Source organism: Aeromonas bivalvium (assembly GCF_046078285.1).
Taxonomy (GTDB): Bacteria; Pseudomonadota; Gammaproteobacteria; order Enterobacterales; family Aeromonadaceae; genus Aeromonas; species Aeromonas bivalvium.
In genome coordinates this window covers 1-55,889 of the sequence record NZ_JBGXBV010000007.1, presented here as the reverse complement: position 1 = coordinate 55,889, position 55,889 = coordinate 1, and the positions used below count along the sequence as shown (strand labels likewise).

57 protein-coding genes and 1 pseudogene (1 of these 58 running past the window's edge) are annotated in these 55,889 nt (G+C 59.7%); 36 read left to right on the top strand and 22 right to left on the bottom strand.

Annotation, left to right across the window (positions count from 1 at the left end):
- Positions 1-573, bottom strand: the 5' end (the start) of a protein-coding gene (gene tet(A) / locus ACEUCR_RS15460; protein WP_001973670.1) for a tetracycline efflux MFS transporter Tet(A). Its footprint begins 627 nt before the window's first position; only the first 573 of its 1,200 coding nucleotides appear in the window; its start codon is at positions 571-573; its stop codon lies off the left edge, out of view.
- Between the two features lie 105 nt (positions 574-678).
- Between tet(A) and tetR(A) the strand changes: the two genes are divergently transcribed.
- The 3 genes and pseudogenes from tetR(A) (at position 679) to ACEUCR_RS15440 (ending at position 2,564) form a co-directional block, all read left to right on the top strand.
- Positions 679-1,329, top strand: coding sequence for a tetracycline resistance transcriptional repressor TetR(A) (gene tetR(A) / locus ACEUCR_RS15455; protein ID WP_000164043.1), 651 nt, complete (start codon positions 679-681; stop codon positions 1,327-1,329).
- A gap of 702 nt (positions 1,330-2,031) precedes the next feature.
- Positions 2,032-2,217, top strand: a pseudogene (locus tag ACEUCR_RS15445) (TolC family protein); the annotation flags it as partial.
- Between the two features lie 35 nt (positions 2,218-2,252).
- Positions 2,253-2,564 (top strand): hypothetical protein, encoded by a 312-nt coding sequence (locus ACEUCR_RS15440; protein ID WP_052150402.1) that lies wholly within the window; start codon positions 2,253-2,255, stop codon positions 2,562-2,564.
- On the opposite strand, the gene ACEUCR_RS15435 is transcribed toward ACEUCR_RS15440, so the two are convergent.
- The 3 genes from ACEUCR_RS15435 to ACEUCR_RS15425 form a co-directional block, all read right to left on the bottom strand.
- A complete protein-coding gene (locus ACEUCR_RS15435; RefSeq protein ID WP_011222050.1) occupies positions 2,502-2,795 on the bottom strand; it encodes a type II toxin-antitoxin system RelE/ParE family toxin in 294 nt (97 codons plus the stop codon). The genes ACEUCR_RS15440 and ACEUCR_RS15435 overlap by 63 nt on opposite strands.
- Positions 2,783-3,070 (bottom strand): CopG family ribbon-helix-helix protein, encoded by a 288-nt coding sequence (locus ACEUCR_RS15430; protein ID WP_011222051.1) that lies wholly within the window; start codon positions 3,068-3,070, stop codon positions 2,783-2,785. Before ACEUCR_RS15430 ends, ACEUCR_RS15435 begins: the two co-directional genes overlap by 13 nt.
- Before the next feature lie 172 nt (positions 3,071-3,242).
- Entirely contained in the window at positions 3,243-3,419 is a 177-nt protein-coding gene (locus tag ACEUCR_RS15425; RefSeq protein ID WP_167576894.1) for a hypothetical protein, read from the bottom strand.
- Positions 3,420-3,683: 264 nt separating this feature from the next.
- On the opposite strand from ACEUCR_RS15425, the gene ACEUCR_RS15420 reads away from it, so the two are divergent.
- From ACEUCR_RS15420 to mphR(A), 5 genes are all read left to right on the top strand, one after another.
- On the top strand, positions 3,684-4,952 hold the full coding sequence (locus ACEUCR_RS15420) for a DNA-binding domain-containing protein (protein ID WP_000179845.1): 1,269 nt from the start codon (positions 3,684-3,686) through the stop codon (positions 4,950-4,952).
- Between the two features lie 46 nt (positions 4,953-4,998).
- Complete coding sequence (locus ACEUCR_RS15415; protein WP_001067834.1) at positions 4,999-5,703, top strand: IS6-like element IS26 family transposase; 705 nt, start codon at positions 4,999-5,001, stop codon at positions 5,701-5,703.
- A gap of 121 nt (positions 5,704-5,824) precedes the next feature.
- Complete coding sequence (locus ACEUCR_RS15410; protein ID WP_000219391.1) at positions 5,825-6,730, top strand: Mph(A) family macrolide 2'-phosphotransferase; 906 nt, start codon at positions 5,825-5,827, stop codon at positions 6,728-6,730.
- Positions 6,727-7,965, top strand: a complete 1,239-nt coding sequence (gene mrx(A), locus ACEUCR_RS15405) for a macrolide resistance MFS transporter Mrx(A) (protein WP_000004159.1) — start codon at positions 6,727-6,729, stop codon at positions 7,963-7,965. The genes ACEUCR_RS15410 and mrx(A) overlap by 4 nt, the downstream gene beginning before the upstream one ends.
- Complete coding sequence (gene mphR(A) / locus ACEUCR_RS15400) at positions 7,965-8,549, top strand: macrolide-binding transcriptional repressor MphR(A) (protein ID WP_001137892.1); 585 nt, start codon at positions 7,965-7,967, stop codon at positions 8,547-8,549. Before mrx(A) ends, mphR(A) begins: the two co-directional genes overlap by 1 nt.
- Before the next feature lie 492 nt (positions 8,550-9,041).
- Here mphR(A) and ACEUCR_RS15395 read toward each other — a convergent pair whose 3' ends face one another.
- From ACEUCR_RS15395 to ACEUCR_RS15360, 8 genes are all read right to left on the bottom strand, one after another.
- On the bottom strand, positions 9,042-9,806 hold the full coding sequence (locus ACEUCR_RS15395; protein ID WP_001389365.1) for an IS6-like element IS6100 family transposase: 765 nt from the start codon (positions 9,804-9,806) through the stop codon (positions 9,042-9,044).
- Positions 9,807-9,948: 142 nt separating this feature from the next.
- Positions 9,949-10,215 carry a plasmid mobilization relaxosome protein MobC gene (mobC, locus tag ACEUCR_RS15390; RefSeq protein ID WP_001144737.1) on the bottom strand — a complete coding sequence of 89 codons (267 nt, stop codon included), beginning with the start codon at positions 10,213-10,215 and terminating at the stop codon, positions 9,949-9,951.
- 220 nt (positions 10,216-10,435) lie between these two features.
- Positions 10,436-10,909 (bottom strand): trimethoprim-resistant dihydrofolate reductase DfrA14, encoded by a 474-nt coding sequence (gene dfrA14, locus ACEUCR_RS15385; RefSeq protein WP_004201280.1) that lies wholly within the window; start codon positions 10,907-10,909, stop codon positions 10,436-10,438.
- A gap of 67 nt (positions 10,910-10,976) precedes the next feature.
- Positions 10,977-11,510 carry an aminoglycoside nucleotidyltransferase ANT(2'')-Ia gene (gene aadB / locus ACEUCR_RS15380; protein WP_000381802.1) on the bottom strand — a complete coding sequence of 178 codons (534 nt, stop codon included), beginning with the start codon at positions 11,508-11,510 and terminating at the stop codon, positions 10,977-10,979.
- Positions 11,511-11,654: 144 nt separating this feature from the next.
- The gene (locus ACEUCR_RS15375; protein ID WP_000706731.1) at positions 11,655-12,554 is read right to left on the bottom strand and encodes an inhibitor-resistant extended-spectrum class A beta-lactamase VEB-1; all 900 of its coding nucleotides are present in this window, start codon (positions 12,552-12,554) and stop codon (positions 11,655-11,657) included.
- 118 nt (positions 12,555-12,672) lie between these two features.
- Positions 12,673-13,932: a chloramphenicol efflux MFS transporter CmlA5 gene (locus tag ACEUCR_RS15370; RefSeq protein WP_012300772.1), complete on the bottom strand. Its 1,260-nt coding sequence runs from the start codon at positions 13,930-13,932 to the stop codon at positions 12,673-12,675.
- Positions 13,933-14,146: 214 nt separating this feature from the next.
- On the bottom strand, positions 14,147-14,701 hold the full coding sequence (aac(6')-Ib, locus tag ACEUCR_RS15365) for an AAC(6')-Ib family aminoglycoside 6'-N-acetyltransferase (RefSeq protein ID WP_022631510.1): 555 nt from the start codon (positions 14,699-14,701) through the stop codon (positions 14,147-14,149).
- Between the two features lie 166 nt (positions 14,702-14,867).
- Complete coding sequence (locus ACEUCR_RS15360) at positions 14,868-15,524, bottom strand: quinolone resistance pentapeptide repeat protein QnrVC4 (RefSeq protein ID WP_000361704.1); 657 nt, start codon at positions 15,522-15,524, stop codon at positions 14,868-14,870.
- 351 nt (positions 15,525-15,875) lie between these two features.
- On the opposite strand from ACEUCR_RS15360, the gene intI1 reads away from it, so the two are divergent.
- From intI1 to ACEUCR_RS15335, 5 genes are all read left to right on the top strand, one after another.
- Positions 15,876-16,889 (top strand): class 1 integron integrase IntI1, encoded by a 1,014-nt coding sequence (intI1, locus tag ACEUCR_RS15355; RefSeq protein ID WP_000845048.1) that lies wholly within the window; start codon positions 15,876-15,878, stop codon positions 16,887-16,889.
- A gap of 208 nt (positions 16,890-17,097) precedes the next feature.
- Positions 17,098-17,397: a type II toxin-antitoxin system YafQ family toxin gene (locus tag ACEUCR_RS15350; RefSeq protein ID WP_429140627.1), complete on the top strand. Its 300-nt coding sequence runs from the start codon at positions 17,098-17,100 to the stop codon at positions 17,395-17,397.
- Between the two features lie 126 nt (positions 17,398-17,523).
- Positions 17,524-18,099: a recombinase family protein gene (locus tag ACEUCR_RS15345; RefSeq protein WP_001173919.1), complete on the top strand. Its 576-nt coding sequence runs from the start codon at positions 17,524-17,526 to the stop codon at positions 18,097-18,099.
- Positions 18,100-18,624: 525 nt separating this feature from the next.
- Entirely contained in the window at positions 18,625-18,879 is a 255-nt protein-coding gene (locus ACEUCR_RS15340; protein WP_017410478.1) for a helix-turn-helix domain-containing protein, read from the top strand.
- Positions 18,879-20,198, top strand: coding sequence for a type II toxin-antitoxin system HipA family toxin (locus ACEUCR_RS15335; protein WP_042864682.1), 1,320 nt, complete (start codon positions 18,879-18,881; stop codon positions 20,196-20,198). Before ACEUCR_RS15340 ends, ACEUCR_RS15335 begins: the two co-directional genes overlap by 1 nt.
- A 420-nt stretch (positions 20,199-20,618) precedes the next feature.
- Here ACEUCR_RS15335 and fhuB read toward each other — a convergent pair whose 3' ends face one another.
- The 5 genes from fhuB to ACEUCR_RS15310 form a co-directional block, all read right to left on the bottom strand.
- Positions 20,619-22,601, bottom strand: a complete 1,983-nt coding sequence (gene fhuB, locus ACEUCR_RS15330) for a Fe(3+)-hydroxamate ABC transporter permease FhuB (protein ID WP_408791264.1) — start codon at positions 22,599-22,601, stop codon at positions 20,619-20,621.
- Complete coding sequence (locus tag ACEUCR_RS15325; RefSeq protein WP_408791394.1) at positions 22,598-23,497, bottom strand: ABC transporter substrate-binding protein; 900 nt, start codon at positions 23,495-23,497, stop codon at positions 22,598-22,600. The genes fhuB and ACEUCR_RS15325 overlap by 4 nt, the downstream gene beginning before the upstream one ends.
- A 30-nt stretch (positions 23,498-23,527) precedes the next feature.
- A complete protein-coding gene (locus ACEUCR_RS15320; RefSeq protein WP_408791260.1) occupies positions 23,528-24,292 on the bottom strand; it encodes an ATP-binding cassette domain-containing protein in 765 nt (254 codons plus the stop codon).
- A 154-nt stretch (positions 24,293-24,446) separates the two neighbouring features.
- Positions 24,447-26,093, bottom strand: coding sequence for a multidrug ABC transporter permease/ATP-binding protein (locus ACEUCR_RS15315; protein WP_408791257.1), 1,647 nt, complete (start codon positions 26,091-26,093; stop codon positions 24,447-24,449).
- Positions 26,094-26,154: 61 nt separating this feature from the next.
- Positions 26,155-28,254, bottom strand: a complete 2,100-nt coding sequence (locus ACEUCR_RS15310; RefSeq protein WP_408791254.1) for a TonB-dependent siderophore receptor — start codon at positions 28,252-28,254, stop codon at positions 26,155-26,157.
- A 381-nt stretch (positions 28,255-28,635) separates the two neighbouring features.
- On the opposite strand from ACEUCR_RS15310, the gene mioC reads away from it, so the two are divergent.
- The 15 genes from mioC to glmU all read left to right on the top strand — a co-directional run bounded on the left by mioC (position 28,636) and on the right by glmU (position 42,389).
- Positions 28,636-29,085 carry an FMN-binding protein MioC gene (gene mioC, locus ACEUCR_RS15305; RefSeq protein WP_042000382.1) on the top strand — a complete coding sequence of 150 codons (450 nt, stop codon included), beginning with the start codon at positions 28,636-28,638 and terminating at the stop codon, positions 29,083-29,085.
- A 518-nt stretch (positions 29,086-29,603) separates the two neighbouring features.
- A complete protein-coding gene (mnmG, locus tag ACEUCR_RS15300) occupies positions 29,604-31,493 on the top strand; it encodes a tRNA uridine-5-carboxymethylaminomethyl(34) synthesis enzyme MnmG (RefSeq protein ID WP_111874384.1) in 1,890 nt (629 codons plus the stop codon).
- Positions 31,494-31,514: 21 nt separating this feature from the next.
- Positions 31,515-32,132: a 16S rRNA (guanine(527)-N(7))-methyltransferase RsmG gene (gene rsmG, locus ACEUCR_RS15295; RefSeq protein ID WP_408791252.1), complete on the top strand. Its 618-nt coding sequence runs from the start codon at positions 31,515-31,517 to the stop codon at positions 32,130-32,132.
- A gap of 34 nt (positions 32,133-32,166) precedes the next feature.
- Positions 32,167-32,970, top strand: a complete 804-nt coding sequence (locus ACEUCR_RS15290; protein WP_042000388.1) for a ParA family protein — start codon at positions 32,167-32,169, stop codon at positions 32,968-32,970.
- Positions 32,967-33,875, top strand: coding sequence for a ParB/RepB/Spo0J family partition protein (locus tag ACEUCR_RS15285; RefSeq protein ID WP_042000390.1), 909 nt, complete (start codon positions 32,967-32,969; stop codon positions 33,873-33,875). Before ACEUCR_RS15290 ends, ACEUCR_RS15285 begins: the two co-directional genes overlap by 4 nt.
- A 207-nt stretch (positions 33,876-34,082) precedes the next feature.
- The gene (locus ACEUCR_RS15280) at positions 34,083-34,472 is read left to right on the top strand and encodes an ATP synthase subunit I (RefSeq protein WP_244911321.1); all 390 of its coding nucleotides are present in this window, start codon (positions 34,083-34,085) and stop codon (positions 34,470-34,472) included.
- A gap of 8 nt (positions 34,473-34,480) precedes the next feature.
- The gene (gene atpB, locus ACEUCR_RS15275) at positions 34,481-35,260 is read left to right on the top strand and encodes a F0F1 ATP synthase subunit A (RefSeq protein ID WP_042000394.1); all 780 of its coding nucleotides are present in this window, start codon (positions 34,481-34,483) and stop codon (positions 35,258-35,260) included.
- Between the two features lie 39 nt (positions 35,261-35,299).
- Positions 35,300-35,527, top strand: coding sequence for a F0F1 ATP synthase subunit C (gene atpE / locus ACEUCR_RS15270; protein WP_370881544.1), 228 nt, complete (start codon positions 35,300-35,302; stop codon positions 35,525-35,527).
- A 57-nt stretch (positions 35,528-35,584) separates the two neighbouring features.
- Positions 35,585-36,055 (top strand): F0F1 ATP synthase subunit B, encoded by a 471-nt coding sequence (gene atpF, locus ACEUCR_RS15265; protein ID WP_042000487.1) that lies wholly within the window; start codon positions 35,585-35,587, stop codon positions 36,053-36,055.
- Positions 36,056-36,068: 13 nt separating this feature from the next.
- On the top strand, positions 36,069-36,602 hold the full coding sequence (gene atpH, locus ACEUCR_RS15260) for a F0F1 ATP synthase subunit delta (protein ID WP_042000399.1): 534 nt from the start codon (positions 36,069-36,071) through the stop codon (positions 36,600-36,602).
- Positions 36,603-36,617: 15 nt separating this feature from the next.
- Positions 36,618-38,159 carry a F0F1 ATP synthase subunit alpha gene (gene atpA / locus ACEUCR_RS15255; protein ID WP_042000403.1) on the top strand — a complete coding sequence of 514 codons (1,542 nt, stop codon included), beginning with the start codon at positions 36,618-36,620 and terminating at the stop codon, positions 38,157-38,159.
- 42 nt (positions 38,160-38,201) lie between these two features.
- Positions 38,202-39,068, top strand: a complete 867-nt coding sequence (gene atpG / locus ACEUCR_RS15250; RefSeq protein ID WP_042000406.1) for a F0F1 ATP synthase subunit gamma — start codon at positions 38,202-38,204, stop codon at positions 39,066-39,068.
- 33 nt (positions 39,069-39,101) lie between these two features.
- Complete coding sequence (gene atpD, locus ACEUCR_RS15245; protein WP_042000409.1) at positions 39,102-40,490, top strand: F0F1 ATP synthase subunit beta; 1,389 nt, start codon at positions 39,102-39,104, stop codon at positions 40,488-40,490.
- A gap of 18 nt (positions 40,491-40,508) precedes the next feature.
- Entirely contained in the window at positions 40,509-40,934 is a 426-nt protein-coding gene (locus tag ACEUCR_RS15240) for a F0F1 ATP synthase subunit epsilon (protein WP_042000414.1), read from the top strand.
- Between the two features lie 93 nt (positions 40,935-41,027).
- Positions 41,028-42,389, top strand: coding sequence for a bifunctional UDP-N-acetylglucosamine diphosphorylase/glucosamine-1-phosphate N-acetyltransferase GlmU (glmU, locus tag ACEUCR_RS15235; RefSeq protein ID WP_408791249.1), 1,362 nt, complete (start codon positions 41,028-41,030; stop codon positions 42,387-42,389).
- Positions 42,390-42,440: 51 nt separating this feature from the next.
- On the opposite strand, the gene creD is transcribed toward glmU, so the two are convergent.
- From creD to blrA, 4 genes are all read right to left on the bottom strand, one after another.
- Positions 42,441-43,802, bottom strand: coding sequence for a cell envelope integrity protein CreD (creD, locus tag ACEUCR_RS15230; RefSeq protein WP_408791246.1), 1,362 nt, complete (start codon positions 43,800-43,802; stop codon positions 42,441-42,443).
- A gap of 123 nt (positions 43,803-43,925) precedes the next feature.
- Entirely contained in the window at positions 43,926-44,720 is a 795-nt protein-coding gene (blaOXA, locus tag ACEUCR_RS15225) for a class D beta-lactamase (protein ID WP_408791243.1), read from the bottom strand.
- Positions 44,721-44,824: 104 nt separating this feature from the next.
- A complete protein-coding gene (blrB, locus tag ACEUCR_RS15220) occupies positions 44,825-46,246 on the bottom strand; it encodes a beta-lactam sensor histidine kinase BlrB (RefSeq protein ID WP_408791241.1) in 1,422 nt (473 codons plus the stop codon).
- 34 nt (positions 46,247-46,280) lie between these two features.
- On the bottom strand, positions 46,281-46,955 hold the full coding sequence (gene blrA, locus ACEUCR_RS15215) for a beta-lactam response regulator transcription factor BlrA (protein WP_408775372.1): 675 nt from the start codon (positions 46,953-46,955) through the stop codon (positions 46,281-46,283).
- Positions 46,956-47,077: 122 nt separating this feature from the next.
- On the opposite strand from blrA, the gene ACEUCR_RS15210 reads away from it, so the two are divergent.
- Together ACEUCR_RS15210 and glmS are read left to right on the top strand one after the other, a co-directional pair.
- The gene (locus ACEUCR_RS15210; protein WP_408791238.1) at positions 47,078-47,851 is read left to right on the top strand and encodes a DeoR/GlpR family DNA-binding transcription regulator; all 774 of its coding nucleotides are present in this window, start codon (positions 47,078-47,080) and stop codon (positions 47,849-47,851) included.
- Positions 47,852-47,905: 54 nt separating this feature from the next.
- Entirely contained in the window at positions 47,906-49,738 is a 1,833-nt protein-coding gene (gene glmS / locus ACEUCR_RS15205; protein ID WP_408760562.1) for a glutamine--fructose-6-phosphate transaminase (isomerizing), read from the top strand.
- 60 nt (positions 49,739-49,798) lie between these two features.
- Here glmS and ACEUCR_RS15200 read toward each other — a convergent pair whose 3' ends face one another.
- Positions 49,799-50,575, bottom strand: a complete 777-nt coding sequence (locus ACEUCR_RS15200) for a helix-turn-helix transcriptional regulator (protein WP_042000438.1) — start codon at positions 50,573-50,575, stop codon at positions 49,799-49,801.
- 209 nt (positions 50,576-50,784) lie between these two features.
- Between ACEUCR_RS15200 and ACEUCR_RS15195 the strand changes: the two genes are divergently transcribed.
- The 6 genes from ACEUCR_RS15195 to ACEUCR_RS15170 are packed head-to-tail and all read left to right on the top strand — an operon-like array spanning position 50,785 to position 55,600.
- Positions 50,785-51,543, top strand: a complete 759-nt coding sequence (locus tag ACEUCR_RS15195) for a DUF3450 domain-containing protein (protein ID WP_042000441.1) — start codon at positions 50,785-50,787, stop codon at positions 51,541-51,543.
- Entirely contained in the window at positions 51,540-52,829 is a 1,290-nt protein-coding gene (locus tag ACEUCR_RS15190; RefSeq protein WP_111874376.1) for a MotA/TolQ/ExbB proton channel family protein, read from the top strand. Before ACEUCR_RS15195 ends, ACEUCR_RS15190 begins: the two co-directional genes overlap by 4 nt.
- Positions 52,826-53,356, top strand: coding sequence for a MotA/TolQ/ExbB proton channel family protein (locus ACEUCR_RS15185; protein WP_042000446.1), 531 nt, complete (start codon positions 52,826-52,828; stop codon positions 53,354-53,356). Before ACEUCR_RS15190 ends, ACEUCR_RS15185 begins: the two co-directional genes overlap by 4 nt.
- Positions 53,353-53,754 carry an ExbD/TolR family protein gene (locus ACEUCR_RS15180; protein ID WP_042000449.1) on the top strand — a complete coding sequence of 134 codons (402 nt, stop codon included), beginning with the start codon at positions 53,353-53,355 and terminating at the stop codon, positions 53,752-53,754. The genes ACEUCR_RS15185 and ACEUCR_RS15180 overlap by 4 nt, the downstream gene beginning before the upstream one ends.
- Positions 53,751-54,413, top strand: a complete 663-nt coding sequence (locus tag ACEUCR_RS15175; RefSeq protein ID WP_408747999.1) for an energy transducer TonB — start codon at positions 53,751-53,753, stop codon at positions 54,411-54,413. Before ACEUCR_RS15180 ends, ACEUCR_RS15175 begins: the two co-directional genes overlap by 4 nt.
- 2 nt (positions 54,414-54,415) lie before the next feature.
- Positions 54,416-55,600, top strand: coding sequence for a tetratricopeptide repeat protein (locus ACEUCR_RS15170; RefSeq protein ID WP_392443708.1), 1,185 nt, complete (start codon positions 54,416-54,418; stop codon positions 55,598-55,600).
- Positions 55,601-55,889 lie beyond the last annotated feature (289 nt).

Sequence of the window (55,889 nt, the reverse complement as noted above, 5' to 3'; positions counted from 1 at the left end):
CGGCCGGCGTTCGCCTTTGTGCGACTCCGGCAAAAGGAAACAGCCCGTCAGGAAATTGAGGCCGTTCAAGGCTGCCGCGGCGAAGAACGGAGCGTGGGGGGAGAAACCGCCCATCAGCCCACCGAGCACAGGTCCCGCGACCATCCCGAACCCGAAACAGGCGCTCATGAAGCCGAAGTGCCGCGCGCGCTCATCGCCATCAGTGATATCGGCAATATAAGCGCCGGCTACCGCCCCAGTCGCCCCGGTGATGCCGGCCACGATCCGCCCGATATAGAGAACCCAAAGGAAAGGCGCTGTCGCCATGATGGCGTAGTCGACAGTGGCGCCGGCCAGCGAGACGAGCAAGATTGGCCGCCGCCCGAAACGATCCGACAGCGCGCCCAGCACAGGTGCGCAGGCAAATTGCACCAACGCATACAGCGCCAGCAGAATGCCATAGTGGGCGGTGACGTCGTTCGAGTGAACCAGATCGCGCAGGAGGCCCGGCAGCACCGGCATAATCAGGCCGATGCCGACAGCGTCGAGCGCGACAGTGCTCAGAATTACGATCAGGGGTCTGTTGGGTTTCACGTCTGGCCTCCGGACCAGCCTCCGCTGGTCCGATTGAACGCGCGGATTCTTTATCACTGATAAGTTGGTGGACATATTATGTTTATCAGTGATAAAGTGTCAAGCATGACAAAGTTGCAGCCGAATACAGTGATCCGTGCCGCCCTGGACCTGTTGAACGAGGTCGGCGTAGACGGTCTGACGACACGCAAACTGGCGGAACGGTTGGGGGTTCAGCAGCCGGCGCTTTACTGGCACTTCAGGAACAAGCGGGCGCTGCTCGACGCACTGGCCGAAGCCATGCTGGCGGAGAATCATACGCATTCGGTGCCGAGAGCCGACGACGACTGGCGCTCATTTCTGATCGGGAATGCCCGCAGCTTCAGGCAGGCGCTGCTCGCCTACCGCGATGGCGCGCGCATCCATGCCGGCACGCGACCGGGCGCACCGCAGATGGAAACGGCCGACGCGCAGCTTCGCTTCCTCTGCGAGGCGGGTTTTTCGGCCGGGGACGCCGTCAATGCGCTGATGACAATCAGCTACTTCACTGTTGGGGCCGTGCTTGAGGAGCAGGCCGGCGACAGCGATGCCGGCGAGCGCGGCGGCACCGTTGAACAGGCTCCGCTCTCGCCGCTGTTGCGGGCCGCGATAGACGCCTTCGACGAAGCCGGTCCGGACGCAGCGTTCGAGCAGGGACTCGCGGTGATTGTCGATGGATTGGCGAAAAGGAGGCTCGTTGTCAGGAACGTTGAAGGACCGAGAAAGGGTGACGATTGATCAGGACCGCTGCCGGAGCGCAACCCACTCACTACAGCAGAGCCATGTAGACAACATCCCCTCCCCCTTTCCACCGCGTCAGACGCCCGTAGCAGCCCGCTACGGGCTTTTTCATGCCCTGCCCTAGCGTCCAAGCCTCACGGCCGCGCTCGGCCTCTCTGGCGGCCTTCTGGCGCTCCTGCTGCGGCGTCCGCTCGTGGGCCGTGGCGCGGGTCCGCGCGCCGGCCTCGTGCGCCTGGCGCTCGCGGGCGAGGTCCAGGGCGGCCGTCTTCACGTTCTGCCTTGCGCAGATGAGATAGATCTAGCGTGGACTCAAGGCTCTCGCGAATGGCTCGCGTTGGAAACTTTCATTGACACTTGAGGGGCACCGCAGGGAAATTCTCGTCCTTGCGAGAACCGGCTATGTCGTGCTGCGCATCGAGCCTGCGCCCTTGGCTTGTCTCGCCCCTCTCCGCGTCGCTACGGGGCTTCCAGCGCCTTTCCGACGCTCACCGGGCTGGTTGCCCTCGCCGCTGGGCTGGCGGCCGTCTATGGGGTTCTAGGGATTTTCCGTCCAAATGCGACATTCAGACTGCTAAGTGATTGATTTATTGTGACTGGCTATGTGAAGCGCCAAAAAAGTAATACCCCTCTGGAGGCCGCGGACGGCGTGGCCTCCAGAGCACTTTGTCGTTTTTGGACGGAAAATCCCTAGAACCCCGGGAAGGCGTCGACAGCTATCTGGCCGTACTGGACGCGCAACGCCTGCTGTTCAGCTCGCAGCAGCAGCTGGTATTGAATCAGCTGGCGCAGCTCAATAGCGAGATCGATCTGTACCGGGCATTGGGCGGCGGCTGGCACACGGCGTCAGTGGCGCCAGCTGCCGCCAGCGCCGATCCCGAAGCATGAAGTGTTGTCATCTGTTTTTCATGAGGAAACAAATCATGTTGTTGAGATCCTTGCCGGCCGGCGCACTGGCTGCGGCCTTGCTTGCCACGCCCGCCGTTGGTGCAGAATTGTCTGCCGCGGTGGGCGCCACGGGCCAGGGCGGCGCCACGTTGCGCATCGGTGCGTCAAAGCCCTGGGAAGCGCGCTGGTTCGACAGCGGCACGGGGCACCTTTCCGGTTACTGGGACGCGGGCTACACCTATTGGGTGGGCGGCAAAGAGGCTTCCGGAGCCCATTACGCCTCCCTAAATAAACCCGGCTTCGCGCTGGTGACGCAGAGCCAAGATCACTACGGTTTCGCCCTCTAGGCGGTAACGCGCCAGATAACCACTGTCCCCAAAGGGGATGACCCACTCGCGGAACACCTCCGGGAGCCCTTCAATAGGACGCCCCATCGCGGGTTGTTGCCCGAGCTGGGCCAGCGCCGAACGGATGGTTTGGGCTGCTCGCTGTGCAACAACTGGGCTCTTACTGTGCAAGAACTCGCGCAGCCGTTTAAGGTCACGCAGAGCAGCCGGAGAGAGGATCACTTGTGGCATGCAGGTGCACCACCTTCAATCTCGGTGCCCCAACCAGCCAACCACTGATCGGTCTCCTCAAGAGAGACATGCAAACCAGTCTCCTGAAACTCCTGCCAAGCATCGAGGGTATCGCGGCGGAACGCCTCCTTGCGCTCTTCGCGCTCAACATACTGGGTGATAGCTTCGCGCATCATCCAGTGCGCTGAACGGTCGCGGGCAGCAGCTAGCTGCTTGATCCGGCTTTGGGTATCGCTATCAAGTTTGATAGACATGGGTTTGGTAGCTGCGGACATAAGACCTCACTGTTAGCCAAAGGTATTACCTAGCGATACCTAAATTTACCACGCAATCTAAGCGCCGTCACAACCCGATTGCAGTACTGCAATGTCGCCCCCGAACTGGGGCGACTAGCGCAGTCTATCGCCACTGGCTCGGGGGCCGCCAAGCGCAGCGCGGCAGAGCGGGCTAGACCTTCATCCAGCGCAGCAACAGAGCCAGCGCCGCAATCCATGCCGCCACGTTCCAGGAAGGCCCCGCCAAGGCGCTGTAAAGTGGCCCCAGCGCCAGCCAGTCAGCCGCCCAGTACAGCAGGGCTTTCGCCGCGAACACGGCGGCCAGCGCCGCCACTGTGTGCCACAACATCAACCCCGGAAATCTATCGCTCAACCACATCGGCACCACCTCCCTTCAATCCAACTGAAGGCCTGCATCGAGGAGCCGCTGCCGCCACTCGGGGGTTCTAGGGATTTTCCGTCCAAATGCGACATTCAGACTGCTAAGTGATTGATTTATTGTGACTGGCTATGTGAAGCGCCAAAAAAGTAATACCCCTCTGGAGGCCGCGGACGGCGTGGCCTCCAGAGCACTTTGTCGTTTTTGGACGGAAAATCCCTAGAACCCCTGAGCATGGCGACGGACACCCCACGGATTCCAGAACAAGGCGTGGCCACTCTGCCTGATGAGGCTTGGGAGCGTGCGCGCCGTCGTGCGGAGATCATCAGTCCGTTGGCGCAGTCGGAGACGGTCGGGCACGAAGCGGCCGATATGGCGGCTCAGGCGCTGGGCTTGTCTCGGCGCCAGGTATACGTTCTGATCCGGCGTGCCCGGCAAGGCAGCGGCCTCGTGACGGATCTGGTGCCCGGCCAGTCCGGTGGAGGTAAAGGTAAGGGGCGCTTGCCGGAACCGGTCGAGCGCGTCATCCACGAGCTACTGCAAAAGCGGTTCCTGACCAAGCAGAAGCGCAGCCTAGCGGCCTTTCACCGCGAAGTCACTCAGGTGTGCAAGGCTCAAAAACTGCGAGTGCCGGCGCGCAATACCGTGGCCTTACGGATCGCTAGCCTTGACCCGCGCAAGGTCATCCGCCGGCGGGAAGGCCAGGATGCCGCTCGTGACCTACAAGGTGTGGGCGGCGAGCCTCCTGCCGTGACCGCGCCGCTGGAGCAGGTGCAGATAGACCATACGGTCATCGACCTGATCGTGGTCGATGACCGCGACCGGCAACCTATTGGCCGCCCGTACCTGACCCTCGCCATCGACGTGTTCACCCGCTGCGTGCTCGGCATGGTCGTCACGCTGGAAGCGCCGTCTGCCGTTTCGGTTGGCCTGTGCCTCGTGCATGTCGCCTGCGACAAGCGCCCTTGGCTGGAAGGACTGAACGTGGAAATGGATTGGCAGATGAGCGGCAAGCCCTTGCTGCTCTACCTAGACAACGCGGCCGAGTTCAAGAGCGAGGCCCTGCGCCGGGGTTGCGAGCAGCATGGCATCCGGCTGGACTATCGCCCGCTGGGACAGCCGCACTATGGCGGCATCGTGGAACGGATCATCGGCACGGCGATGCAGATGATTCACGACGAACTGCCGGGAACGACCTTCTCCAACCCTGACCAGCGCGGCGACTACGATTCCGAAAACAAGGCCGCCCTGACGCTGCGCGAGCTAGAGCGCTGGCTCACATTGGCGGTCGGCACCTACCACGGTTCGGTGCACAACGGCCTGCTCCAACCGCCGGCCGCGCGCTGGGCCGAGGCCGTGGCGCGTGTCGGCGTACCGGCCGTCGTCACACGCGCTACTTCGTTCCTGGTCGATTTTCTGCCGATCCTCCGGCGCACGCTGACCCGCACCGGCTTTGTCATCGACCACATCCACTACTACGCCGATGGGCACTGTTGCAAATAGTCGGTGGTGATAAACTTATCATCCCCTTTTGCTGATGGAGCTGCACATGAACCCATTCAAAGGCCGGCATTTTCAGCGTGACATCATTCTGTGGGCCGTACGCTGGTACTGCAAATACGGCATCAGTTACCGTGAGCTGCAGGAGATGCTGGCTGAACGCGGAGTGAATGTCGATCACTCCACGATTTACCGCTGGGTTCAGCGTTATGCGCCTGAAATGGAAAAACGGCTGCGCTGGTACTGGCGTAACCCTTCCGATCTTTGCCCGTGGCACATGGATGAAACCTACGTGAAGGTCAATGGCCGCTGGGCGTATCTGTACCGGGCCGTCGACAGCCGGGGCCGCACTGTCGATTTTTATATCTCCTCCCGTCGTAACAGCAAAGCTGCATACCGGTTTCTGGGTAAAATCCTCAACAACGTGAAGAAGTGGCAGATCCCGCGATTCATCAACACGGATAAAGCGCCCGCCTATGGTCGCGCGCTTGCTCTGCTCAAACGCGAAGGCCGGTGCCCGTCTGACGTTGAACACCGACAGATTAAGTACCGGAACAACGTGATTGAATGCGATCATGGCAAACTGAAACGGATAATCGGCGCCACGCTGGGATTTAAATCCATGAAGACGGCTTACGCCACCATCAAAGGTATTGAGGTGATGCGTGCACTACGCAAAGGCCAGGCCTCAGCATTTTATTATGGTGATCCCCTGGGCGAAATGCGCCTGGTAAGCAGAGTTTTTGAAATGTAAGGCCTTTGAATAAGACAAAAGGCTGCCTCATCGCTAACTTTGCAACAGTGCCGGATTGAATATAACCGACGTGACTGTTACATTTAGGTGGCTAAACCCGTCAAGCCCTCAGGAGTGAATCATGACCGTAGTCACGACCGCCGATACCTCCCAACTGTACGCACTTGCAGCCCGACATGGGCTCAAGCTCCATGGCCCGCTGACTGTCAATGAGCTTGGGCTCGACTATAGGATCGTGATCGCCACCGTCGACGATGGACGTCGGTGGGTGCTGCGCATCCCGCGCCGAGCCGAGGTAAGCGCGAAGGTCGAACCAGAGGCGCGGGTGCTGGCAATGCTCAAGAATCGCCTGCCGTTCGCGGTGCCGGACTGGCGCGTGGCCAACGCCGAGCTCGTTGCCTATCCCATGCTCGAAGACTCGACTGCGATGGTCATCCAGCCTGGTTCGTCCACGCCCGACTGGGTCGTGCCGCAGGACTCGGAGGTCTTCGCGGAGAGCTTCGCGACCGCGCTCGCCGCCCTGCATGCCGTCCCCATTTCCGCCGCCGTGGATGCGGGGATGCTCATCCGTACACCGACGCAGGCCCGTCAGAAGGTGGCCGACGACGTTGACCGCGTCCGACGCGAGTTCGTGGTGAACGACAAGCGCCTCCACCGGTGGCAGCGCTGGCTCGACGACGATTCGTCGTGGCCAGATTTCTCCGTGGTGGTGCATGGCGATCTCTACGTGGGCCATGTGCTCATCGACAACACGGAGCGCGTCAGCGGGATGATCGACTGGAGCGAGGCCCGCGTTGATGACCCTGCCATCGACATGGCCGCGCACCTTATGGTCTTTGGTGAAGAGGGGCTCGCGAAGCTCCTCCTCACGTATGAAGCGGCCGGTGGCCGGGTGTGGCCGCGGCTCGCCCACCACATCGCGGAGCGCCTTGCGTTCGGGGCGGTCACCTACGCACTCTTCGCCCTCGACTCGGGTAACGAAGAGTACCTCGCTGCGGCGAAGGCGCAGCTCGCCGCAGCGGAATGAGCGAACGTCGATATAGCCCGCTCGCGACGCTGTTCGCGGCGACCTTTCTCTTCCGGATCGGCAACGCGGTGGCGGCCCTCGCGCTTCCATGGTTCGTCCTGTCTCATACAAAGAGCGCGGCCTGGGCGGGCGCCACGGCCGCTAGCAGCGTCATCGCGACCATCATCGGCGCGTGGGTTGGTGGTGGCCTCGTCGATCGGTTCGGGCGCGCGCCCGTCGCATTGATCTCGGGTGTGGTGGGCGGCGTGGCCATGGCGAGCATCCCACTGCTCGATGCCGTTGGCGCCCTCTCGAACACTGGGCTGATCGCTTGCGTGGTGCTCGGTGCCGCGTTCGACGCACCCGGTATGGCCGCGCAGGACAGTGAGCTGCCCAAACTCGGCCACGTCGCCGGGCTCTCCGTTGAGCGCGTCTCGTCACTGAAAGCGGTGATCGGGAACGTCGCGATTCTAGGTGGCCCGGCCCTTGGGGGGGCCGCAATCGGCCTGCTTGGCGCTGCGCCAACGCTCGGGCTGACGGCGTTCTGCTCCGTCCTTGCAGGTCTGCTCGGCGCGTGGGTGCTTCCCGCGCGTGCCGCTCGGACGATGACCACGACGGCGACTCTCTCCATGCGCGCCGGCGTCGCTTTTCTCTGGAGCGAACCCCTGCTGCGCCCTCTCTTTGGTATAGTGATGATCTTCGTGGGCATCGTTGGCGCCAACGGCAGCGTCATCATGCCTGCGCTGTTTGTAGATGCAGGACGCCAAGTAGCAGAGCTCGGGCTGTTCTCCTCAATGATGGGGGCTGGTGGTCTCCTTGGCATTGCCATTCATGCGTCGGTCGGCGCCCGGATATCAGCGCAGAACTGGCTGGCGGTGGCATTTTGTGGCTCTGCGGTGGGCTCGCTTCTGCTTTCACAGTTGCCAGGCGTGCCGGTGCTGATGTTGTTGGGCGCGCTCGTGGGACTGCTGACCGGCTCAGTCTCTCCCATTCTCAACGCTGCCATCTACAACCGCACGCCGCCAGAACTTCTCGGCCGGGTACTCGGCACGGTCTCGGCGGTGATGCTGTCAGCCTCGCCCATGGTTATGCTTGCGGCCGGCGCGTTTGTCGACCTTGCTGGTCCGCTCCCTGGCCTCGTTGTATCGGCCGTGTTTGCGGGGCTCGTGGCTCTACTCTCGCTCCGTCTTCAATTTGCTACAATGGCGGCGGCAGCCACAGCCTCCGCCCCAACCCATACAGAAGGTGAACACTGATGCCCCGCCCCAAGCTCAAGTCCGATGACGAGGTACTCGAGGCCGCCACCGTAGTGCTGAAGCGTTGCGGTCCCATAGAGTTCACGCTCAGCGGAGTAGCAAAGGAGGTGGGGCTCTCCCGCGCAGCGTTAATCCAGCGCTTCACCAACCGCGATACGCTGCTGGTGAGGATGATGGAGCGCGGCGTCGAGCAGGTGCGGCATTACCTGAATGCGATACCGATAGGCGCAGGGCCGCAAGGGCTCTGGGAATTTTTGCAGGTGCTCGTTCGGAGCATGAACACTCGCAACGACTTCTCGGTGAACTATCTCATCTCCTGGTACGAGCTCCAGGTGCCGGAGCTACGCACGCTTGCGATCCAGCGGAACCGCGCGGTGGTGGAGGGGATCCGCAAGCGACTGCCCCCAGGTGCTCCTGCGGCAGCTGAGTTGCTCCTGCACTCGGTCATCGCTGGCGCGACGATGCAGTGGGCCGTCGATCCGGATGGTGAGCTAGCTGATCATGTGCTGGCTCAGATCGCTGCCATCCTGTGTTTAATGTTTCCCGAACACGACGATTTCCAACTCCTCCAGGCACATGCGTAAACGGAGGTGTGCAGAGTCCCTGCGGCAGGCGACGAACACGACCGTCGTCGATTAGTACCGGTACGGTCGGTGGTATCGAAGTCTTGATCACCACTCAGGTCTACGGCTTACAAATGGTGACCATCCCGATACTTGCGTCAGAGCACCGGGCCGATTCTTTGACAGTGAATCACTCCCGTAAGGTTGTGCCGGTGTGGGTGTCCCGGGTCGAGACGATACTCCGCCAATGCGCCCAGCAAACAACCTGGCCATCGCAGGTGGTGGGGAGCGGTGTGGCGGATGAGTTGGACAAGTTGGTGTAGCAGCACGAGCACGGCGAGATAACATCGCAGGAGTTCGACATGCTCAAGAGACAGCTGATTGCGAATCGCGATGCAGATTCATAACCCGATTGCGGGTTGGCTTCACTCCACCATCACCGAGCAGACTAGCACGGCGGGCTCTGTTGCAAAGATTGGCGGCAGTCAGAGGTAGGCTGTCGCTCTGCGCCGATCAGGCGGCTGCTGCGAAATGGTGGTTGAGCATGCCCATGGCCTCCGTCAGCGCCGAGGGCCCAATGCCAAAAGCTCTCTCCACAAGGCGCACCTCGCCCCTGATGCCGGGCTGCAGGCACCAGGGGCGAGCCTGTCCTTTGCGCAGGGCTCGCATGACTTCGAATCCCTTGATCGTGGCATAGGCCGTGGGGATCGATTTGAAACCGCGCACCGGCTTGATCAGTATCTTGAGCTTTCCGTGATCGGCCTCGATCACGTTATTGAGATACTTCACCTGCCGGTGGGCCGTCTCCCGGTCCAGCTTTCCTTCGCGCTTCAATTCGGTGATCGCTGCACCATAGCTCGGCGCTTTGTCGGTATTGAGCGTGGCAGGCTTTTCCCAGTGCTTCAGGCCTCGCAGGGCCTTGCCCAGGAACCGCTTCGCTGCCTTGGCGCTGCGGGTCGGCGACAGGTAGAAATCGATCGTGTCGCCCCGCTTGTCGACTGCCCGGTACAGGTAGGTCCACTTGCCCCGCACCTTGACGTAGGTTTCATCCAGGCGCCAGCTCGGATCAAAGCCACGCCGCCAGAACCAGCGCAGCCGCTTCTCCATCTCCGGGGCGTAGCACTGGACCCAGCGATAGATCGTCGTATGGTCGACCGAAATGCCGCGTTCCGCCAGCATTTCCTCAAGGTCGCGATAGCTGATCGGATAGCGACAATACCAGCGCACCGCCCACAGGATCACATCACCCTGGAAATGGCGCCACTTGAAATCCGTCATCGTTCCGTCCGTCCAATCTCCGCCAAGCATGCTCAAGCTTCACGATTTTTGCAACAGAGCCCACACGAGTATTGAGCATAGTCGAGATTGGTGCAGATCACTTCTGATATTGAACTGTCAGGAGCTGGCTGCACAACAGCCATTACGCCCAATCAACTGGTGCAGTCGTCTTCTGAAAATGACAATCGTGCCACCGGCTCCAGGTCTTATCGAACAGCTCAGACACATGGTCCAAATGCTGGTCGATCCGTTCGGCCAGTTTTTCGATGGCCTCTTGCTTGAGCTTGTCACTTTCCCTGAACTCGATGTTCAAGGCCCTGGCCACCTGGTTGAGGTTCCGGCCGATAGCTCCAAGCTGCCGGCACGATTCCCGTACGGTGTTCACTTCTTCATCAGTGAGGACCGGCATCCGGTTCAACGACCGCAGTCATTTCTGTACCTAAACAGTCCTGCGAATATGTGAGTTTTGACCTAATGAGCCACAAAAACTCATTTTCGCCCACGATAATTTTTCTACTTCCTTTCTTTGGAATGCTCATTTCAATATTCACATAACGTCGCTATCAATCGCGGAAAAGGCGTAGTGCGCGAAGCGAACGAAGCTTTTTGCCGTCGATTGCATAGCTTTGTTAACCCTTTTTCCAAATTTGATAGCAATAGTTAATGTTTGAAGTAAAGTGTTGCTCAAAAACAACTTCGAAGGTATTTGGAATACTCGGGAAGAAAACATCCCCCTCTGGCTCGATGTCGATCGTCGATAAGTGGAGCGTAGAGGCCATGGGTAATGTTTCTCGGTAAATTTCTCCGCCACCAGACACTATAACGTGACCGGTGAATTCAGCTAGCCTGTCCATGGCCTCTTCGATTGACTGAAATACAACTACATTGTCATCATTTGATGTCCAACCTGAGCGGGTAACGACCGCGTATTTCCTATTGGGGAGTGCGCCCATAGATTCAAACGTCTTGCGACCCACCAGAAGCCACTGATTGTAGGTCAATGCTTTAAAAAGTAGCTGCTCCCCTTTCGCGGACCAGGGTATGTCTGGACCGCAACCAATCACGCCGTTTTTCGCTTTCGCAGCCATCAATGATACTTTCAAGGTTCTCATCCTGGGTTAACACCTGAGTTAAGCCGCGCCGCGAAGCGGCGTCGGCTTGGACGAATTGTTAGGCCGCATATCGCGACCTGAAAGCGGCACGCAAGACCTCAACCTTTTCCGCCCCGAGTGAGGTGCATGCGAGCCTGTAGGACTCTATGTGCTTTGTAGGCCAGTCCACTGGTGGTACTTCATCGGCATAGTAAAAGTAATCCCAGATGATCGCCTCCCAGCTGTTACAACGGACTGGCCGCCCGGCGATGACGCCCTCAGCCGCCTCTGGGCACGAGCCCTGCGGAGCCTCCGCGATTTCATACGCTTCGTCTGCCCACCAAGCAGGTTCGCAGTCAAGTAACTCATCCCCGATCTCCGCTAAGAATCCATAGTCCAACTCCTCCATGACGCGCCCGCCGAGCATTTCAACTATTGCCTCGAGCTCGCCGCGCCTCTCGCCGGGAAACGTCAGATCAATATCATCGTGCTTGCGTGTTACACGCCCTAGCCGTGCATCGATCGCCCAGCCCCCACCGATCCAGAGCGGCAGATTTCGCTCATCTGCCGCAGCTAGAATTTTGTGTATCAATGTGACCTGCGTTGTGTCCATGCGGCCTAACGGTTTGGGCTATGGGCAGTGGCGGTTTGCGTGAGCCTTTCCTGTCAAACCGAGAAAACGCTCGGGCGGGCTACCGACTTTGCAAATTGCACTTCAACCCGCCATTGCCTATGAGCCAGTGTTAGCGGTAGTTTTTTATTTATTCAAATAGTAATTCCACGTTATTTTTGCAATGTCTGAAATAATCTTTTCATTAATTTCCGAAGTTTCTTTGGACTCTGCAACAAATACGCTTATAAAAATTAATTGTCCATTCGGTAAAGTAATTACCCCAACATCATTAGTGGCTGCTGCAATTCCATTATTTATTCCGGAAGTCCCTGTTTTATGAGCAACAATTGTATTCTTTGGTAATTGTCCTTTTAATCGGTTACTTCCTGTTGTTGTTTCTCTCATAATTTTCCAAATAAAATCATAACTTTTTTTAGAAAGTAATTGGTTCTTATTATTATAAGTATCTATTAACAGTTTGTTCATCGCTGTTGGGGTTGCCCAATTTTGATATTGGGTATTCCAATCCTTGTGCATTTGTTCTTCGTTTGCTTTGATTGAAATATCAGTGAAATGATTAGCATTCAAGAATTTTTGAACAGAATCAGTTCCTCCGATTAATTTTAGCAAAATATCACAACCAATATTGTCGCTCTCTGATACTGTATAATTTAGTATTTGTTCAATCGTCAAAGTTGTTCCATTAGGGAATTCCTCTTTAATCGGACTCCACGTTTTAGGCAAAAGGTCTTGAGGGGTAATCTCTATTTTTTGTTCAAAAGAAAGATTCCCTTTATCTATCTCAGACAAAACGGCTAAAGCAATCGGAAATTTCATAACGCTTTGCATCGGGAAATGGAAGTCGTTATTAATCTTCAAAGTATCCTTCTCATTGCTGTTGAATATTGCTACTCCTATTCTGGCATTTTTTGCCTTTAAAACATTCTCAATTTTCAAAGTTAAGTTGTCAGTTTGAGCATTTGAATACACAATTGTAAAAAATAAACTTAACAATACTAATAATATCCTTTTTACGATTTTCATATGTCTGTACTCCTATCTGGTTAAATTACCGCTAACGCCTGAGCTCAGCCGACCGAAACCGCGTAGCGGTTTTGGGTCGGCTGCAGCGATTTGTTGGGCGATAGCTTGCCACATTCTCTCAACGATTGGGATTTGATGTACTTTCCGCACTTTGTAGCGCGACCACATCATGCTCCCCCTGGCCGCGAGAGCCCTTCACTCGGGAAACACAAGACAGACCGAGCACGACTGTTGCAAGGGTCAAACAGTACACGACAACCGGCCAAGCCGTGTTGCGCGGCAACAGCGAAATGATCAACGTTCCGATGCTTCCTAGCAGTACACCGCCCAAGCAGAAGTAGACTGCCGTGACCGTTCCAGCAACATGGTCGAATCCTCGAAGAGCGCCATTGGGCGACACAGATACCGCTGTGGCGACACCAATACCCACTAGCCACATTGGAGCAATAAAGCCTAACACGGACTGCGAAGCCCATATTTCGGTGATGGCAAGCAATACTGCTCCAGCTATCAGGCATCCCATTCCCATTCGCAAGACACTTGGGCTGCCCCACTTGGGTATCACACGCCCCATAAAACGAGCCGTAAACACCATGGCAATTGCCACTGTGGCGAACAGCAGGCTGAAGCCAAGCTGAGACACACCTTGCCTGCCCATCATTAGTCCGGGCGCAATGGAGAAAAAGACGAAGAAGCTACCCATTCCAGCGGCGTAACACAACGTGTACAACCAGAAGTTCAGGCACTTAACGGGGAGTAGCAGCTGCGACCATTGCAAGCCCGCAACTCGTTGCACCCGGGTTTCAGGCCAGAATCGCCACGCTGCTGCAGATGCAGCGATCATGCCCAAACCTAGAAACGCAAAGATAGCCCGCCACCCAAGCCACATGTCGACGAGCGCTCCGAGCAATGGGCCTACCGCCGGGACCATGGCCAGCATGGATCCGAGTATGCCGTAAATGACATTACTTTCCTCGCGACCTGCGTAAATGTCACGTACTGTTGCAAATGTGGAAACAAGGCACGCCGAGGCACCACAAGCCTGAAGAATCCGAAGCCCCAGAAAGACTTCAGCCGATGACGTAAGAGCGAGGCCCATTGACGCCACAACGTAGGCGAGGCCACCTCCCAGTAGAACGGGGCGGCGCCCCAGTCGGTCCGATAGCGGTCCAAACAAGAGCTGACCGGCACCAATCATGACCAAGTACGTTGTCAGCGTAAGCTGAATTGTGCTCGCTGTCGTACCAAGCGCGTTTGGCATAAACGGCACTGCTGGCAAGTACATGTCCATGCCGAGTGATGCCAATAAATCGAACGGTGATAACAACAACACCGTGGCGGCAAGGGAGTACCGCCAACTAAAGTTTTTTGAGCGCACGAAACCATCTCCTTGAACAAAGGATTTGGCGGCGCTCCCGTAGAGCAAAAGGATTCATGAGAACGCCGCAACAACCGAAAAATGAAGGTTGCTGCGGCTTACTTGTCTGCGTTCTTGGAAGTGCTCATCTGCTGACTATCTCATGATTGAATTTGAATCGTAACAACTTTCAAGCAACTCTGCGAGGAGCCTTATTGTGCGCCCAACGTTTGACTTAGGCATCACTGCGTGTTCGCTCGAATGCCTGGCGTGTTTGAACCATGTACACGGCTGGACCATCTGGGGTGGTTACGGTACCTTGCTTCTCAAACCCCGCTTTCTCGTAGCATCGGATCGCTCGCAAGTTGCTCGGCGACGGGTCCGTTTGGATCTTGGTGACCTCGGGATCATTGAACAGCAACTCAACCAGAGCTCGAACCAGCTTGGTTCCCAAGCCTTTGCCCAGTTGTGATGCATTCGCCAGTGACTGGTCTATTCCGCGTACTCCTGGATCGGTTTCTTCTTCCCACCATCCGTCCCCGCTTCCAAGAGCAACGTACGACTGGGCATACCCAATCGGCTCTCCATTCAGCATTGCAATGTATGGAGTGACGGACTCTTGCGCTAAAACGCTTGGCAAGTACTGTTCCTGTACGTCAGCAAGTGTCGGGCGTGCTTCTTCTCCGCCCCACCACTCGACGATATGAGATCGATTTAGCCACTCATAGAGCATCGCAAGGTCATGCTCAGTCATGAGGCGCAGTGTGACGGAATCGTTGCTGTTGGTCACGATGCTGTACTTTGTGATGCCTAACGCCCGCCTAAGGGGCTGGCAACGCATGACACTAAACCCAAACACAACAGCCGTAACCACCACAGCTCATTGGGACTGGAAACGCCACGCGTTGACAGTCCCTCTTGAGGCGTTTGTTATGTGTGTGTTCAAACCATCAAATTTAGTCAGGAACTACTATTAAACCTAATTGCTCTAAAAGTTGTTCTTGCTGCCACGAACAGATTTTTACACCTGTAAGGTCAACTTTCCGAGGGTCTAAACCATACAACTCCGAGTGGCTCAAATCACAACCTTGCAACCTACACTGGCTCCAACACCCTTCAGAAAATACTCCCCGACTTAAATCAGACTCTTTAAATGATGCACCACTCAGATTTGCGCCAATCCATCTATTCTCAAACAAATCACACTTTTCGATACACTGCCTTTCAAAGTTGGCGTATGAAAGATTACAACCTGTTATATAAGCTGAACAAAAATACATTCTGTTCGATACCTGATTCATGAAGCTAGCTTGAGCAAAATTGGCACCCTTTAAATCGCATTCTCTGAACTCGATACCAAAACAATTTGCACCTTTGAAATACGACATTGAAAGACTGCAGTTTTTAAAAGATGCATCTCTAAGATCCGAGTAAGAAAAATCACACCCCTCTAATTCACCTCGTTCAATGAAAGAACAATCTACAAATTGTGTATCGCGGAGGTTCGCTCGTTTAAAGGAACAGCAGAAAAATTTGCAATTTTTAAAATACTGACCACTCATGTCTTGATGTGAAAAGTCTGCTTGTACATATAACTGGTCTGTTTTATCCATTTTCTGGCCCTCTTTCTATTTGAGTCGAAGACTAACATTTACCAACCAGTTCTCAAGAAAAATAAACACCTTAAAAACAGCAACTTACAACCACTTAAAATCGCAAAAATAAGGTACCAAATTGACGCTCTAAGGCACTGTTTTTTAATTCACCCATGCCGCATGGCTAGAAAAAAGTTTTGATTAATCATGGCGCTTGCAAGAAAAACACATAACTTTGTTTTAGGGCGACTGCCCTGCTGCGTAACATCGTTGCTGCTCCATAACATCAAACATCGACCCACGGCGTAACGCGCTTGCTGCTTGGATGCCCGAGGCATAGACTGTACAAAAAAACAGTCATAACAAGCCATGAAAACCGCCACTGCGCCGTTACCACCGCTGCGTTCGGTCAAGGTTCTGGACCAGTTGCGTGAGCGCATACGCTACTTGCATTACAGCTTACGAACCGAACAGGCTTATGTCCACTGGGTTCGTGCCTTCATCCGTTTCCACGGTGTGCGTCACCCGGCAACCTTGGGCAGCAGCGAAGTCGAGGCATTTCTGTCCTGGCTGGCGAACGAGCGCAAGGTTTCGGTCTCCACGCATCGTCAGGCATTGGCGGCCTTGCTGTTCTTCTACGGCAAGGTGCTGTGCACGGATCTGCCCTGGCTTCAGGAGATCGGAAGACCTCGGCCGTCGCGGCGCTTGCCGGTGGTGCTGACCCCGGATGAAGTGGTTCGCATCCTCGGTTTTCTGGAAGGCGAGCATCGTTTGTTCGCCCAGCTTCTGTATGGAACGGGCATGCGGATCAGTGAGGGTTTGCAACTGCGGGTCAAGGATCTGGATTTCGATCACGGCACGATCATCGTGCGGGAGGGCAAGGGCTCCAAGGATCGGGCCTTGATGTTACCCGAGAGCTTGGCACCCAGCCTGCGCGAGCAGCTGTCGCGTGCACGGGCATGGTGGCTGAAGGACCAGGCCGAGGGCCGCAGCGGCGTTGCGCTTCCCGACGCCCTTGAGCGGAAGTATCCGCGCGCCGGGCATTCCTGGCCGTGGTTCTGGGTTTTTGCGCAGCACACGCATTCGACCGATCCACGGAGCGGTGTCGTGCGTCGCCATCACATGTATGACCAGACCTTTCAGCGCGCCTTCAAACGTGCCGTAGAACAAGCAGGCATCACGAAGCCCGCCACACCGCACACCCTCCGCCACTCGTTCGCGACGGCCTTGCTCCGCAGCGGTTACGACATTCGAACCGTGCAGGATCTGCTCGGCCATTCCGACGTCTCTACGACGATGATTTACACGCATGTGCTGAAAGTTGGCGGTGCCGGAGTGCGCTCACCGCTTGATGCGCTGCCGCCCCTCACTAGTGAGAGGTAGGGCAGCGCAAGTCAATCCTGGCGGATTCACTACCCCTGCGCGAAGGCCATCGGTGCCGCATCGAACGGCCGGTTGCGGAAAGTCCTCCCTGCGTCCGCTGATGGCCGGCAGCAGCCCGTCGTTGCCTGATGGATCCAACCCCTCCGCTGCTATAGTGCAGTCGGCTTCTGACGTTCAGTGCAGCCGTCTTCTGAAAACGACAGTTTTTGTGTCATTTTCAGAAGACGACTGCACCAGACAACGCGGTTTGAAGGCTGTTGTGCAGTCGTCTATTGAACGAACAGTATCAGGAGTCCGCTGCACGAATGATGACCTCAAGCCGGTTCTGGTCGCGCTGGCGACCGATCTGCCCCTGGATGTGCGATACCGCGACCACGATCTTTCCGGCGATTGGGCGGGCTACCGCGAATGCCACATCAAGCCCGACCTGCTGCTGATCTACCGCAAGTCCGACGCCGACACCCTGCGACTGGCGCGGCTTGGCTCCCATAGCGAGCTGTTCGGCTGATGCCAGTCGCCTTGTCCGCCAAACGATCATTAGGCGGCCAAACCGGACGCCTGTCCGAAAACATCTTGCGCAACGGGATGACGGACAATAAGATAGGCGGACGGTATAACGGACAAATGGGCGGAAATGGCACTCATCGGCTATGCGCGGGTATCGACGGCGGAACAGGACACCGCCTTGCAGACGGATGCGCTGCGCAATGCAGGCTGCGAACGGGTTTTCGAGGACACGGCATCCGGGGCCAAGGCAGACCGGCCCGGCTTGGCCGATGCGCTGGCTTATCTGCGCGATGGCGATGTGCTGGTCGTCTGGCGGCTGGATCGGCTTGGCCGCTCCCTGCCGCACCTGATTGAGACGGTCGGCAAGCTGGAAGCACGGGGCGTCGGCTTCCGCTCGTTGACTGAAAACATCGACACCACCACGCCGGGCGGACGGCTCATCTTCCATGTGTTCGGTGCGCTGGGCCAGTTCGAGCGCGACCTGATCCGCGAGCGCACCAAGGCCGGGTTGACCGCTGCCGCCGCACGCGGGCGCAAAGGCGGACGCAAGCCGGTTGTCACTGCCGACAAGTTGCAACGAGCGCGGGAGCTTGTCGCCAACGGCTTGAATGTCCGCGAGGCCGCCGCACGCCTCAAGGTAGGAAAAACCGCTCTCTACGCTGCCTTGCAGGCGGCCAGTTCTGGCAGTGCAGCCGACTCCTGATATTTCGTGCAGTCGCCTTCTGAAAACGACAGCATTTTAAATGGTTCCAAAATAGTTTTTTGCCACCCGAGATGTAGTTCCCATTAGGTATACCTTTTTAGAACCACCACATGACGATCGAAACACAACCTTTCGATAGCCTTTTGATCTGACAGCACAAACTTTAAGTGTGATCCGTCATCACAAAGTCGCTTTTGAGTTGTATTTGAGTATTTAAGCGACGTTGCTCACCATTCCTGATCTGCTGAATGGGATGCCAAAGGAGGAAATCTACAGAAGCTGGGCTTTGAGGTGAGTCATCTTTTCGACTCACCGAACAAGCCAGCAGCCAAGCGTAGCGCGGCAGTTCTTTACCCCATGGCTTGGTAATCTCCCCGTCTGCTGTTCTCTTACCCGCTATAGGGGATAAATGTTAGATACCGCCTACAGCGTGTAAGTTACATTTACCACCTGTAACAGGTAAATATTGATATACCTGCCATAGCGTGTAAATTGGAAGAAGGCACGCTACCAGGTTGTCGAATCATGAAAGTAACCAGCGCCAAGCAGCTGAGCGCCTGTATCAAGGATGCCAGGCTTTCTCAAAAGCTCTCTCAAGGCAAAGTGGCCGAGAAAGTGGGGATTAGGCAAGACACAGTCTCCAGCTTCGAGCTCAATCCTGAGTCCACCAAGCTGGAAACCCTGTTCAAGATCCTCGCAGCACTCGAATTGTCAGTGGATATCAAACCCCGCAATGAGTCATCCGAGAGTCCGGCATCGGGCTGGAAGGAGGAGTGGTAATGGCCAATCTGGCTGTCTACATGAACGGCTATCGGGTAGGCACATTCACCAAAACTACCAGCGGCGCCCATCAGTTTCAGTACCATGAGTCATGGCTAGCACAACCGGGCAGCCGTCCGATCTCACTCTCCATGCCATTGCGCCATCAGGCCTACCGGGGCGATGAAGCCTATAACTTCTTCGACAACCTGCTGCCAGATAATACGGAGGTGAGAAACAGGGTTGTAGCACGCTATCAAGCGGCATCAACCCAGCCCTTCGATCTGCTCAGTTGCATTGGCCAGGATAGCGTAGGGGCATTACAGCTGGTTACCGAAGGGCACGATGTTCCAGATGTCAGGCGAATCGACTACAAGGCACTTTCCGATGACGAGCTCGAGCAGATCCTGACCAGCTACAAATCAGGAATCCCTTTGGGGATGGTCAGGGAGCAAGAGGAGTTCCGGATCTCTATCGCCGGGGCGCAAGAAAAGACTGCGCTGCTCTATATCGATGGCCGTTGGTACTTGCCACTCAAAGCAACGCCGACAACCCACATTATCAAACTCCCTATCGGCAAGATTGAAAGCCACTCCTACTCGATAGACCTCTCCCAGAGCGTAGAAAACGAATATCTCTGCACTCTGATTGCCAAGGAGTTTGGTCTACCCGTACCTCACTGCTTCATGATGCAGGTTGGCCAGGTCAAAGCACTGGCTGTGGAACGCTTCGACAGACGTTACGCTGCCGATCGCAGTTGGATAATGCGCCTTCCCCAAGAAGATTTCTGTCAGGTATTGAATGTTCCGTCAGCACGGAAATACGAGAGCCATGGAGGACCAGGGATCACAGACATCATGAAAACCTTGCTGGGCTCTGCGACACCAGAACAGGATCGCTACCTGTTCATGAAATCTCAGGTCCTGTTCTGGCTGCTGGCAGCCACCGATGGCCATGCAAAGAACTTCTCGGTCTTTATTGAACCGGAAGGGCGTTTTCGCCTGACCCCTTTTTACGACATCCTATCTGTCTATCCAGTGTTTGGTGGCCGAGGCCTCAACCGAAGGGACGCCAAGCTCGCTATGGGCCTAGCAAGCAGCAAGGGAAAGAAGTACTCCATTGAGCAGATATTCCCGCGTCATTTCTTCCAAACGGCAAAAACTGTGGGATTTGAGCGTTCTGCTATGGAAGAGATCCTGACAGAACTGGCCAACTCCGTTGATGATGTTATTGAGCGCGTTACCCAGCAATTGCCAGCAGACTTCCCCGATACCATCAGCAGCACCATTCTAGAGGGCCTAAAAGCCCGCTCAGCCAGGCTGATAAAGGGTTGGGATTAAATTGGCGGTATGTGGGATGACTGCACGGTTAGCCAAACTACCTATGGGGAAACTTGCACGGTTCGAAGAGTAAAGCGGCTTTCTAGGCACCGGACGATGCTATAGTCGGTTCAAAATATGTTCAAAACTCACCTAAAAGGCGGCTTTGACTGCGTGTGGTGGCATCGCGTTGATTCATATGGGAAGGCTGCACGATCGAGAATGGACTATATGGGAACGCTGCACGATGGCAGAAACCCGTGAGCGGCCTCTCAATATGCTGTTTTAGTTACTTTTACCCCAAGTGGCCCCCGAAAAGTCACTAACATATTGAAGATAATAAATTATTTACATTCTGCATCGGCAAATAAACCTGCACGGCAGACAATGAAAAGCCCGGGATGATCCCGGGCTTTTTTTGTGCATTTTTTATCCGCAAACCTAGAGGCGGCGCAGGCACCACATGAAGTAAGCGCCCCCTAACAGGGTGGAGACCAGACCGACCGGCACCTCCTGCGGGAACAGGATCTGCTGGCCGACCCAGTCCGCCAACACCATCAGCAGGGCCCCGCATCCCGCCGCACCGAGCAGGTGCCAGCGGGCCCGCACCAGCCCCATCAGCTTGGCCATGTGGGGGGCCAGCAAGCCGGCGAAGGAGAGCGGGCCTATGACCATGGTCGCACTGGCGGTGAGCACGGCCACCAGCAGCAGTATGATGAGCTGGGCACGACTGAGGTGGATCCCCAGGGCCGTCGCCACCGCCGGCCCCATGGGCATCAGATCGAGCCAGCGGCTCACCAGCAAGCAGGCCGCCAGCATCAGCAGCGCCAACCCCGTCAGGCCATAGGCCACCGGCAGGGTGACGTAATAGGTGGAGCCAGACATCCAGGAGAGCAGCTGCTGCACCCGCAGATCGCCGTTGGCCAGGGCGATGGCCTGCAGCGGCTCGAACAGTGCCGTGATGGCGATGCCGGAGAGCAGGATCCGCTCAGGCTGGAAACCGTGCTTGCGGTTGACCAGCACCAGCAGCAACAGGCAGCCGAAGGCACCGAGCAGGCCCCCCAGCAGCATCATGGGCAGCGGCAAAGCGGGCAGCAGCAAGGCCGTCGCTATCACCCCCATAAAGGTGCCGCCGCTCACCCCCAGCAGCTCCGGGCTCGCCATGGGGTTGCTGCTGACCCGCTGTAACAGGGTGCCCGCCAGGGCCAGCAGCACACCGGCAGCACCGGCAGCCAGGGTACGCGGCAGGCGCCACTCCAGCTGGGCCTGCCACCTGAGCCAGCTCGGCCAGCTCCAGCCGTGCATCCCCTGCCCGACCAGCAGGGACGCAACCACCGCCAATAGCAGCCCTATCAACAGCAGGCCGATAAGGCGAGCGGGCGCCCCATGGCGTGCCACCGTCAGGCCGCTGGCGGCCTTGGGAGCGCCTGACTTGAAGGCAAGCCGAGGGATCAGCCAGAGCAGCAGAGGGGCCCCCAGCAGCGCCGTCATGGCCCCGGTCGGGATCAGCACAGGCCAGAAGCGGCTCAGGGATTGCAGCAGCAGATCCGTGGCCGCCAGCAGCAAGGCACCCAGTATGGGGGCCCACAGCAGGCGCTGGCCGAGCTGCCTCACCCCCAGCAGTCGCACCATGGCCGGTGCCGCCAGCCCGATGAAACCGATGAGCCCCACCACGCTCACCACGCAGGCGGTGACGAAGACCGCGAGCCCGAGGCCGGCGAAGCGCAGCTGCTTGAGGGAGACCCCCAGGCTGCGGGCGCTGGCATCGTCCAGCTCCAGCACGCCCAGCGGGCGCACCAGCACAGCGGCCAGGACGCCGGCCAGCAGCAGGCGGGGTAGCAAGTAGCTCACGCCACTCCAGCTGTTCTGGGCCAGGGAGCCGCTGCCCCACACCAGCAGGCCCTTAAGCTCCTCCTGGAAGAAGAGCAGCAGCCCCATGCTGATGGCCGCCAGATAGAGGTTGATCACCAGCCCCGCAAATACGATGACCACAGGGTTGAGCTGGCGACGCCAGGCCAGGGCAAACACCAGCGCCATCGCAAGGCTGCCCCCCGCCATGGCGATCCACTCGCACCCGATCAGCAGCCAGGAGGGGGCGAACAGGGTCACCATCATCAGCGCCAGCTGGGCGCCGGAGGCCACCCCCAGCGTGGTGGGGGACGCGAGGGGATTGCGCAGCACCTGCTGCATCAGGGTGCCGGCCAGCCCGAGGGCGGCACCGGCCAGCAGGCAGACCACCAGCCGCGGCAGCCAGCTGAAGTGAATGACCGCCTGGCGGGCGTCGTCCAGCTCGGGGGAGAAGAGCGCCTGCCACCAGAGTGCGCCCGGCAGCTGGCGCGCCAGCTCACCACAGGCCAGCACCAGGGTCAGCGCCAGCAGGCAGAGGCCCGGGCGCAGCAAGGGAGAGGAGACGAAACGATTCATCGGGTTTCCCCCTTGAAGGCCACGCCGCCCTGAGGCTGAAGTGCCTCGCCGAGCAGGGTGGCGAAACGACGGGCGGCCAGCATGCCGCCGAAACTCCAGGTCGCGGGCAGATGCAGCACGGGCGTGTTCTGTACCAGCGGCAGGTGCTGCCAGAGCCCGGGCTCCTGCAGTTTTTCACTCACCCCCACGGGAATGGGATCCACCACCACCAGCCTGGCCTCGGGAATAGCCAAGAACTGCTCGAGACTGGCCACCGAGAAGCCCCAGGCGTTGGTCTCCCCCTGCCAGGCATTGCGCAGGCCGAGCCGCGCCATCACCGCCTCGAACAGGCTGTGGCGGCCAAACACCCGTACATGGCGCTCGTCGATAAACTGCACCACCAGCAAGGGGGGCAGAGAGGCGGGCAGCGTCTCCTTCATCTGCGCCAGATCCCGCTCCAGCGCGGCGAGCTGGCGCTCGGCCTCGGCGGTTCTGTTCACCAACGCGGCTATGGTCAGGGTCGCCTCGCGCAGCCGCGGCCACAGCTCGGCATCGGGTTCATAGAGGGCGATGGACTGCACCGGCGCGATGCGGGACAGGGTCGGCGCCAGGGGGGCCGCCAGCGGGGAGATGAGGATGAGATCGGGCTTGAGCTCAGCCAGCAGTTCCCGGTTGGGCTGGGCCCGCAGGCCGATGTCGATCACCCCGGCGGGGAGCCTGGGTTCGCCGACCCAGGCGCGATAGGAGTTCACATCCCCCATGGCCAGCGGGGTCACGCCGAGGGCCAGCAGGGTTTCGGCTATGGTCCAGTCCACGGTGGCGATGCGCGGAACAGTGCCGTCGGCAGCAGGGGATGAGGGCGGTGTCTCGGCCTGCGTCGCCAGCGGCAGCAGCAGGCTGACGAGGCAGGGGGCCATCTTCAATAAAAGGTTCAAGAGCTCCCCCGGTCAGACGATGGCGATGGCGTGGTCATGAGCCGGGTGGCGAATGACCTCCATGGGGATGCCATAGATGGAGTTCAGGGTCTCCCCTGTCATGATCTGTTCGGGCTCGCCGTGGGTCAGCAGACGGCCGGTGTGCAGCGCCACCAGCCGATCGCAGAAGCGGGAAGCCATGTTGATGTCGTGAATGACGATGATGACCCCGAGGTTGAGCTGGCGACTCAACTGTTTGACGAGGGTGAGCACCTCCACCTGATGAGCCACGTCCAGGGCGGCCAGCGGCTCGTCCAGCAGGATGAAGCGGCTCTCCTGGGCCAGCAGCATGGCCAGCCAGACCCGGCCCCGCTCGCCGCCGGAGAGGGTATCCACCAGCCTGTCGGCAAACCCCTCGGTATGGGTCAGCGCAATGGCCTTGTCGACCTGGCGGTGATCTTCCGCCCCCATGCGGCCCAGCAGGCCGCGCCAGGGATAGCGCCCCATCTCCACCAGATCCCGGCCGAGCAGGTTCTCGGCGCTCGGCAGATGCTGGGGCAGATAGGCCACCTGACGGGCGAAGTCCCGGTTGCCCCACTCCTGCAGCGGCTTGTCATCGAACAGTATCTCCCCATCGCTCAGGGGCTGCTGGCGTGCCAGCAGCTTGAGCAGGGTGGATTTGCCCGAGCCGTTGTGGCCGATGAGGCCGTAGACCTGACCCTGCTCGAAACGCAGGCTGGTGGGTTGCAGCAGGGTGCGGTCGTTGACCGCGAAGCTGGCGGCTTTCATCTCAAACATGATCTGCTCCCGTGCCGGCGCTGTGCTCGACGCTCGGGTCGGTGAGCGCCATGGCTCGGCGAGCGTTCACCATAAAACCGGCAGATTTCCTCTCAAACATGATTCATTCCTGTGCTGAAAGGGGTTGGCGCTCGCCTCCCCCTTGCGGCCGGCATCAGACCGGCACCTCGCTATCGAGATGGGCGACCGCATCCCGGCTCACCTGCTCGCGCCGCTCGCCGGTCAGCTCGGTGAGCTGGCCCTGACGCATCTCCAGCAGGCGATCCGCCAGGGAGAAATAGAGATCGTCGTGGCTGATGGCGATCACCGTCTTGCCCATCTCCTTGAGGCGTGGCAACAGCACCTGATAGAAGATGCGGCGGAACTGGGGATCCTGATCCGCCGCCCACTCGTCAAACAGCATCACCTCGCGCTGCTCCGCCAGTGCCAGCAGCAGGGCGACCCGCTTGCGCTGCCCCTGGGAGAGATCGATGTTGGCGATGAAGCCCTCCTCGATGGCAAGCTTGCTGCCCATCTGCAGCCGCTCCAGCCACTCGGCCACCAGGGCCTCTTTCGGCTCAGGCCCCAGCAGGTGCTGGAACAGGTGGTAGTCGGTGAAGATGGCGGAGAAGAGCGCCAGGTAGGCGTTGCGATCGGCAATGGGCTCACCATCCAGCAGGATCCGGCCAGAGACCGGCTGATAGAGCCCGGTCAGCAGCATGGCCAGGGTCGACTTGCCGGAGCCGTTGCCGCCAATGATGAAGAGCTGCTCCCCCCGCTCAATGGTCAGATTGATGGGCCCCACGGCGAAACCGCCCTCCCCCTGATAGTGAAAGCTCACCTGCTCCAGCTCGATGCGCTGCCAGGGACGAGGCGCCGGCGGCAGCGGGAACCTGGGCTCCGGCTCGGCCAGATTCAGGGTCGCTATCTTGTCGAACGCCACCTGGGCCGAGATCAGGGTCGGCAGGGCGCCTATGCCCTGCAGCAGCGGGGTGCGCAGGAACAGCAGGGTCAGGGCGAAGGTGGCGGCCACATTGGTGTTGGCCCAGCCGAGGCCATTGGCCAGGAAGAAGACCAGACCTATGGCCCCCAGCATCATGATGTTCGACCAGTTCACCGCGCTCAGGTGATAGGTATCGGCACGGATGATCTCCCGGCGGTAGTCCCGGGCGTTCTGCTCATAGAGCTGGTGGTAGACGAAGTGGGCCCGCTCGCGATTGAGGGCCAGCTCCTTGCTGCCCGCGATGATGGACTGGTAGTTTTGGTAGAGCCTGTCTTCGGCCTGACGCATCCGGGCCAGGTGGCGATAGACCCGGTTCACCAGCAGCCAGCCCACCACCATGGTCACGGTGACCCAGAGGGCGGTGACACCGAGCAGGGCGGGAGAGAGCAAGCCGAGGTAGATGATGGAACCCAGGGTGAGCACCAGCCCCTGCACCAGCTCCGGCAGGCGCACGAAGGCAATGGTGATCTGGCCAATGTCGCTGGAGAGGGAGGCCAGCAGCGGCCCCTGCCCTATCTGGCGAATGCGGGCGACGTCGGTGTCCAGCAGTTGCTTGAGCAGGCGGCCTCGCAGGTGATAGACGAAATGGTGACCCAGGGTGGTCAATGCCAGCTGGGATCCCAGCGTGATCACCAGCAGCAGCAAGATAAGGGCGATCAGCTGGCCAAGCACGGGTAATGGCTCACCAACTGATTCGATAAGGGATTGATTGATAAAGGCAATAACACCTATCCCGCTCACTGCGCTGAGCAGGCTGAGCAGGGTAATGGCGATGAAGGGCCAACGATATTGGCGGTAAACCAGTGACAAGAGTTCCATGACAGGCCTGTATACAAAAAGAAGGAGGGCGGGAGCTTGAGGCTCCCGCCCGGCCTGTATCTTACCAGCGGTAGTTGACGGAGCCGACTATGCTGCGCGGCTCGCCGTAGTAGCAGTAGTAGTCACAGCTCGCCACATAGGTGTCGTTCAGCAGGTTGTTGACGTTGACCTGGGCACGCCAGTTCTTGGCAAAATCATACCCGATCATCGCATCCCACACCGTCTGGGCCGGCACCTGGGCCGAACCGTAGATGGGGCTGTAGTCCGCATTCACGGCACCTATGCCGACGCTGGAGCCGATGTAGCGCACCCCGGTGCCCAGTTCCAGCCCGGAGACCGGGCCCTGCAGCACCTGGTAGTTGCCCCAGAAGGAGGCCTGATGACGGGGGATCAGGCTGGCACGACGATCGCCATCGCCGGTGTCGTTGGTCTTGGCATCGGTATAGGTGTAGGCCGCTGTCAGGCGCAGCGCCTCTGTGGCCTGCACGCTCCCTTCCAGTTCCACGCCCCGGGAGGTCACTTCACCGGCCTGGGTCTGCTGGCCGGAACCGGTAGAGACGAGCGAGTTGGTCTGTTCCAGATCGAACAGCGCCAGGTTGATGTAGCCATCGAGGAAGCTGGGGGCGTACTTGATGCCGGTCTCGTACAGCTTGCCTTCCAGCGGCTTGTAGGAGTTCTTGGTGTTCGGGTCTATGCCAGGCAGCACTTCGAACGACTCCGCATAGGCGAAGTAAGGGGAGAGGCCGTTGTCGGCCAGGTACATCAGGCTGCCGGAGAGCGAGAGGTTGTCGTCATACTGCTTCTCGTTCTTGCTGGTGGCTTCGCTGATGTTGTGGGTCTCCACATAGTCGAAGCGACCACCCGCGGTCAGCAGCCAGCGATCGTCCCAGCGGATCTGGTGCTGGGCATAGAAGCCGCTCTGGCCCTTGGTGCTCTTCTGATGGGTGGTGGTGGACTCGTCGAAACCGGGGAAGCCGCCGTGATCCGGGTGCAGGGTGTCGATGGATCCCATGCCGTAGTTGTCGGCTTCCTGGCCTTCGTTCACGTGACGCTGCAGATCGATCCCCAGCAACAGGGTCTGTTCGGTACGATCCGTGTTCCAGTAGCCCACCAGCTGGTTGTCCATGGTGCCGCTCTTGGTGTCGCCATCCCGGTAGACCAGCCCCCGGTAGGCGGTGGTGCCTTCATAGGTCGGGAAGATATAGGTCTGACGCAGCAGCAGATCGTTGTAGTTGAAGCGGACGTTCTGCTTGAACTCCCAGGTCTCGTTGATCTGGTGAGCCAGCTCGTAGCCGGCGGAGATCTGGGTGTTGCGGTTGCGATCGTAATCCGGCTGGCTCAGGTTGGTGGCGGGATCAATCTGGCCACCCTCTGTATTGAGGGTGCCGTAAACCGGGAAGAAGCCGTTGGTCGGCACTCCTTCATCGTGCAGGAAGCTGGCCAGCAGGGTCAGGCTGGTGCGATCCGAAAGATCGAAGGTGACGCTCGGCGCCAGGTAGGCACGCTCGTTGTAGGTGCCATCCAGCACCCCATCCCGCTCTTTATAGAGGGCCACCATGCGGTAGCGGCTATCGTCGGTCAGGGCATCGGAAACATCCACCCCGATCTGGCGATGATCCCGGCTGCCGAGTTGCAGATCCAGCAGACCCTGGGGGGTGACGGTCGGCTTCTTGCTGATGGCGTTGATCACGCCGCCGGGAGGCGCCTCGCCGTAGAGGATGGAGGCCGGCCCTTTCAGCACTTCCACGCTCTCCAGGCCGAAGGGTTCCGGGGTCCAAACATAGTAGCCGGTGCCGAACAGGCGGTTGCCATCCAGGTAGGAAGCCGCATCGAAGCCGCGCACCTTGAACCAGTCGGTGTTGTTGTCGGAGCCATAGAGGCCGGTGAGTACGCCGGAGCGGTAGCGCACGGCTTCATCGAGCTGCTGCACGGCATGCTGATCCAGCTCCTCGCGGTTGACCACGGAGACGGCGCGCGGGGTCTCGGCCATGGGCACTTCCACCTTCATGGCGGTGCCGGTGACCACCATGGTTTCGCTGGCCTTGGGCAGGACATTCTCCTCGGCCAGGGCAGGCAAGGTACCCAGCAGGCACGCCAGAGGCACCAGACGCCCCAGCAGGGAGAGGGCCGGGGCGAATGAATCTTCTGTTTGAACTGTCATGTTTTAAGTCTCAATTCTTCAATGAGTTGGTTTCATGTTTTTATGAGACGGGCCAGGCCCGCCCCGCCGAACGATGCGGCGAATAAAGCAGCGTCATGCTACTACAGGAGGTAATCTCAATCGATTGAATAATTGCCAATCATTCGCATCCGTATTGATGAAGAGCAAGGAGATCCCACTCAGCCGGCAAAAGTGGATACGAAAGAGTCTTTTTGGCGGGGTGCCATATATAAGGAAGAGCAGAAGAGAAAAAAGAGTGAGGATCCGCGGCGGGATCTCGGCCATCGCAAAGAGGCCGAATATCCCCAAGGCTTATCCATATTTATCCACATGCTTTGGCGGTAGAATCCGGATCCTCATCGCATCAGGAATCATATCGTCATGGCCAAATTCAACCTCATCGTCGGCTCCATGCTGGGCGCCGCCGAGTATGTCGCCGACCACCTTGCCCAGCAGATCGAACAGGAGGGCCACCAGACAGAGATCCATAACCCTGCCCGCCTGGCGACCATCATGGCCGAGCCTGACGCCATAATGCTGATCGTCACCTCGACCCATGGTGCCGGGGACGTGCCGGACAATCTCCAGCCCTTCGCAAAAGATCTTTCCGAGCAAAAACCGGATCTTGCCGCGTTTCGTTACGGGGTGGTCGCCCTGGGAGACAGCAGCTACGACACCTTCTGCGCCGGCGGCAAGACCCTGGATCGCCTGTTGCACGAGTGCGGAGCCAGCCGGATCGGCGAGCGGCTGGAGATAGATGTCACCCGCTACGAGATCCCGGAAGATGCCGCCCAGGCCTGGATCCACCCCTGGCTCGCCTCGATCCCCTGATCAAGGAGGGAGATCCCCGGCCAGGAGACGATCTCCCCTCCTCCCCCCGGATTGACTATCCACCAGGTTATTCACATTCCGATCCGGCAGACTTGTTCTACATGCTTACCCACAGCAATCGGGGTGGATGTGGATAAGTATGGCTCAAACCTCTGTAAAACCTATAGTTATCCTATGTGCTAGTTATCTACAGATCCGGTGCTGTGTATAAATACCCTGGTTGTCCCCCGGTTCCCCGGGCCAGGATCCAAGCTTTTCCACAGGCTGGGATCGTCTTTAAGATAATGATCTTTATGATCAAAAAGTGCTTATCAACAGAAACCCCGGATCCTAATAAAAGATCCAGTAAAAGATCGATCTAAAGATCCTTAAGATCTACTAACGGATCCTGATCCCCCAAAGGCGATCAACTAGACGTTTCACTGAGCACGTGAAACAGATAGAATGTTTGCCCCCTTGATACGGGGTTTTAGACGGCAAACAAAACGATCTCAGGCGTGCAGATCAAGGTGATCCCAATGCAATACCATGAACAATTTGATGTGATCGTCGTCGGTGGCGGTCATGCAGGAACCGAGGCGGCGGCGGCTTCTGCCCGCATGGGCATGAATACCCTGCTGCTGACTCACAACATCGATACCCTGGGCCACATGTCGTGCAACCCGGCGATCGGTGGGATCGGTAAGGGACACCTGGTCAAGGAAATCGACGCCCTCGGCGGGATCATGGCCCGTGCCATCGATCTTGGCGGGATCCAGTTTCGCACCCTCAACTCCTCCAAGGGCCCGGCAGTGCGTGCCACTCGTGCCCAGGCGGATCGTCTGCTCTACAAGGCGGCAGTACGGGAGATGCTGGAGAATCAGCCTAACCTGAAGATCTTCCAGCAGGCCTGTGACGATCTCATCATGGACGGGGATCGCGTCGCAGGTGTCGTGACCCAGAGCGGGATCCGCTTTCACGGCAAGACGGTGGTACTGACCGTTGGCACCTTCCTCAACGGCTTGATCCACATCGGCATGGACAACTACAAGGGCGGCCGCGCAGGGGATCCTCCCTCGATCGCCCTCGCCCAGCGCCTGCGGGAACTGCCGCTGCGCATCGACCGCCTCAAGACGGGCACTCCGCCACGGATCGATGCCCGCAGTGTCGATTTCTCCGTGATGCAGGCCCAGGCGGGCGACACGCCGACCCCGGTATTCTCCTTCATCGGTGATGCCAGCCAGCATCCGCGCCAGATCTCCTGCTTCGTGACCCACACCAACGAGCAGACTCACGAGGTGATCCGCAACAACCTGGATCGCAGCCCCATGTACGCCGGGGTGATCGAGGGGATTGGCCCGCGCTACTGCCCGTCGATCGAGGACAAGATCACCCGTTTCGCCGACAAGACGGCGCACCAGATCTTCGTGGAACCGGAAGGGCTGACCACGCACGAGCTTTACCCGAACGGGATCTCCACCAGCCTGCCGTTCGACGTGCAGGTACAGATCGTCCGTTCGATCCGCGGCTTCGAAAATGCCCACATCACCCGTCCCGGCTATGCCATCGAATATGACTTCTTCGATCCGCGGGATCTCAAGGCGAACATGGAGAGCAAGTGCATCCCCAATCTGTTCTTCGCCGGCCAGATCAACGGCACCACGGGTTACGAAGAGGCTGGAGCCCAGGGCCTGCTGGCGGGGCTGAACGCCGCCCTGCGCGCCCAGGACAAGGATCCCTGGCATCCCCGTAGGGATCAGGCCTACATGGGCGTGATGATGGACGACCTCTCCACCCTGGGGACCCGCGAGCCCTATCGTATGTTCACCAGCCGCGCCGAATACCGGCTGCTGCTGCGGGAAGACAACGCTGACTTGCGTCTGACCCCGGCCGGCCGCGAGCTGGGCCTGGTGGACGATGAGCGCTGGGCCAGGTTCAACAGCAAGCTGGAGTCGGTGGAGCAGGAGCGTCAGCGTCTGCGCAGCACCTGGATCCATCCCCAGCATGTGGCCGTGCCCGGCATCAATGCCCTGGTCAACACCCCCATCAGCCGGGAACACAGCCTGGAAGAGCTGATGCGTCGCCCGGAAGTGACCTATGACGCCCTGATGGCGATCGAGGGGGTAGGCCCGGCCCTCGCGGATCCGGCCGCCGCCGATCAGGTGGAGATCCAGATCAAGTACGCCGGTTACATCGATCGTCAGCAGGACGAGGTGGAGAAGCAACTGCGCAACGAAAACACCCTGTTGCCGCTGGACATGGATTACCGCGACGTCAACGGTCTCTCCAACGAGGTGATCGCCAAGCTGAACGATGCCAAGCCCCAGACCATAGGTCAGGCGTCCCGCATCTCCGGCATCACACCGGCGGCCATCTCCATCCTGCTGGTACACCTGAAAAAACACGGTTTGCTGCGTAAAACCGCCTGAGGATCCTTGCCCTTGGAAAACATGCTGGAAAGATTGAACGGCCTGCTCGCGCAGGCCGATATCGTTATAGCTGAGACTCAAAAGACCCAACTTATCAAGCTGGTCGAGTTGCTGCACAAGTGGAACAAGGCTTACAATCTCACCTCGGTGCGCGAGCCTGACGCCATGCTGGTCAAGCATATCCTCGACAGTCTGGTGGTGAGCCCTCACCTTCGCGGTGAACGCTTCATCGACGTGGGAACCGGCCCGGGTCTGCCGGGTCTGCCGCTCGCCATCATCAACCCGGACAAGCAGTTTGTGCTGCTCGACAGCCTGGGCAAGCGGATCAGCTTCATCCGCCAGGTGACTCAGGAGCTGGGACTCACCAACGTGACCCCTGTGCTGAGCCGTGTGGAAGCCTATCAGCCCGAACAGGGCTTCGATGGCGTGCTGAGCCGGGCCTTTGCCTCCCTGGAGGACATGCTGACCTGGTGTCACCACCTGCCGTCCGAGGAGGGCAGCTTCCTGGCGCTCAAGGGACAATACCCGGCGCAGGAGCTGGCCCAGTTGCCGGCCAATATCCGCCTGGTGGCCTCCCATCCCCTGGTGGTGCCCGAGCTGGAAGGCGAGCGTCACCTGCTGGAGTTTAAAACCATCTAGCCCGCTTGGGCTGCCGTTTCATTGAGGGGATAGTGTGGGAAAAGTCATCGCCATAGCCAACCAGAAGGGTGGGGTCGGAAAAACCACCACCTGCGTGAACCTGGCGGCCTCCATGGCGGCTACTCGCCGCAAGGTGCTGGTGATCGATCTGGATCCCCAGGGCAATGCCACCATGGGCAGCGGCGTCGACAAGTATGACGTCGAACGTACCGCCTACGAGCTGCTGATCGAAGATACCCCGGTGCGGGAGGTGATCGTCACCGACACCTCCGGCGGCTATCACCTGATCGCCGCCAACGCCGACGTGACCGCGGCCGAAATTCGCCTCATGGAGTTCTTCGCCCGGGAGATTCGGCTGCGCAACGCCATCGCCTCGGTGCGCGACAAGTATGATTACATCTTCATCGACTGTCCCCCCTCCCTCAACATGTTGACCGTCAACGCCATGGCCGCCGCCGACTCCGTGCTGGTGCCCATGCAGTGCGAATACTATGCCCTGGAGGGGCTGACCGCCCTGGTCGACACCATCAGCAAGCTGGCCGCCGTGGTCAATCCGGATCTCAAGATCGAGGGGGTGCTGCGCACCATGTTCGATCACCGCAACCGGCTGGCCAATGATGTGTCCGATCAGCTTAAACAGCACTTCGGGGACAAGGTCTATCGCACCATCATCCCCCGCAACGTGCGGCTGGCGGAGGCGCCGAGCTTCGGAGCCCCGGCCATGCACTATGACAAATCATCGGTGGGTGCCAAGGCCTATCTGGCTCTGGCTGGCGAGATACTGCGCCGCCAGGAGCAGGCGCCACAGGCGGCCATCGCAGATCGAGAGAGCATATGACCCCGAAAAAACGTGGGCTGGGCAAGGGGCTGGATGCCCTGCTCAGCACCAGCACGGCCGCGCGCCAGAAACAGGTGATGAGCGATCAGCGCACCGAAGAGGCCATGGCCCCCGCCCCCCAGGGCGAGCTGCGCAAGCTGCCGGTGGAGTGGCTGCGTTCGGGCAAGTATCAGCCGCGCAAGGACATGTCCCAGGACGCGCTGGACGATCTCGCCAACTCCATTCGCGCCCAGGGGGTGATCCAGCCCATAGTGGTGCGCCCCCTCGGCGAGCAGTCGTTCGAGATCATCGCCGGCGAGCGGCGCTGGCGCGCCTCCCAGCTCGCCCGGCTCGAGGTGGTGCCCTGCATCGTCAAGGACGTGCCCGACGAGGCCGCCGTGGCCATCGCCCTGATTGAGAACATCCAGCGCGAAGACCTCAACGCCATCGAGGAAGCCGTCGCCCTGCAGCGGCTGCTGACCGAGTTCGAGCTGACCCACCAGCAGGTGGCCGAGGCGGTGGGCAAGTCCCGCACCACGGTGACCAACCTGCTGCGCCTCAACCAGCTCAACGACGACGTGAAGCGGTTCGTGGAGCATGGCGACCTCGACATGGGTCATGCCCGTGCCCTGCTGGCCCTGAGCGGCCCGGCCCAGTCCGAGCTGGCCAAACTGGTGGCCCAGAAGGGGTTGACCGTGCGAGATACCGAGCGCTTGGTGCAAAAAACATTGGAACCGGCAAAAACCAGGGTTGAACCGGTTCGGGATCCGCAATTTGCTTACCTCGAGCGTCAGATTTCCGAAAAAATTGGTAATCAGGTGCAATTGCAGCAAGGCAAACAGGATAGTGGCAAGTTAGTAATAAGTTACGAGAACTTGGCCGATTTGGATCGGGTTTTGGGCTATTTTGGCCTGTCAGAATCGTGATTTTTACGCTTTGTGTAGTAATAAAACATCCATTCCTTTCGATATGAACATAACCTTAATTTTGTGCGGAAAGCCGCAAAATTTAAGGGTTTTTGCCATGTTGCAATAGCTGTCTTCAAGGGTATAATTTGACCGGCTTTTGGGGCTGTAAATTCGTGCATGCCAACATGTCGTTTTTTACAGTTCTGTAATGTTCAGGGGGCGTAGGTGAAGCAGAAATTGGCCTGGAAAGGTTTGACACTGGCCCTGGCGATGATTGCTTGCCAACTCACCCTGATCCTGGCTGTAAGTGCCGCTTGGGTTCACCTGAAGGGCATTTCGGCTGGATATGCGTCCCTCTATGGGGGAGGCATATACCTGATTCCACAACTCCTGTTCAGTCTGTTTACGTTGAACCGGAACCTCGGCCCCGGGAGTGCGGGCTGGGTGTTGTGGGATTTTTATGTTGGAGCAGGGATCAAGCTGGTAAGTACCGTCGCACTCTTCGTGGCAGTGCTCTCGTACGTCGAGGTGGATCACCTTCCCCTCTATGTCACCTATTCGCTCTCCCTGTTTTTCCAATGGGTCATCACGATCGTTCTCAATAACCGCTACTAGGAAAACTCATGGCTGCAACCGGAGAAGCCCTGACTACTCAGGGATACATCTCCCACCACCTGCACCATCTGCAAGTGGGTTCGGGGTTCTGGACGGTAAATATCGACTCCATGATATTTTCCGTTATCCTCGGCGCTCTGTTTATCTGGATATTCCGCAAGGTGGCTGCTACGGCGACCAGCGGTGTACCGGGCAAGCTTCAGTGTTTTGTAGAAATGGTTGTCGAGTTTGTGGATGACACCGTCAAGGGTATCTTCCACGGTAAGAGCAAGCTGATCGCTCCGCTGGCACTGACCGTGTTCATCTGGGTTTTCCTGATGAACTTGATGGATCTCATCCCGGTTGACTACCTGCCCTACACAGCACAAGTGCTGGGCATCCCCTACTTGCGAGTAGTTCCTTCCGCCGATGTTAACATCACCATGTCCATGGCCCTGGGTGTCTTCGCCTTGATCATCATCTACAGCATCAAGATGAAGGGCGTCTCGGGTTTTGTGAAAGAGTTGACCCTCAACCCTTTCAATCACTGGGCAATGATCCCTGTTAACCTCGCGTTGGAGTTGGTTACCCTGCTGTCCAAGCCCATCTCTCTGGGTCTGCGTCTGTTTGGTAACATGTATGCCGGTGAACTGGTGTTTATCCTGATCGCTGGTCTGCTACCGTGGTGGTCCCAATGGCTCCTTAGTGTGCCCTGGGCGCTGTTCCACATTCTGGTAATTACTCTGCAAGCCTTTATCTTCATGGTATTGACCATTGTCTATTTGTCGATGGCCAGTGAAGACCATTAATCCTGTTACGTTTACTAGCTCTGTTTGGAGAATATAAAGATGGAAATGATTTACTTCGCCGCTGCAATCATGCTGGGTATGGCCGCTGTTGGTGCCGCTATCGGTATCTCTCTGCTGGGTGGCAAGTTCCTGGAAGGCGCCGCTCGTCAACCTGACCTGATGCCTATCCTGCGTACCAACTTCTTCATCGTAATGGGTCTGGTCGACGCTATCCCGATGATCGTGGTCGGTATGGCTCTGTACCTGATCTTCGGGGTTGCAGCCTGATAAGTGATGCGGTTGTTATCACTTTCTTTTTAAATTTCATATAGAGAGGTCTTGGTTGTGAGTATCAATGCCACCCTCCTCGGTCAGACACTTGCTTTCATCATTTTTGTCTGGTGCTGCATGAAGTTCGTATGGCCGCCGCTGATGGCTGCCATCGAAGCCCGTCAGAAAGCTATCTCTGACGGACTCTCTTCAGCAGAGCGTGCCAAAAAAGATCTGGACTTGGCCAAGGCCAACGCCAGCGATCAGCTGAAAGAAGCCAAGCGTCAGGCTGCCGAAATCATTGAACAGGCCAACAAACGCAAGGCCCAGATCATCGATGAGGCGGCAACCGGTGCCCAGGCTGAGCGGGAGAAAATCCTGGCTCAAGGCCGTGCCGAGATCGACGCTGAACGTCATCGTGCCAAAGAAGAACTGCGCAAGCAGGTTGCTGCTCTTGCCATTGCGGGCGCAGAGAAGATCCTGGCGCGCCACATCGACCAGGCTGCCAACAGCGACATCGTCGACAAACTGGTAGCAGAACTGTAACGGGAACGGGGCCATGTCTGAACTGACTACTATCGCTCGCCCCTACGCCAAGGCTGCTTTCGAGTTTGCCGTTGAGCACAAGGCGGTGGACCAATGGCTGGAGATGCTCGATTTCGCGGCGCAAGTCGTGGAGAACGAGACCATCCACTCCATGGTGCACGGCTCTGTGGCTGCCGAGTCCCTCGCAAACCTGTTTGTGAGTGTCTGCGGTGAACAACTCGACGCGCATGGCCAGAACCTGATCCGGGTGATGGCTGAGAATGGTCGCTTGGGTGTGCTGCCGGCGGTCGTGACCGAATATGTATTGCTCAAGGCTGAACTCGACAAAGAAGTTCAGGCTGACGTGATTTCGGCACACGAACTGACCGACCAGCAGAAGGCCGCTATTCAGGCTTCTCTGGAGCAACGTCTCGCACGCAAAGTGAAGCTGAATTGCAGCATGGATGCGTCCTTGATGGCCGGAGTGCTCATCAAGGCCGGAGATCTGGTTATCGACGGCACAGTCCGCGGTAAGCTGGATCGCATGGCCGACGCGCTGCAATCTTGATTGGGGTATTAGAGCATGCAACTGAATTCCACTGAAATCGCCGAGCTTATCAAGCAGCGCATCGCGCAGTTTGATGTCAAGAGCGAAGCGCGCAACGAAGGTACCATCGTCTCCGTAAGCGACGGTATCATTCGTATCCACGGTCTGGCCGATGCCATGCAGGGTGAAATGATCGAGCTGCCGGGCAACCGCTTCGCTCTGGCATTGAACCTGGAGCGTGACTCCGTCGGTGCCGTGGTCATGGGTCCCTACGCCGATCTGGCCGAAGGGATGAAAGTAAAAGGGACTGGCCGCATTCTGGAAGTGCCGGTCGGTCGTGGTCTGTTGGGCCGGGTGGTCAACACCCTGGGTCAGCCTATCGACGGTAAGGGCCCCATCGACAACGACGGCTTCTCGCCGATCGAAGTCATCGCACCGGGCGTTATCGAGCGTAAGTCTGTTGACCAGCCTGTCCAGACCGGCCTGAAAGCCATCGATGCCATGATCCCCATCGGTCGTGGCCAGCGTGAGCTGATCATCGGTGACCGTCAGGTGGGCAAGACCGCCATCGCCATCGACACCATCATCAACCAGAAAGACTCTGGTATTAAGTGTGTGTACGTCGCGATCGGCCAGAAGGCTTCCACCATCGCCAACGTGGTGCGCAAGCTGGAAGAGCACGGCGCCCTGGCCAACACCATAGTCGTGGTTGCCTCCGCGTCCGAAGCCGCTGCCCTGCAGTACCTGGCGCCCTATGCCGGTTGCTCCATGGGTGAGTACTTCCGTGACCGCGGCGAAGACGCGCTCATCATCTATGATGACCTGTCCAAGCAAGCCGTGGCCTACCGCCAGATCTCCCTGCTGCTGCGCCGTCCGCCTGGACGCGAAGCCTACCCGGGTGACGTCTTCTATCTGCACTCCCGTCTGCTCGAGCGCGCCTCCCGCGTCAACGTCGAGTACGTCGAGAAGTTCACCAAGGGTGCCGTGACTGGCAAGACGGGGTCTCTGACCGCGCTGCCGATCATCGAAACCCAGGCCGGTGACGTGTCTGCGTTCGTTCCGACCAACGTGATCTCCATCACCGATGGTCAGATCTTCCTGACCACTCAGCTGTTCAACTCCGGTATTCGTCCGGCGGTTGACCCGGGTATCTCCGTATCCCGGGTAGGTGGCGCGGCCCAGACCAAGATCGTCAAGAAGCTGTCCGGTGGTATCCGTACCGCACTGGCCCAGTACCGCGAGCTGGCGGCCTTTGCCCAGTTCTCTTCCGATCTGGACGAGGCGACCCGCAAGCAGCTGGACCACGGTCAGAAAGTGACCGAGCTGATGAAGCAGAAACAGTACTCTCCGATGAGCGTGGCCCAGCAGTCGCTGGTGCTGTTCGCCGCCGAGAAGGGTTACCTCTCCGATGTCGAAATCGCCAAGATCGTCGACTTCGAAGCCGCTCTGCTCTCTTACGCCAATACCCAGCATGGTGAGCTGATGGCTGAGATCAATGCCAAGGCCGACTACAACGATGACATCGTTGGCAAGCTGACTGCGTTGCTCGATACCTTCAAGGCAACCCAGACCTGGTAAGCGTGTGTGGCAGCGCAAGCTGCCACCTGATGGAGAGAAGAGATGGCCGGCGCAAAAGAGATACGTAACAAGATCGGGAGTGTGAAGAACACTCAGAAGATCACCGGCGCTATGGAAATGGTGGCAGCAAGCAAGATGCGCCGTGCGCAGGAACGCATGTCTGCCAGCCGTCCGTACGCTGAAACCATGCGCAAGGTGATCGGCCATATCGCCCAGGGGAACTTGGAATACAAGCACCCCTACCTCATGGAACGTGAGGTCAAGCGAGTGGGTTACATCGTCGTCTCCACCGACCGTGGCCTGTGTGGCGGCCTGAACATCAACCTGTTCAAGGCAGCCCTCAACGATATGAAGCAATGGAGCGCGAAAGGAGCCAAGGTTGACCTGGCTCTGATCGGCAACAAAGCCTCCGGCTTCTTTCAGCGGCACGGTGCCAAGGTGCAAGCCCATGTCTCCGGACTGGGTGACAACCCGAGCATCAATGACCTGATCGGTTCAGTGAAGGTCATGCTGAAGGCGTACGACAACGGTGAGATAGACAAGCTGTATCTGGTGTACAACAAGTTCGTGAACACCATGGTCCAGCAACCCCGAGTCGATCAATTGCTGCCTTTGCCCGTAACAGAAGACAGCAAGCTCGCCAAGAAGCACCACTGGGATTACCTCTATGAGCCGGATCCCAAGAAGCTGCTGGATACCCTGCTGATTCGCTATGTCGAGTCCCAGGTGTACCAGGGTGTGGTGGAAAACTTGGCCAGCGAACAGGCAGCCAGAATGGTTGCCATGCAAGCCGCGACTGACAACGCCGGCAACCTGATTAACGATCTGCAACTGGTATACAACAAGGCCCGTCAGGCCAGTATCACCCAGGAGCTGACAGAGATCGTTTCCGGTGCTGCTGCGGTGTAAGGCAAGGGTTATCAAAGGTTTAGAGGATTTGACATGAGTAATGGTTTCATCGTCCAAATCATCGGCGCTGTGGTGGACATCGAGTTCCCGCAGAATGCCGTGCCCAAGGTGTACGATGCTCTGAGCGTCGTCAGCGAAGGTCAAGGCCAGGGTCTGGTGCTGGAAGTGCAGCAGCAGATCGGTGGCGGTGTCGTACGCTGCATCACCATGGGTTCCTCCGACGGTCTGCGTCGTGGGTTGGAAGTAGTTAATACCGGCAAGGCAATCCAGGTACCGGTCGGTACCTCGACCCTGGGCCGCATCATGAACGTACTGGGCGACCCCATCGACGAGAAGGGTCCGATCGGCGAAGAAGAGCGTTGGTCCATCCACCGCGAAGCCCCCAGCTACGAAGATCAGTCCAACAGCAACGACCTGCTGGAGACCGGCATCAAGGTTATCGACCTGGTATGCCCGTTCGCCAAGGGTGGTAAGGTTGGTCTGTTCGGCGGCGCCGGTGTCGGCAAGACCGTCAACATGATGGAGCTGATCCGTAACATCGCCATCGAACACAGCGGTTACTCCGTGTTCGCCGGTGTGGGCGAGCGTACCCGTGAGGGTAACGACTTCTACCACGAGATGATGGAGTCCAACGTACTGGACAAGGTATCTCTGGTTTACGGTCAGATGAACGAGCCGCCCGGAAACCGTCTGCGCGTGGCGCTGACCGGCCTGACCATGGCCGAGAAGTTCCGTGACGAGGGTCGTGACGTGCTGTTCTTCGTGGACAACATCTACCGTTACACCCTGGCCGGTACCGAGGTATCCGCACTGCTGGGCCGTATGCCTTCCGCAGTAGGTTACCAGCCGACCCTGGCCGAGGAGATGGGTGTTCTGCAAGAGCGCATCACCTCCACCAAGACAGGTTCCATCACTTCAGTCCAGGCCGTTTACGTGCCTGCGGATGACTTGACCGACCCGTCGCCGGCGACCACCTTCGCCCACCTGGATGCGACCGTGGTACTGTCCCGTCAGATCGCGGCGCTGGGTATCTACCCGGCCGTTGACCCGCTGGACTCCACCTCCCGTCAGCTGGATCCGCTGGTGGTTGGCAAGGAGCACTACGAGACAGCTCGTGGCGTTCAGACCGTACTGCAGCGCTACAAGGAGCTGAAGGACATCATCGCCATCCTGGGTATGGATGAACTGTCAGAAGAAGACAAACTGACCGTCGCCCGTGCCCGTAAGATCGAGCGTTTCCTGTCCCAGCCGTTCTTCGTGGCCGAAGTATTTACCGGTTCTCCGGGCAAATACGTGCCGCTGAAAGAGACCATCCGTGGTTTCCAGGGCATCCTGAAAGGCGAGTATGACGATCTGCCCGAGCAGGCGTTCTACATGGTTGGCGGTATCGACGAAGTCGTCGAGAAAGCCAAGAAACTGTAAGCCTCGATAGGAGGGCCCATGGCTGAGATATCCTTTCACCTGGACGTGGTGAGCGCCGAAGGAAAGCTGTTTTCCGGTCGCGTACAATCTGCTCAGGTATCAGGCTCCGAGGGTGAGCTGGGTCTCCGCCACGGTCATGCGCCGCTGCTGACTTCCATCAAGCCGGGCCTGGTCCGCTTGGTGAAGCAGAACGGTGATGAAGAGGTGATGTACATCTCCGGCGGCATGCTGGAAGTACAACCCGAAGCCGTGACTGTGCTGGCCGATACCGCGATTCGTGCCGATGACCTGGATGAGGCGAAAGCCCAGGAAGCCAAGCGTCGTGCCGAGGAGCGGATCCACAGCTCCCATGGTGACATCGATTACGCCCAGGCCGCCACCGAGCTGGCCAAGGCGATGGCCCAACTGCGGGTTATCGATATCGTCAAAAAGAATTACCGTTAATAGCGGTACTATCAAAAGCGACCTTCGGGTCGCTTTTTTTTTGCCCGTTCGATAGACTCCGCCGAGCATTTCCTCATGTTTCAAAGGCTGGCTATGTCTCTCAACGTCGTGATCCTGGCTGCGGGTAAAGGTACTCGCATGCGCTCCGTACTGCCCAAGGTGCTGCACCCTGTCGCCAACAAACCCATGGTGTCCCATGTGATCGACACCGCCCGCCAGATAGGTGCCGAGCAATTGCACCTGGTGTACGGCCACGGTGCCGAGCTGCTCAAGGAGCGGATCGCCGCGCCGGATCTCAACTGGGTGCTGCAGGCCCAGCAACTGGGTACCGGCCATGCCGTCGCCCAGGCGATCCCTTTCTGGCAGGATGACGACGATGTACTGGTGCTCTACGGCGACACCCCGCTGATCCAGCCCGAGACCCTGCAACGGCTGCTGGCCGCCAAGGCCGATGACGGCATGGCGCTGCTGACCGTGGTGCTGGACAACCCCACCGGCTACGGCCGCATAGTGCGGGAAAACGGCCAGGTGGTCGGCATCGTCGAGCAGAAGGATGCCAACGCCGAGCAGCTCGCCATCCGCGAGGTGAATACCGGTGTGCTGGTGGCCAGGGGCGCCGATTTGCGTGGCTGGCTGTCTCGCCTGGACAACAAGAACGCCCAGGGGGAGTTCTATCTCACCGATGTGATCGCCATGGCCCATGGGGATGGTTGCCCCATCGCCGCCGTCCACCCGGACAGCGCCATGGAGGTGGAAGGGGCCAACAACCGGGTCCAGCTGGCGGCCCTCGAGCGTAGCTATCAGCAGATGCAGGCCGAGAAGCTGATGATCGCCGGCGCCACCCTGATCGATCCGGCCCGCTTCGATCTGCGCGGCACCCTGGAGATCGGGGAGGAGGTGGTGATCGACGTCAATGTCATCATCGAGGGCAGGGTCAAGCTCGGCAACCATGTGCGCATAGGTGTTGGTGCCGTGTTGAAGGATTGCGAGATTGGCGATCACAGCGAGGTGAAACCCTACTCCGTCATCGAGGGTGCCCAGGTGGCCGATCAATGCTCGGTCGGCCCCTTCGCCCGTCTGCGCCCCGGCGCCGTGCTGGAGCAGGATGCCCATGTCGGCAACTTCGTCGAGATGAAGAAATCCCGGCTCGGTGTGGGCTCCAAGTGCGGTCACCTGACCTACCTGGGGGATGCGGACATCGGCGCCAAGGTCAACATCGGTGCCGGCACCATTACTTGTAATTATGATGGGGTGAACAAGTTCCAGACCATCATAGAGGATGACGTCTTCGTCGGCTCCGATACCCAGCTGGTGGCGCCGGTGCGCATCGGCAAGGGGGCGACCCTGGGGGCGGGTTCCACCATCACCAAGGATGTGGCCGAACACGAGCTGGTGATCACCCGGGTGCCCCAGCGCCACATCAAGCACTGGGCCCGCCCGGTCAAGAAGAAGTGATGCCCGATCAATGAAATGCAAACCGGCGCCCTCAGGGCGCCGGTTTTGTTTTCAGCTCTCCTGGTCCGGGGCTGGGGAAGGGGGCGGGTTGCCCATCACCCCATACCAGTCCAGCTTGCGGGTCAGCCCCATGACCAGCGCCAGTATGGCGAACAGCAGCAGGGCACCGAGCAGCAGGGCTGTCTCCTCGGCTTGCAGCAGCCCGAACAGGATGGCGTAGACCAGCCCGAGCAGGGCCGCGAAGCCCATGCCCTGTTTCGGGCCCCCCAGCACATGGCTCAGGTAGAAGCCGTTGAGCAGCACGCTGGCGAGGCTGGCGACCAGATAGGCCCAGGCAAAGCCGAGATGCTCGGTCAGCGCCAGCAGCACCAGATAGAAGATGGCCAGTCCCATGCCCACCAGGGCGTACTGGATAGGGTGTACCCGCAGCCCCTTGAGCAGCTCGAACATGAAGAAGCTGAGGAAGGTGAGGCCGATGAACAGCAGGGCGTACTTGGCGGCCCGCTCGTTTTGTTGATAGTGATCCACCGGCTGCACCAGGCTGACGCTGAAACTGGGCAGCGGCTCGCCCCCGCCCCGCATCATGCGGTTGAAGCGGCTCTCCATGTCGGTGGCGAACCAGCTGCTCTGCCAGCTGGCGTCGAAACCGCTGGCGGTGAGGGTGCGGCTGCCGGGCAGAAAGTCGCCGAGGAAGTTGGGATGGGGCCAGTTGCCGGCGAGATTGAGCTTGCTGTCCTGGCCGAGGGGCACCACTTCCAGCTGATCCATCCCCAGCAGATCCAGCTCGATGTGAAAGCGGCCATCTTCATTTGGCAGGGTGGCGAGCGGAGCATGGATGCCGGCCAGACCGTCACCCAGCAGGGCGCCGGGGGCGAACGGAATGCGCTGCTCCCCCAGCTGCAGTTCGGGCACGCTGCTGATGCCGCGGGCATCGGACAGCACCAGGCTGAGATAGGGTCTGCCCGGGACCAGGGCGGGATCGGCCCCATCGACGGTCAGATCAGGTTCGCCGCTTACCAGCGTCTTGCCGTCGAGGTCGGCCGGCAACCGGCCGGAGAGGGAGAGCCGGGTGTGATAGACCTGGGCCTGATAGATGCCGAGCTTGCGAGGGGTCACCTCCATGCTGGCCCGCACATCCAGCTGTTCCGGCAGCAGGTAGCGATAGAGCTGCAGCTTGCGCTCGAAGCGCTTGCCATCCTGCTCGACGGTGACGGCCCGGGTATAGGGTTGCACCAGCACGGGCCCCAGTAGCCGCTGCGGACCGCTGCTGCTTGCCATGATGCTGTTAATGGCCTGGCTGCGATAGGCCTGGCGCTCCCGATTCAGCTCCATGATGGCGTGAACCGGGATCATCAGCAGCAGGCTGAGCAACAGCAGCAGAACTATCTTGTGGCTGAATATCTGTTTGACCATGACGCCTCTCCTTGTTGTTGAGGGGGAGTGTGCCGGGGGCGGGTGAAGGGAAGATGAGGCCCTGTGAAGTCAGGGTGAAGGGAGATAAAAAAAACCGGCGCTGGGCACCGGTTCTTGCTGGTATTACAGCTTGTTGAGCTCGGCCGGCAGGGCGGCGAACACCTGGTCTCTGGCCTTGAGGGAGGCAAACTGCTTGCCCGGCTTCTGGATGACGGTGTGCACGAAGATGAGCGTCTTGTCCTGCTTGCTGGCCCAGCCGACGAACCAGCCGATTTGCTGATCCCGGTTGAGGCTGCCATCCAGCAGCTTGGGGTAGCCCATGCCGGTCTTGCCGTGGATCTGCCAGCCATCGATGTCGGGCTGACGCATCAGGCTGGCGGTGTGGCGCAGGGTCTGGGCGGAGACCGGCAGCTTGCCGCCCACCAACTTGCCGAGGAAGCGGGCCTGCTCCTGGGGGCTGATGGCGAGGCTTGAGCTGAGCCAGGCCTGGGTCAGACCGTCGTGCTTGCCCGGGTTGCCCGAGAGATCCCGGTTGCCGTAGTCGAAGCGGTCCACATAGTGCTGGAGGCGCGCCTCTCCCAGCCACTCGGTCAGGCGTTGGGAGTACCAGATCACCGAGAATTTCATCCAGCTGCTCGGGGTGGTGGTCTGTTTCCACTGCGGCAGGAAGTCAGGGTCACCGGCCTTGAACGGCAGGGCCGGCAGTTGTTCATCCACCAGGAAGCCGCTGTCATAGCCCATCAGCGCCAGCGGGATCTTGAAGGTGGAGGCGGGTGTCAGCTGGCTGGCGCAGTCACCCTGGGCGCTGACGGGTTTGCCGCTGCCATCGGCAAACAGCATGCAGCCGGAGGTAGCGCTGGCAGGCAGGGCACAGAAGAGGCCGGTGGCAAGCAGGCCGGACAACAGAATGCGGGGCATGAACATCTCCTTGATTCATCAGAACGCGGGTAGACGGGTCCGGGCGGGACCCTATCCGAGGAGGCGCAGCTTAGCCCGGCTCTGTGTGTTCAGTGTGAAGTTCCCTAGCCGGCAGGCAGCCAGAGTTCGGCCAGCACCCCGCCTTCCGGCTGGTTGGCCAGGGTCAGCCGGCCGCCGTGCTGGCGCGCCACCTCCATGGCAAAACTGAGCCCGAGGCCGCTGCTCTTGCCCTTGTCGGGTCTGGGCAGGGAGTAGAAGCGCTCGAAAATCCTGGGCAACGCAAAGTCGGGAATGCCCGGTCCCCGATCCCGCACCCGGAAGCAGTACCCCCCGCCTTCCATGGCGCCGCTCAGCGCCAGGGTACTGCCGATGGGTGAGAAGTCGAGGGCGTTGTCCAGCAGGTTGCCCAGCGCCTGCTCCACCAGCAGGGGATCCCACTTATGTTTTGAGGCGTCGGCCAGCTCAGCCACCAGGGTCACCTGACGACGGGCAGCGACTATCTGGCGGGCATCGAGCACCCGCCTGCCCAGCCGGGCCGGCTCGACGGATTGCCTGTCCAGCCCCTGCCCCGATTCGAGGCGCGCCAGTTGCAGCATCCGCTCGATCAGTTGCTGCATGCGGGCCGTCTCCAGATTGATGTTGCCGATAAAGCGTGCGGCCACCTCCGGCGGCGGCGCCTCGGCCAGGAGCTCCCCCGCCCCACGAATGGCGGCCAGCGGGCTTTTGAGCTCGTGGGTCAGGCTGTGGACATAGGCTTCGATATAGGCCTTGCCGTCCAGTTGGCGGCGCATGGTTTCCAGAGAGCGGCCGAGCCGGTCCAGCTCCGGGCTGTGGAGCCTCGGCAGGCTGGCGGGCTGACCCTGGCTGATTGCATCGGCGTAGTGCACCAGCTTGCCGATGGCGCGGTTGAGCCACCACACCAGCAGGGCGCCGATGAGCAGCGAGATGAACAGCAGCAGGGCCGCCCCTTTCAGCAACTGGTGTTCGCTGCGTTCTATCATGGGCAGCAGGGTGCGGTTGGGCTTGGCGACGGTGAGGGAGCCCAGGATCTCCTTCCCTTCCCGCAGCGGGGCGGCCACGTGCATCACTGAGCTGGCGGGATCGTCCGGGTCGCTGCGGGTGCTGCGGGCGCCATACTCCCCGCGCAGGGTGAGGTAGACGTCGTTCCAGCGGGAGTAGTCCTTGCCCAGATCAACCCCGTCCGAGTCGTAGACCACCTTGCCTTTAGCGTCGACCACATAGATGCGGTACTCCGCCTGCTGCTTGAGATGACCGTCGATGAGGGCGTTGATGGGGCTCTGGTTGAGGCGGGCGAAGGCGCTGGCCAGCCGGCCATCCGCCATCCTCCCTTCCTGCAGATCGTCCAGGGCGAGGGGGGCCAGCATCTGGGCCATGTCCACCAGGGTATCTTCGGTGGCGCTGCGTACCCCGGGTTTGATCTCCTCGACGAAGATCTCCAGCACGAACCAGGCGGCCAGCGCAAAGATCAGCACCAGGCCGCACAGCAGTTGCAATCCGATCCTCATCTCATCTCCCGGCCGGTGCCCGGCAACCCTCTGTTCATGCCAGCTCCAGGCTGTAGCCCAGCCCGCGGTGGGTCAGGATCAGGTTGGCGTCAGGGTCACGCTCCCGCAGCTTGGCCCTCAGGGTCTTGATGTGAGTGTCGACGGTGCGATCCAGGCTCTCTTCCGCATCCTGCCACACCAGTTCCATCAGTTGCTGGCGGGAGTAGACCCGGCCCGGCGCCAGCATGAGCGTCTTGAGCAGCAGGTACTCGTAGCGGGTGAGGGTCAGGGGCTGACCGTGGAAGCAGATGCGGGCCCGCTCCTCGTCCAGGGTGAGGACCTGGCTCGGCTGAGGGGAGGTTGGTTGGCTGCGGCGCAGTATCACCCGCACCCGGGCGCACACCTCCCGGGGCGAGAAGGGTTTGGCCACATAGTCGTCGGCCCCTATCTCCAGCCCGATCAGCCTGTCTATCTCCTCGCTGCGGGCGGTGAGAAACATCAGGGGAGTGTCGCACAGTGCCCGCACCTGCTTGCACAGTTCGAAACCGCCTATGTCCGGCAGCCCCACATCCAGGATCAGAAAATCCGGTCGCGTCTGTTCCAGTCGCGCCAGCAACGGCTGACCGAGGGGAAACCATTCCACCTCGAAGCCGTCGGTCTGCAGGGCATAGATCAGGGTATCGGCAATGCTGGCTTCATCCTCCACCAGCCAGATGAGTCGTTTTTGCATGGCGTCCTCGTCGCAAATCGGCTCCTCATTCTGGCATCGAACCAAATCGGATCCTATTTGCCGTTTGATTTTTCCCAAAAAGGCATTAATATTTCGCCATTCTTTCGAATCGAAACTTAAAGATGACCAAACGCAACACACAGCAGCGCCGTCACACCATAGTGAGCCTGGTGCAGGAACAGGGTGAAGTCAGCGTCGATGCCCTGGCCAAGCACTTCTCCACCTCGGAAGTGACCATCCGCAAAGATCTGGCGGTGCTGGAGACCGGCGGTCTGCTGCTGCGCCGTTACGGCGGTGCCGTCCCCCTGCCGAGCGAGATGGTGGTGGACAGCAACCCGGATCAAGTTTCGAAACGAAAGCTGGCCATTGCCCGCGCCGCCGCCGAACGGATCCGCGATCACAACCGCGTCATCATCGATAGCGGCAGCACCACCAGCGCCATGATCCCGTTGCTCGGCAACAAGCGCGGCCTCATCGTCATGACCAACTCCCTCAACGTGGCCGGCGCCCTGCGCGAGCTGGAAAACGAACCCACCCTGCTGATGACCGGCGGCACCTGGGATCCCCACTCCGAATCCTTCCAGGGTCAGGTGGCGGAGCAGGTGCTGCGCTCCTATGACTTCGACCAGCTGTTCATCGGTGCCGATGGCATAGACCCGGAGCGGGGCACCACCACCTTCAACGAGCTGGTGGGCCTCTCCCGGGTCATGGCCGAGGTGTCTCGCGAGGTCATCGTCATGGTGGAGTCGGAGAAGATAGGCCGCAAGATCCCCAATCTCGAGCTGCCCTGGTCCGGCATCCATACCCTGGTGACCGACGAGGGGCTGGATAGCGAGGCCAGAGCACAGATCCAGGCCAGGGGGATCCAGCTGATTTGCGCCCCCGTTGCCGTGTGACCCAAACATCCATTATCCAATCGAATTAGCGTCTTACATTTCAAGGAGAAGTCTATGTGTGGCATCGTCGGGGCTGTGGCCCAACGTGATGTGGCTGAAATCCTGGTAGAGGGCCTGCGCCGTCTGGAATACCGTGGCTATGACTCCGCCGGTGTGGCCGTGTTCAGCGCCAGCCAGCCCCTGCAGCGGGTGCGTCGCCTCGGCAAGGTAGCCGAGCTGGCCAAGGCACTGGAAGAGCAGTCCGTCCATGGCGGTACCGGCATAGCCCACACCCGCTGGGCGACCCATGGCGAGCCGTCCGAACGCAATGCCCACCCCCATGTCTCCGAGCATATCGTGGTGGTGCACAACGGCATCATAGAGAACCACGAAGAGCTGCGCAGCCAGCTGCAGGGCATGGGCTACGAGTTCAGCTCTGACACCGACACCGAGGTGATCGCCCACCTGGTGCACCACGAGCTGAAATCCGCCCCCAGCCTGCTGGCGGCCATGCAGGTGGCTGTGAAGCAGCTGCGTGGTGCCTACGGTACCGTAGTGATGGACAGCCGTGACGACAGCCGCGTGGTGGTGGCCCGCTCCGGCTCCCCCCTGGTGATCGGCCGCGGTATCGGCGAGAACTTCATTGCCTCCGATCAGATGGCCCTGCTGCCGGTCACCCGCCGCTTCATCTTCCTGGAAGAGGGTGACGTGGCCGAAGTGACCCGTCGCGACGTGCACATCTTCGATACCGACGGCAACGCCGTGGTGCGCGAAGAGCTGGAGTCCGAGCTCTCCCACGATGCCGGTGACAAGGGTGAATACCGTCACTACATGCTCAAAGAGATCTACGAGCAGCCCAAGGCCATCACCAACACCCTGGAAGGGCGCCTCGGCAGCGATCACGTGGTGGTCGAGTCGTTCGGCAACGGCGCCCGTGCCATCTTCGACAAGGTGGAGCATGTCCAGATCGTGGCCTGCGGCACCTCCTACAACTCCGGCATGGTGGCCCGCTACTGGTTCGAAGAGATAGCCGGCGTCTCCTGCGACGTGGAGATCGCCTCCGAGTTCCGCTATCGCAAGTCCGTGGTGCGCCCCAACAGCCTGCTGGTGACCCTGTCCCAGAGTGGCGAGACCGCCGATACCCTGGCCGCCCTGCGTCTGGCCAAGGAGTCCGGCTACATGAGTTCCCTGGCCATCTGCAACGTACCGGGCTCCTCCCTGGTGCGCGAATCCGACCTGGCCTTCATGACCCGGGCGGGGGCAGAAATCGGGGTGGCCTCCACCAAGGCCTTCACCACCCAGCTGGCCGGCCTGCTGATGCTGGTGGCTTCCGTCGGTCACTGCCGTGGCAACCTGAGCGCCGAGGCCGAGGCGGAACTGGTCAAGGCGCTGCAGGCCTTGCCTGTGCGCATCAAGGAGAGCCTGGCCCTGGCCAAGCAGATCGAGACCCTGGCCGAAGAGTTTGCCGACAAGCACCACAGCCTGTTCCTCGGCCGTGGCAGCCAGTACCCCATCGCCATGGAAGGGGCGCTCAAGCTGAAAGAGATCTCCTATATCCACGCCGAAGCCTATGCCGCCGGTGAGCTCAAGCACGGCCCGTTGGCGCTGATTGATGCCGAGATGCCCATCATCGTCGTGGCGCCGAACAACGATCTGCTGGAGAAGCTCAAGTCCAACGTGGAAGAGGTGCGTGCCCGCGGCGGCATCCTGTATGTGTTCGCCGATGCGGACGCCGGCTTCAAGAGCGACGAGACCATGCGGGTGATGAGCCTGAATCACGTGGAAGAGATGATAGCCCCCATCGTCTATACGGTGCCGTTGCAGCTGCTCTCCTACCATGTCGCCCTCATCAAGGGCACCGACGTGGATCAGCCGCGCAACCTGGCGAAATCCGTGACCGTGGAATAAGCCGTCGTCAGACATGAAAAAGAGCCGCTGTTGCGGCTCTTTTTGTTTTGGCTAATCGGGCTATGACAGCCGCAGGTTGGTGATGGTCACGTCGGTCAGGGAGGGCACTATGATGCCGCTGGAGATCCCCTTGGCGATGGCCTGGCTGCGATTCTTGGAATCCGTCTTGTTGGTCACCTGGTTGAGGTGGAAGTTCACGGTGCGCTCGCTGATGCCGAGAATGGTGGCTATCTCCCAGGAGGTCTTGCCCTCGCTGGCCCAGAACAGACACTCCTTCTCCCTGTCCGACAGCTCGGTCAGGTACTTCATCAGGTCGGGTCTGGCCTTGATCAGGGTCAGGGCCGAATTGAAGATGTAGCTGGCGCAGAACGACAGCAGGGGAACGTTTTCAAACATCAGTTCGGAGTCGGAACGCTCCTTGGTGATGAAGGAGAGGATGCCGTGTTCCCCCTGCGGGGTGTGCAGCGGGAAGGAGACGCCATTGCGCACGCCGAAATCGGCGGCCAGGTTCATTACCTCCTGGCTGGCGCTGGGCAGCCAGGGGGAGGTGCAGTCGAGCTGGTTCCAGAAGATGGGCTGGGTCTGTTTCAGGCCCAGATGCACCACGGGATCCTGAGTAAGGAACTGCTTCTCCGAATAGGCGTTGAACCAGCTGGTGGGGCAGTTGTTGAACAGGGCAACGTGGGATTTCTGCATGCTGATGGGAAAAATAATCAGCAAACGAAAGTAATCGAACCCCATCTGGTGGCTGAAACGCTCCAGAAGCTGCTGAATGTCGCTGGTTTTCTTGGCCCTGGCAAACCTGTCTATGTGTTCCCATATGGCGTCGTTAAACATTCTATTCTCCCGTTTCGACCGCTATCTCGCTGATCGAAAAGATATTTTTTAGTTATAAATTTGGTGTTGCTTATATCAACGCCAGTAAATCCCGTGTTTGTCTAAAAATTATCCTGCTTTTTTCCTCTCAGGCCAAGGGGGGATGTCGATTGATACTAGCGCCATCATTTGAAATAATGAGAATAGTTATCATTGTTAAGATTCATACTATGAGCAAGTTATGGTGTCTGGCCCTGTTGCCATTATCGATCTCCCTCTCGGTTTGTGCCGACGATCTGGTCAAGCCCAGCCTCAAGGCGAGCATTGCCGCCGGTCAGGCGTCTCAGCAACGGGTTGAGAAGGCGGCAGATGCCGCCATGGCTGCTCGGCAGGAGCTGCAAAATGCCGAGCTGCAGCTGCGTGACCTCGAGGCCTACAACAGCTACATGCACTCCCTGGTCGAGGATCAGCGCGGCGAACTGGCTCGCCTCGAGAGTCAGCTCGGGGCGGTGGAGGAGACCCGTCAGGGCCTTATCCCCCTGATGTTGCAGATGCAGAGCGAACTGGCCGAACTGGTGCAGCAAGACGTGCCACTGCGCAAAGAGGAGCGGCTGGCCCGGGTCGAAGGGTTGAAAGCGACCCTTTCCCGAGCGGACGTGAGCGAGGCGGAGAAGTTTCGTCAGTTGCTGCAGGCCTATCAGATAGAGGCCGAATACGGCAATCGGCTCGATGCCTACTCGGCCGAGCTGACCCTGGATGGCGCGCCGCGCCGGGTAGAGGTGCTGGCCGTGGGCCGGGTGGCCCTGCTGGCCATGACGGCGGATCACAGCCTGGCCTGGCGCTGGTCGGCACAGGAAAAAACCTGGCAGCCGCTGGATAGCCAATGGCTCAGCCCGCTCTCCGACGCCTTTGCCATGGCAAAAGACAAGGGGGTTCCCCAGTTGTTGCAACTGCCGCTCTCCGTGGCCCTGCAGGAGACCCAGTCATGAAACAGCTTCCCCTCATCATCGCCCTGATGCTGGCACAACCCGCCCTGGCCAACGAGAACTGGCAGGCCCAGGAACAACTCAGGGAACAAGAAGCCAGCCAGGAGCTTGGCGAGGTCAGCAAGAGCCTGGCCAGTGCCCGCGCCAGGCTCAATGCCGCCCAGCAGCAGAGCAAGCAGCTGGCGAGCGAATTTGCCGACAACGAGAAACGGCTGGGTGAACTGAAAGCCCAGTGGCAGCAGGCGGCCAGCGACATGGATCAGGTGTTTGCCGTCGCGCGTCAGGGGGCCGGCGATGCGGTCAAGTTGCTCGGTAGCTCGGCCATGCAGGGGCAGTTTGCCGATCGCCTGCTGCCGCTGCAGCAGATGAGCAGAGAGCAGGATGTGCCGGATCGCGCCGCCCTGGCTCAATTGCCCGCCCTGCTGATGCAGGAGATAGCGGGATCTGCCCAGGTAACCCGCTTCGAGGCGGAGGTGCTCGATGGTCAGGGGGCGAGTGCCACCCAGCAGGTGACCCGCATCGGCAGTTTCATGCTGGTGGGGCAGGATGGTTTACTGCAAGCCGGGGCCGATGGCCTGGCCCCTGTGCTCGGCCTGCCGGCCAGCCTGAACGGTGCCGCCCTCTCTTATGGCGGCGCAGAGGGAGAGGCCGCCGTGATCGATCCCTCCCATGGGGTCCTGCTCGCCATGCAGACCCAGGCCCCCAGTCTCTGGCAGCAGATCCAGCAGGGTGGCAAGGTGGGCGCCATCATAGTGCTGCTGGCCGTGATTGGCCTTGGCATCGCTGCGGTGCGACTCTGGAGCCTCTCTCGCGAGCTGGGCAGGGTGCGTCGCCAGCTTGCCAGCGGTGACTATCATGCCGACAACGCCCTCGGGCGAGTGCTGCTGGTGGCGGACAAGCACCCGGAGATCCCCATGGAAACCCTGGAGCTGAGGCTGGACGAGGCCATCCTGCAAGAGACGCCACGGCTCGAGCGAGGCCTTGGCATGGTCAAGGTGATCGCTGCCCTGGCGCCCATGCTGGGGCTGCTCGGCACAGTGACCGGCATGATAGGCACCTTCCAGTCCATCACCCTGTTCGGTACGGGCGATCCCAAGATCATGGCCGGCGGCATCTCGATGGCGCTGATCACCACCGTGATGGGGCTGGTGGCGGCGATCCCGCTCATCCTCTCCCATAGCCTGTTGCAGTCGCGCTTCGTCGAGCTCTCCAACGTGCTGGAGCAGCAGGTGGCTGGCATTCTGGCGGAGCGTGCGGAAGGCAAGGTGCGCACGGAGCGGGCGGCATGATGCTGGATGTCTGGCACCAGGTGCAGAGCTTCATGGGGCGAGGCGGCCCCGTGCTCTGGGTCATCCTGGCCATGCTGGCGCTGATGTGGATCCTGATCATTGAGCGTTTGCTCTATCTCAACCTGGGTTATGGCGCCCTGCGTCGCCGGCTGCAGGCGGACTGGCAGGCCAGGGAAGAGCACGGTAGCTGGCATGCCCGCGCCATTCGCGGTCGCTGGCTGGCCCAGGCCGAGCTGGAACTGGGCCGTCACCTGATCCTGATCCGCACCCTGGTGGTGCTCTGCCCCATGCTGGGGCTGCTGGGCACGGTGACCGGCATGATAGGGGTGTTCGACACCCTGGCTGCGGCCAATCGCTTTAATCCCGAGAGCATGGCGGGGGGGATCTCCCGCGCCACCATTCCCACCATGGCGGGCATGGTGGTCGCCCTGCTCGGCGTATTGTTACTCAGTCGTCTCGACAGCCAGGCCAAACGCGCCCTGGCTGGTACCCGGGACGGGCTGCGCGAAGAGAAGGTATTACCATGAGACGCCAACCCAAGCGCGTGCGTGATGAAGTGCAGATCGACATGACCCCCATGCTCGACATCGTCTTCATCATGTTGATCTTCTTTATTGTGACCACCTCCTTCGTGCGCGAGGCCGGGCTCGAGGTCAACAGACCCCAGGCGAGCCAGGCCAAGGCGCAGAAGTCCTCCAGCATCATGCTGGCCATCGGCGAGCAGGGGCAGATCTTCCTCGATCGCAAGCAGATCGACATCGAGCGGGTGCAGGCCAGCCTGGCACGCATGCTGGCGGAACAACCCGAATCCAGTCTGGTGATCCAGGCCGACGAGCGGGTTCCCCATGGCAAGGTGGTGCGGGTGATGGACGAGGCCAAGGCTGCCGGCATCGCCAACATAGCGGTGGCGGTATCCGCGCCATGAAGTGGAAGCTGATGAGCCTGGCCCTGGGCCTGCTGTTGAGCCTGGGCATACTGCTGTTCATGGCCGCGCTGGTCGAGCCGCCCAAGGAGCGGGCCCGAAGCAGCGAGCAGGACCCCATCGTCATCCGGGTGCAGGCCGAGCAGAGCGAGGTGGCGCAGCGCGAGCGCCCCATCCCGCCCAAGCCTGAGCCTCTGCCCGAGCCTCCGGCTGCCCTCTCCCTGAGCCCCATGCCGACGCCGCCGACCCCTGTGCTGCCCACGGTGCAGCCCAGCCTGGACCTGGTCGCTGATCTGAGTCCGGTGCAGGTGGCGGCTCCCGGGGTGATGGCCGCGCCAGCCCCGGCCCCCGTCGCCGCGGGCAACCCCCATGGTCAGCTAGGTGGGGTCGGCAGCAGCGACATCCTGACCCCGCTGCAACGGATAGAGCCCAGTTACCCCTATCGGGCGCAGCAGGCGGGCATCGAAGGATTCGTCACCCTGAGCTTCAGCGTGGATGCCGAAGGACGGGTGCGGGATGTGACCGTGGTTGACGCCAAGCCAAGACGCCAGTTCGAGCGCGCTGCCATTCAGGCGGTGAGCAAGTGGCGCTACCAACCCAGGCCGGGGGCGAGCGACAAGCTGCCCCAGGTGATCACCCTCAAGTTCAAGTTGGAGTCATGATTATGTTGCGGATCTGGATCTGCCTGCTGGCCCTGATGAGCGCGAGCAGCTGGGCCATGGAGGTGAGCCCGCTCTTCTCTCGTCAGCTGGCCCCCGTGCTCAAACTCTATCAGTCCGGCCAGTTCCAGCAGGCCCAGAGCCGGGCCCGCGAACTCAAACCGGGTTCCGAGCCAGAACGTGCCTGGCTGGCGCAGCTCAATGCCTCCCTGGCCGCCAACTTGCAACAGACGGCCCAGGCGAGCCGATATGTGGACCAGGCACTCTCTTATAAAGCGTGGCCAGAGGCGCAACTGCTTCAGCTGCTGCGCCTGAAGGGAGATATCCAGGCCCAGCAGTCGGACTGGCGTGGCGCCATCAACAGCTATCGCGCCGTGTTGGCCAAGCAGCCTGGCAACGAGCTCAGACTGCGTCTGGCGGGCCTCTACTACCATGACAAGCAGTACGACGAAGCCATTCGCCAGAGCGATCAGCTGCTCAAGCAGGGTTGGCAGAAGCCGGTGGCGCTGATCCGCCTCTCGGCCCTGACCTCCCTGCGGCGCTATGCCCAGGCCGCCGATCAGGCGGGCGAGCTGATCCGCCGTGAACCGAACGAGAGTCGCTGGTGGCAGCAGGCCGTCGCATTGAACATCTCGGCCAAGCGGGGCGATCAGGCCCTGGCTCTGCTGCAGAGTGCCCTCGATCGCGGCCTGATGGACGAAGCGTCGACCCGTACACAGCTCATTCGCCTCTATGGCTGGCAAGGCTTGCCATATCGCGGAGCCCGCCTGTTGGAAAATGCCATGGCGAACGGACAACTGAAGCAGAGTGTGGAAAACCAGCGTCTGCTGGCTCAACTGTGGGAAGGGGCGAGGGAGTGGCCCAAGGCCATCGCCAGCTGGCAGACCCTGGCCAGGCAGACTGCCCAGACCGATGCCGGATTGCGGGCGGCCGAACTGCTGCTGCTGCGAGGGGAAACCGAGGCGGCCATGACGCAATTGGCGGCGATGGGACAACACCGCAGTGAGCAGGGGCGCAGGGTCAAGGGCCAGCTGGTGCAAGCCCTGCTCAACCAGCAGCAATATCAGAAAGCCATGGTGCTGGCCCGTGAGCTGAAAGCGGAAGGGGGAAGCGCCTGGCAGGAGCGCGCAGACCGCTGGCTCAGCTATATAGATGCGCGCCAGCAGGAATCGAACAAAAAGTCGGCGTAACAGGCACTGATGAGGTTGTTTTTGATGGTTTGAGGGTGAAAAATGAGCGGTCGCACCGTTTTGGCTAAAAATCCCTTGTCATCGTGATCTGGCTCCCTATAATGCGCCCCTACCAGCACGGTGGAACACGCCGGACTGATGAGTCAGCTTCCTTGCGAAGCTGGCGCCGAAAGAAAAGCGAAAACAACCGCTTGACTTTCGAAGTGAGGAGCGTAAGATGCGCCTCCTCAACGCGATAAGCGTGACGCTCTTTAACAATTTGAATCAAGCAATCTGTGTGGGCACTCAC

Coding starts and splice junctions, on each gene's coding strand:
- ACEUCR_RS15440 (WP_052150402.1), top strand. CDS start 2,253: ATGTTGTTGAGATCCTTGCCGGCCGGCGCACTGGCTGCGGCCTTGCTT.
- ACEUCR_RS15435 (WP_011222050.1), bottom strand. CDS start 2,795: ATGCCACAAGTGATCCTCTCTCCGGCTGCTCTGCGTGACCTTAAACGG.
- ACEUCR_RS15430 (WP_011222051.1), bottom strand. CDS start 3,070: ATGTCCGCAGCTACCAAACCCATGTCTATCAAACTTGATAGCGATACC.
- ACEUCR_RS15425 (WP_167576894.1), bottom strand. CDS start 3,419: ATGTTGTGGCACACAGTGGCGGCGCTGGCCGCCGTGTTCGCGGCGAAA.
- ACEUCR_RS15420 (WP_000179845.1), top strand. CDS start 3,684: ATGGCGACGGACACCCCACGGATTCCAGAACAAGGCGTGGCCACTCTG.
- ACEUCR_RS15415 (WP_001067834.1), top strand. CDS start 4,999: ATGAACCCATTCAAAGGCCGGCATTTTCAGCGTGACATCATTCTGTGG.
- ACEUCR_RS15410 (WP_000219391.1), top strand. CDS start 5,825: ATGACCGTAGTCACGACCGCCGATACCTCCCAACTGTACGCACTTGCA.
- ACEUCR_RS15395 (WP_001389365.1), bottom strand. CDS start 9,806: ATGACGGATTTCAAGTGGCGCCATTTCCAGGGTGATGTGATCCTGTGG.
- mobC (WP_001144737.1), bottom strand. CDS start 10,215: ATGCCGGTCCTCACTGATGAAGAAGTGAACACCGTACGGGAATCGTGC.
- aadB (WP_000381802.1), bottom strand. CDS start 11,510: ATGGACACAACGCAGGTCACATTGATACACAAAATTCTAGCTGCGGCA.
- ACEUCR_RS15375 (WP_000706731.1), bottom strand. CDS start 12,554: ATGAAAATCGTAAAAAGGATATTATTAGTATTGTTAAGTTTATTTTTT.
- ACEUCR_RS15360 (WP_000361704.1), bottom strand. CDS start 15,524: ATGGATAAAACAGACCAGTTATATGTACAAGCAGACTTTTCACATCAA.
- intI1 (WP_000845048.1), top strand. CDS start 15,876: ATGAAAACCGCCACTGCGCCGTTACCACCGCTGCGTTCGGTCAAGGTT.
- ACEUCR_RS15345 (WP_001173919.1), top strand. CDS start 17,524: ATGGCACTCATCGGCTATGCGCGGGTATCGACGGCGGAACAGGACACC.
- ACEUCR_RS15340 (WP_017410478.1), top strand. CDS start 18,625: ATGAAAGTAACCAGCGCCAAGCAGCTGAGCGCCTGTATCAAGGATGCC.
- ACEUCR_RS15335 (WP_042864682.1), top strand. CDS start 18,879: ATGGCCAATCTGGCTGTCTACATGAACGGCTATCGGGTAGGCACATTC.
- fhuB (WP_408791264.1), bottom strand. CDS start 22,601: ATGAATCGTTTCGTCTCCTCTCCCTTGCTGCGCCCGGGCCTCTGCCTG.
- ACEUCR_RS15325 (WP_408791394.1), bottom strand. CDS start 23,497: ATGGCCCCCTGCCTCGTCAGCCTGCTGCTGCCGCTGGCGACGCAGGCC.
- ACEUCR_RS15320 (WP_408791260.1), bottom strand. CDS start 24,292: ATGTTTGAGATGAAAGCCGCCAGCTTCGCGGTCAACGACCGCACCCTG.
- ACEUCR_RS15315 (WP_408791257.1), bottom strand. CDS start 26,093: ATGGAACTCTTGTCACTGGTTTACCGCCAATATCGTTGGCCCTTCATC.
- ACEUCR_RS15310 (WP_408791254.1), bottom strand. CDS start 28,254: ATGACAGTTCAAACAGAAGATTCATTCGCCCCGGCCCTCTCCCTGCTG.
- mioC (WP_042000382.1), top strand. CDS start 28,636: ATGGCCAAATTCAACCTCATCGTCGGCTCCATGCTGGGCGCCGCCGAG.
- mnmG (WP_111874384.1), top strand. CDS start 29,604: ATGCAATACCATGAACAATTTGATGTGATCGTCGTCGGTGGCGGTCAT.
- rsmG (WP_408791252.1), top strand. CDS start 31,515: ATGCTGGAAAGATTGAACGGCCTGCTCGCGCAGGCCGATATCGTTATA.
- ACEUCR_RS15285 (WP_042000390.1), top strand. CDS start 32,967: ATGACCCCGAAAAAACGTGGGCTGGGCAAGGGGCTGGATGCCCTGCTC.
- atpB (WP_042000394.1), top strand. CDS start 34,481: ATGGCTGCAACCGGAGAAGCCCTGACTACTCAGGGATACATCTCCCAC.
- atpE (WP_370881544.1), top strand. CDS start 35,300: ATGGAAATGATTTACTTCGCCGCTGCAATCATGCTGGGTATGGCCGCT.
- atpH (WP_042000399.1), top strand. CDS start 36,069: ATGTCTGAACTGACTACTATCGCTCGCCCCTACGCCAAGGCTGCTTTC.
- atpA (WP_042000403.1), top strand. CDS start 36,618: ATGCAACTGAATTCCACTGAAATCGCCGAGCTTATCAAGCAGCGCATC.
- atpG (WP_042000406.1), top strand. CDS start 38,202: ATGGCCGGCGCAAAAGAGATACGTAACAAGATCGGGAGTGTGAAGAAC.
- atpD (WP_042000409.1), top strand. CDS start 39,102: ATGAGTAATGGTTTCATCGTCCAAATCATCGGCGCTGTGGTGGACATC.
- ACEUCR_RS15240 (WP_042000414.1), top strand. CDS start 40,509: ATGGCTGAGATATCCTTTCACCTGGACGTGGTGAGCGCCGAAGGAAAG.
- glmU (WP_408791249.1), top strand. CDS start 41,028: ATGTCTCTCAACGTCGTGATCCTGGCTGCGGGTAAAGGTACTCGCATG.
- creD (WP_408791246.1), bottom strand. CDS start 43,802: ATGGTCAAACAGATATTCAGCCACAAGATAGTTCTGCTGCTGTTGCTC.
- blaOXA (WP_408791243.1), bottom strand. CDS start 44,720: ATGCCCCGCATTCTGTTGTCCGGCCTGCTTGCCACCGGCCTCTTCTGT.
- blrB (WP_408791241.1), bottom strand. CDS start 46,246: ATGAGGATCGGATTGCAACTGCTGTGCGGCCTGGTGCTGATCTTTGCG.
- blrA (WP_408775372.1), bottom strand. CDS start 46,955: ATGCAAAAACGACTCATCTGGCTGGTGGAGGATGAAGCCAGCATTGCC.
- ACEUCR_RS15210 (WP_408791238.1), top strand. CDS start 47,078: ATGACCAAACGCAACACACAGCAGCGCCGTCACACCATAGTGAGCCTG.
- glmS (WP_408760562.1), top strand. CDS start 47,906: ATGTGTGGCATCGTCGGGGCTGTGGCCCAACGTGATGTGGCTGAAATC.
- ACEUCR_RS15200 (WP_042000438.1), bottom strand. CDS start 50,575: ATGTTTAACGACGCCATATGGGAACACATAGACAGGTTTGCCAGGGCC.
- ACEUCR_RS15195 (WP_042000441.1), top strand. CDS start 50,785: ATGAGCAAGTTATGGTGTCTGGCCCTGTTGCCATTATCGATCTCCCTC.
- ACEUCR_RS15190 (WP_111874376.1), top strand. CDS start 51,540: ATGAAACAGCTTCCCCTCATCATCGCCCTGATGCTGGCACAACCCGCC.
- ACEUCR_RS15185 (WP_042000446.1), top strand. CDS start 52,826: ATGATGCTGGATGTCTGGCACCAGGTGCAGAGCTTCATGGGGCGAGGC.
- ACEUCR_RS15180 (WP_042000449.1), top strand. CDS start 53,353: ATGAGACGCCAACCCAAGCGCGTGCGTGATGAAGTGCAGATCGACATG.
- ACEUCR_RS15175 (WP_408747999.1), top strand. CDS start 53,751: ATGAAGTGGAAGCTGATGAGCCTGGCCCTGGGCCTGCTGTTGAGCCTG.
- ACEUCR_RS15170 (WP_392443708.1), top strand. CDS start 54,416: ATGTTGCGGATCTGGATCTGCCTGCTGGCCCTGATGAGCGCGAGCAGC.